This is a genomic window from Streptomyces sp. NBRC 110028 (genome assembly GCF_001417735.1).
Classification (GTDB): domain Bacteria; phylum Actinomycetota; class Actinomycetes; order Streptomycetales; family Streptomycetaceae; genus Streptomyces.
In genome coordinates this window covers 54,937-112,607 of the sequence record NZ_BBUZ01000024.1, presented here as the reverse complement: position 1 = coordinate 112,607, position 57,671 = coordinate 54,937, and the positions used below count along the sequence as shown (strand labels likewise).

Genomic DNA, 57,671 nt, shown 5'->3' with positions numbered 1-57,671 from the left:
CGGCTCCCTCGCGCTCCTCACGAGCTCCCTGCTCGTGGGCGCGGGGCTCGCGTTCACCGCACCGCCCGCACAAGCGGGCGCAGATCAGGCGGAGGAGAAGTTCCAGCAGGTCACGCTCGCCAAGGGCGAGGTCGAGACCGGTGAGCCCATGTCGCTCGCCGTCCTCCCCGACCGCTCGGTGCTGCACACCTCTCGCGACGGCACCCTGCGCCTGACCGACGCGGCCGGCGACACCAAGGTGTCCGGCAGGCTCCCGGTCTACTCACACGACGAGGAGGGGCTCCAGGGCGTCGGCATCGACCCCGGATTCCAGCAGAACCGCGCCATCTACCTCTACTACGCACCCGCGCTGGACACCCCCACCGGCGACGCTCCCAACAACGGCACGGCCGCCGACTTCGCCAGGTTCGACGGCGTCAACCGCCTCTCCCGCTTCACCCTCAACCCCGACGGCACCCTGAACACCGGCAGCGAGAAGAAGGTCCTCGACATCCCCGCCGCCCGCGGCATCTGCTGCCACGTCGGCGGCGACATCGACTTCGACGCCGACGGCAACCTCTACCTCTCCACCGGCGACGACACCAACCCGTTCGCCTCCGACGGCTTCACCCCCATCGACGAGCGCCCCGACCGCAACCCCGCCTACGACGCCCGCCGCTCCGCGGGCAACACCAACGATCTGCGCGGGAAGATCCTGCGGATCAAGGTGGCGGCGGACGGCTCGTACACGGTCCCGGACGGCAACCTCTTCCCGCCCGGCACCGACAAGACCCGCCCCGAGATCTACGCGATGGGCTTCCGCAACCCGTTCCGGATGAGCGTCGACAAGCCGACCGGCACGGTCTACGTCGGCGACTACGGCCCGGACGCGGGCGCCGCCGACCCCCAGCGCGGTCCGGGCGGCGCGGTCGAGTTCGCCCGCGTCACCAAGCCCGGCAACTTCGGCTGGCCGTACTGCATCGCCGACAACAAGCCGTACCACGACTACGACTTCGCCACCGGCGCCTCCGGCTCGGCCTTCGACTGCGCCGCGCCGGAGAACACCTCGCCGCACAACACCGGGCTGACCGAGCTGCCGCCCGCCCAGCCCGCCTGGATCCCGTACGACGGCGGCTCGGTGCCCGAGTTCGGCACCGGCTCCGAGTCGCCGATGGCCGGCCCGGTCTACCGCTACGACGCCGCGCTCGACTCCCCGGTGAAGTTCCCGGAAAGCTATGACGGGGACTTCTTCGCGGGCGAGTTCGGCCGCGAGTGGATCAAACGGATCGAGCAGGGCCCGGACGGCACCGTGCAGAAGATCAACGACTTCCCGTGGACCGGCACCCAGGTCATGGACTCCGCCTTCGGCCCGGACGGCGCGCTGTACGTCCTCGACTACGGCCTCGGCTACTTCAACGGTGACGAGCACTCCGCGCTCTACCGCATCGAGAACGCCACCGGCGGATACTCGCCGATCGCCGAGGCCGCCGCCGACCGTACATCCGGCAAGGCGCCCCTGAGGGTCGCGTTCAGCTCGGCGGGCACCGCCGACGCCGACGGCGACACCCTCACGTACCGCTGGGACTTCGGCGACGGCCACACCTCCACCGCCCCCAACCCCACCCACCGCTACACCGAGAACGGCACCTACACCGCCACCGTCACCGCCACCGACCCCTCCGGCCGCAGCGGCAGCGCCGGCGTGCACCTCACGGTCGGCAACACCGCCCCCAAGGTGACGCTCCAACTGCCCGGCGACGGGCAGCTGTTCACCTTCGGCGACGAGGTGCCGTTCAAGGTGAAGGTGACCGACCCCGAGGACCGCACCATCGACTGCGCCAAGGTCAAGGTCACCCATGTCCTCGGCCACGACAGCCATGGCCACCCCATCACCTCGGCCACCGGCTGCTCCGGAACGCTGAAGACCAGCGCCGACAGCGAGCACGACCCCAACGCCAACATCTTCGGGGTCTTCGACGCCGAGTACACCGACAACGGCGGAGGCGGCCAGCCGCCGCTGACCACCCACGACCAGAACGTCGTCCAGCCCCGGCACCGCCAGGCCGAGCACTACGGCGACTCCCAGGGCGTCGACGTCATCAACCACGCCCCGGCGAACGGCGGCAAGACGGTCGGCAACATCGACGACGGCGACTGGATCGCCTTCACCCCGTACCTCCTCGGCAACGCCAAGGACTTCACCGCACGCGTCTCCTCCGCCGGCGCGGGCGGCACCCTCGAAGTGCGCACCGGCTCCCCGACCGGGCAGCTGCTGGGCCAGGTCACCGTGCCGGTGACCGGCGACTGGGAGACGTTCCAGGAGGTCAAAACGGTGCTGCGGAAGCCCCCGGCCCGTACCACCACGCTCTGCCTCGTCTTCAAGGGCGGTGCGGGAGCGCTGTACGACGTGGACGACTTCACCATCGGCACCGGCTGACCACGCGCGGCCCGGCCCCGGGGCGGCACGCCCGCCCCGGGACCGGGCCCGCACCCGGAGGAAGGAGCACCCGCCCATGCCCCCGCACCGCCCCAGACACACACCCCGCTTCCGCTTCCCCCTTCTGCGTAACTCCGCTGTGGCCGCCCTGCTGCTCGCCGCCACGGCCCTCCCCCCGGCGGCGGCCTCCGGCCCGGGCGAGGACCGCGTCCTCGTCTTCTCCAAGACGGCCGCCTTCCGCCACGACGCGATCCCCGACGGCATCGCCGCCATCCGGGAACTCGGCGCCCAGCACGGCTTCGCCGTCGACGCCACCGAGGACGCCGCCGCCTTCACCCGCGCCAACCTGGCCCGCTACGACGCCGTCGTCTTCCTCTCCACCACCGGCGACGTCCTCGACGGCAAGCAGCAGTCCGCCTTCGAACGCTACATCCGGGCCGGCGGCGGATACGCCGGGGTGCACGCGGCCGCCGACACCGAGTACGACTGGCCGTTCTACGGCGGCCTCGTCGGCGCGTACTTCAAGACCCACCCCGCCATCCAGCAGGCCACCCTCGCCGTCGAGGACCGCGCCCACCCGGCCACCGCGCACCTGGGCGCGGCCTGGCAGCGCACCGACGAGTGGTACGACTACCGCAGCAACCCGCGCGAACGGGCCCACATCCTCGCCACCCTCGACGAGAGCTCGTACGAGGGCGGCGGTATGGGTGAGGACCACCCCATCTCCTGGTGCCAGGACTACCGCGGCGGCCGCGCCTTCTACACGGGCCTCGGCCACACCAAGGAGTCCTACGCCGACCCCGCCTTCCGGCAGCACCTGCTCGGCGGCATCCGCTACGCCACCGGCGCCGCCCACGCCGACTGCCGCCCGGAGCGCGGCTACCAACCCCTGTTCGACGGCACGTCGACGGCGGGCTGGAAGCAGGCCGGGCCCGGCGGCTTCACCCTCGACCCGGCCACCGGCACCCTCACCTCGACGGGCGGCATGGGCCTGCTCTGGTACGAGGCGCGCGAGTTGGGCTCGTACTCGCTGAAGCTGGACTGGCGCATGTCGGGGGCCACGGGGGACGACAACTCCGGTGTCTTCGTCGGCTTCCCCGCCTCCGACGACCCCTGGTCGGCGGTCGACCGGGGCTATGAGATCCAGATCGACGCGACGGACGCCCCGGAGAAGACCACCGGCGCGGTGTACGGCTTCCAGTCCGCCGACCTGGCCCGGCGGGACGCGGCGCTGAACCCGCCGGGGGAGTGGAACACGTACGAGATCCGGGTGCGCGGCGAACGGCTCCAGGTCTGGCTCAACGGCATAACGATCAACGACTTCACCAACCAGGACCCGGTGCGCAGCCTGCGCAGCGGCTATATCGGCATCCAGAACCACGGGGACGGCGACGCGGTCGCCTTCCGCGACATCCGCGTCAGGGAACTGCCGTCCTGACCACCTGACCACCTGACCAACTGACCACCTGACCAGTCCTGATCGGCCGCCCATCGGCCCGAGGGGAGCCGTTGGGCGGCGTCAGGCGGCGGGGAGGAGTACGCCGCCTCCTCCCCGCCGCCGCCGTGGGGCCTCCGGCCCGGCAACAGGAGGGGTGGCCACGCCCGGCGGCACCGGGCGGCATCGCACCCGCGCCACCAGACCTCGCCCCCGACCCGCATCAACCCCCCACCGCCACCCCGTACCCGCACCCCCGCACCTGACCGTCATCCGGGAGGCAGCCAGTGACCACCGGCCCCGACACCACCCACCCCGACCCCACTCGCACCCCGGGCGGCGGCCTCCGCACCGGCGTCTGGCTCATCGGCGCGCGCGGTTCGGTCGCCACCACCGCCGTCGCCGGGTGTGCCGCCGTCGCGGCCGGGCTGCAGCCCACGACCGGGATGGTGACCGAGACCGCGCCGTTCGCGGACAGCGCTCTGCCCGCGCTCGGCGATCTGGTCTTCGGTGGCCACGACACCGCCACCACCCCGCTCCCCAAGCGCGCCGAGGCGCTGACCGCCGAAGGCGTTCTGCCCCACGGGCTGCCCGACGCCGTACGCGCCGAGCTGACCGCCGCCGACGACGCGATCCGCCCCGGGGGGCCGCAACCCGGGGACACCCGCGGCGACGACGAGCTGATCGACGCCTTCGCCCACGACCTCGACGCGTTCGTGCGTACGCATCGCCTCGCCCGTGCCGTCGTCGTCAACGTCGCCTCGACCGAACCGGCCCCCGCCGCCGGTGGCGACCGGTTGCCGCCCAGCTCCCTCTACGCCTCCGCCGCGCTCCGCGCCGGGTGCCCGTACGTCAACTTCACCCCCTCCACCGGGCTGCACCACCCCCGGCTGCGCGGCGAAGCGGCCCGCTCCGGCCTGCCGTACGCCGGGCGCGACGGCAAGACGGGGCAGACGCTGCTGCGGTCCGTGCTCGCGCCGATGTTCGCGCAGCGCGCGCTGCCCGTACGGGCGTGGTCCGGCACCAACCTGCTGGGCGGCGGCGACGGTGCCGCGCTCGCCGATCCGGCCGCCGCGGCCGCGAAGAACGCGGGCAAGGCGCGTGTCCTGGCCGACACCCTCGGCGAACTCCCCGACGGCCGACTGCACATCGACAACGTGCCCGCGCTCGGCGACTGGAAGACCGCCTGGGATCACGTCGCGTTCGAGGGCTTCCTCGGCTCCCGTATGGTCCTGCAGACCATCTGGCAGGGCTGTGACTCGGCCCTCGCCGCGCCCCTCGTCCTCGACCTGGCCCGCCTCACGGCCCGCGCCCACGAGGCGGGTCTCACCGGGCCGCTCACCGAACTCGGCTTCTACTTCAAGGACCCGGACGGCGGCCCGTCCGGCCTCGCCGACCAGTACACGGCCCTCACCGGCTTCGCGGCCCGGCTGCGGGAGCGGTCGTGACGCCGTCACGAGCCCGCGCCCGCGCCTGGGCGGAACTCCTCAGGATCTCCGCCCTGTTCACCGTCCCCGGCGACGCCCTCGCGGGCGCGGCGGCCACGCGGACCGCCCCCAACCGGGGCACCGCGCTCGCCATGGGCGCGTCGCTGTGCCTGTACGAGGCGGGCATGGCGCTCAACGACTGGGCGGACCGCGACATCGACGCCGTCGAACGCCCCCGGCGCCCCCTGCCGTCGGGCCGTATCACCCCGGCCGTCGCCCTGACCGCCGCGACCGGCCTGACGGCCGCGGGCCTGCTGTGCGCGGCGCCGGCGGGCCGCCGGGCCCTCGCCACGGCCACGGCCCTGGCGGGCACGGTGTGGGCGTACGACCTGGGGCTGAAGAACACCCCGGCGGGCCCGTACGCGATGGCCGCGGCCCGATCGCTGGACCTGCTCCTGGGCGCCACCGCCACCGCGCCCACACCCGCTCGGCACGCCCTCCCCCCGGCCGCCCTCCTGGGCGCCCACACCCTCGCGGTGACGGCGGTCTCCCGCCACGAGGCCACGGGCGGCACCTCGAAGACCCCCCTGGCGGCCCTGGCCACGGCCACGACGGTCGCCTGGGCGGCCACCAGACCCCCCACCCGCACCCGCAGCCGCACCCGCCCCCTCGCCTCCGCCGCGCTCGCCGCCGCCTACCTCGCCACCGCCGCCCGCCCCTTCGCGCACGCCGCGCTCAATCCCTCCCCCCACCTCCTCCAGCGCGCCGTCGGCGGCGGCATCCGGGCGATGATCCCGCTGCAGGCGGCGCTCGCTCAGCGGGCCGGGGCGGGAGGGGCCGGGGCGGGGTTGCTCCTGCTGGTGCCCGTCGCGCGGCGGCTGTCCAGAAAGGTCAGCCCGACATGAGCGACCTCCGCTTCGCGTACGGCACCAACGGCCTGACCGACCTCCGGCTCGACGACGCGCTCACCCTGCTCGCCGACCTCGGCTACGACGGGGTGTCGCTCACGCTCGACCACATGCACCTCGACCCCCTCGCCCCGGATCTGGCCGCCCGCACCCGGCGGGTCGGGCAGCGCCTCGCCCGGCTCGGGCTCGGCGTCGCCGTCGAGACCGGCGCCCGATACGTACTCGACCCGGGGCGCAAGCACCACCCCACGCTGCTCGAACCCGACGCCGGGGCCCGCGCCGTCCGCGTGGATCTGCTGTTGCGCGCCGTGCGGGTGGCCGCGGAGCTGGGGGCGCGCGCGGTGCACTGCTTCAGCGGGGTGCTGCCGCCGGGGACGGCCGAGGACGCCGCGTGGCAGCGGCTGGCCGACGCCCTCCACCCCGTGCTGGAGGCCGCCACGTCCGAGGGCGTGCCCCTGGCCGTGGAACCCGAACCGGGGCATCTGCTGGCCGATCTGGCCGGGTTCCACCGGCTGCGCCGGGCGTTGGGTGATCCGCCCGCCCTCGGGCTGACGCTCGACGTCGGCCACTGCCAGTGCCTGGAGCCGGAGCCGCCCGCCGACTGCGTACGGGCCGCCGCGCCGTGGATCCGCCATGTGCAGATCGAGGACATGCGGCGCGGTGTGCACGAGCATCTGCCGTTCGGGGAGGGCGAGGTGGACGTCCCGCCGGTGCTGGAGGCGCTGCGCGCCATGGACTACCGGGGCCTGGTGGGCGTCGAACTGCCCCGCCACTCGCACGCCGGGCCGGCGCTGGCCCGCTCCTCCCTGGCGTACCTCAAGGCGGCGGAGCGGGCCACCGCCCGGAAAGGCGTCCCGTGCTGAGCGCGACCGTACGCGACCACCTGGACGGCGCCGCCCGCGCCTGGCTGGACCGGGCCCTCGCCCAGGCGGCGGCCGAGGGCCCCACCGCCGCCTGGGAGGCGGACTTCGCCGCCGCGGGACGCCACTGCGGCCGCGGCGGCGAAGTCACCGACGCCGCCCGGGTCCTGCTCCTCACCGCGGCCCGCCCCGATGTGCCCACCCTCACCCGCCTCTACACCCACGGCACGGCCGCCGAACGCCGGGCCGTCCTCCTCTCCCTGCCCCACCTCGGCCCCGGCGCGGACGCGCTCCCGCTGGTCGAGGACGCGCTGCGCACCAACGACACCCGCCTGGTGGCCGCCGCCGTCGGCCCGTACGCGGCCCGCCATCTCGACGCGCACGGCTGGCGGCAGGCCGTACTGAAGTGCCTGTTCACCGGGGTGCCCCTGGACGCCGTGGCCGAGTGGCCCGCCCGCGCCCGGGGCGACGCCGAGCTGGCCCGCATGCTGACCGACTACGCGCGTGAACGCACCGCCGCCGGGCGGGACGTGCCCGCGGATCTGATCCGCCTCCTGGCGTCCGCGTCCCCCACGACCCCCGAGGAGCCCTGATGCGCATCTTCGACCCGCACATCCACATGACCTCCCGCACCACGGACGACTACGAGGCCATGTACGCCGCGGGCGTGCGCGCCCTCGTCGAACCGTCCTTCTGGCTCGGCCAGCCCCGCACCTCGCCCGCCAGCTTCTACGACTACTTCGACGCCCTCCTCGGCTGGGAACCCTTCCGCGCCGCCCAGCACGGCATCGCCCACCACTGCGCGCTCGCCCTCAACCCCAAGGAGGCCAACGACCCCCGCTGCCTCCCCGTCCTGGACGAGCTGCCGCGCTATCTCGTCAAGGACGGTGTGGTCGCCGTCGGCGAGATCGGCTATGACGCGATGACCCCCGCCGAGGACACCGCGCTCGCCGCGCAGCTCCAGCTCGCCGCCGACCACGGGCTGCCCGCCCTCGTGCACACCCCGCACCGCGACAAGGCCGCGGGCCTGGCCCGCACGCTCGACGTCGTCCACGAATCGGCCCTCCCCGCCGACCGCGTCCTGCTCGACCACCTCAACGAGACCACCGTGAAGGCGGCCGCCGACAGCGGCTGCCGGCTCGGGTTCTCGATCTACCCGGACACCAAGATGGACCCGGACCGCATGGTGCGCGTGCTGCGCGAGTACGCCGGGGAGCGGGACCGCATCCTGGTGAACTCCGCCGCGGACTGGGGACGCAGCGATCCGCTGAAGACGCGCCACGTCGGGGAGGCGATGCTCGCGGCGGGCTTCACCGACGACGACGTCGACCAGGTGCTGTGGCGCAACCCGGTGGCGTTCTACGGGCTCAGCGGGCGGCTGGACCTCGACGTCGAGGACCCCGCACCTGGGGCCGCCCACGAGGGGAACTCCATCCTCCGCGGCGCGCCGGTCACGACGGAAGGCCGGTGACCGGCATGCGCTTCCGCCACCCCGACGGCTCCACCGTCCACCTGGCCTACTGCACCAACGTCCACCCCGCCGAAGACCTCGACGGCGTCGTGGACCAGCTCCGCCACCACTGCGAGCCGGTACGCCGCCGCCTGGGCCGCGACCGGCTCGGCATCGGCCTGTGGCTGGCCCGCGACGCCGCCCGCACCCTGACCGCCGACCCGGCCGCCCTGCGCCGGCTGCGCACCGAACTCGACCGGCGCGGCCTGGAGGTCGTCACCCTCAACGGCTTCCCGTACGAGGGATTCGGCGCCCAGGAGGTCAAGTACCGCGTGTACCGGCCGGACTGGACGGAGACCGAGCGGCTGACCCACACCGGCCATCTGGCCCGGCTGCTGGCCGCCCTGCTCCCGGACGACGTCACCGAGGGCAGCGTCTCGACCCTGCCGCTCGCCTGGCGCACCCCGTTCGACCCCGCCCGGCGGCGGGCCGCGCTCGGCCACCTCACCACGCTCGCCACCCGGCTCGACGCGCTCCAGGACCTCACCGGCCGCTCGATCCGCATCGGGCTGGAACCCGAGCCGGGCTGCACCGTGGAGACCACCGCCCAGGCCATCGACGCGTTGACCGCGCTCCCGGAGGGGCCGCCCCGGCACCGCGTCGGCCTGTGCCTGGACACCTGCCACCTCGCCACGCAGTTCGAGGATCCGCGGACCGCGACGGCCTCCCTCACCGCGGCCGGCGTTCCCATCGTCAAGGCGCAGCTCTCGGCCGCGCTGCACGCCGAGGAGCCGCACCGCCCCGCCGTACGCACCGCCCTGGCCGCGTTCGCCGAGCCGCGCTTCCTGCACCAGACCCGCACCCGCACCTCCGCCCACGGCGTACGCGGCACCGACGACCTCGACCAGGCCCTCGCACCGGGCGGGCTCGACACCACCGCCCCCTGGCGCTCCCACTTCCACGTGCCGCTGCACGCCCCGCCCGAGCCGCCGCTCACCTCCACCCTGCCCGTCCTCACCGACACCCTCGCCCACCTGGTCGGCGGCCCGGCGCCGCTCACCCGCCACCTGGAGGTCGAGACGTACACCTGGCAGGCGCTGCCGCCCGAGCTGCGGCCCCGCAACCGCGACCGGCTGGCCGACGGCATCGCCGCCGAACTCGCCCTCGCCCGCGATCTGCTGACCGACCTCGGCCTCAAGGAGCTGCCGTGAGCGCCACGACAAGCCAGGGCCCCACGCCCCTCCTCGTCCTCGACGTCGTCGGCCTCACCCCGCGCCTCCTGGCCCACATGCCCCGGCTGCGCGCCCTGGCCGACTCCGGTTCGTACGCCCCGCTCGGCACCGTGCTGCCCGCCGTCACCTGCGCCGCCCAGTCGACGTTCCTCACCGGCGCCACCCCCGCCGAACACGGCATCGTCGGCAACGGCTGGTACTTCCGCGAACAGGGCGACGTCCTGCTGTGGCGGCAGCACAACGGCCTGGTCGGCGGCGACAAGCTGTGGGACGCGGCCCGCCGCGCCCACCCCGGCTACACCGTCGCCAACATCTGCTGGTGGTACGCGATGGGCGCGGACACCGACATCACCGTCACCCCGCGCCCCGTCTACTACGCCGACGGCCGCAAGGAGCCCGACTGCTACACCCGGCCACCCGCCCTCCACGACGAACTCACCGCCGCCCTCGGCACCTTCCCCCTGTTCCACTTCTGGGGACCGGGCGCCGACCTGGTGTCCACCCGGTGGATCATCGACGCGACCCGCCACATCCTGCGCCACCACCCCACCGACCTCACCCTCGCCTACCTGCCCCACCTCGACTACGACCTCCAGCGCCACGGCCCCGACGACCCCCGCTCCCACGCCGCCGCGGCCGCGCTGGACACCGCCCTCGGGCCGCTGCTCGACGACGCGCGGGCCCGGGGCCGTACCGTTGTGGCGCTGTCCGAATACGGCATCACCCGGGTGTCGCGCCCCGTGGACATCAACCGGGCGCTGCGCCGCGCCGGGCTGCTGGAGGTGCACACCCAGGACGGCATGGAGTACCTGGACCCGGGCGCCTCCCGGGCGTTCGCGGTCGCCGACCACCAGCTCGCCCACGTCTACGTGCGCCGCCCCGAGGACCTGGCCGCCACCCGGGCCGCCCTCGACGGTCTGTCCGGACTCGCCGAACTCCTGGACGACGAGGGGAAGAAGGCGCACGGCCTGGACCACCCCCGCGCCGGGGAACTGGTCGCGGTGGCCGAGCCGGACGCCTGGTTCACGTACTACTACTGGCTGGACGACGCCCGCGCGCCCGACTTCGCCCGGCTGGTGGAGATCCACCGCAAGCCCGGCTACGACCCGGCCGAACTCTTCCTCGACCCCGTCGACCCGTATGTGCGCGTGAGGGCGGCCACCGCGCTGGCCCGCAAGAAGCTCGGGATGCGCTACCGGATGGCCGTCGTCCCGCTCGATCCGTCCCCGGTGCGCGGCAGCCACGGCAGGCTGCCGGAGCGCGACGAGGACGGGCCCGTGCTCATCTGCTCCCGGCCGGACGCCGTACCCGGCCGGGTGGCCGCCACCGACGTCAAATCGCTGCTCCTCCGCCTCGCCGGACCGCACACCACCGAGGACCACAACCGACAGGAGACACGCCCGTGAAGAGCGCCCCGAACCCGGAACTCGCCGCCGCCCTCCGCCGCCGCGGATTCCTCGGCGTCGCCGCCGGAGCCACCGCGGCCACCCTGCTCGGCACGACGCCCGCACACGCCACCACCCACGGCAGACGCGGTCCGATCGTCCCGCGCGGCCACCTCGGCATCCAGCTCTACACCCTCCGCGACCAGGTGCAGTCCATCGGCTTCGCCCGCGTCTTCGAGGAGCTGGCGGCCTGCGGCTACGACCAGGTGGAGTTCGCCGGATACACACAAGGGTCGGCGGGCGCCATCACCCTGCCGCAGCTGAAGCGGCTGCTGCGGGACAACGGGCTGCGCGGCATCGGGAGCCACGTCGGCTACTACTCCGACGACCCGGGCGCGTACACCTTCGCCACCAACCTCACCAAGGTGCTGGACGAGGCCCAGGCCCTCGGCCTGCCGCACATCGGCACCGCCTCCGGCCCCTGGCGCTACGGCACGACGGTCGACGGCTGGAAGCGCTGCGCCGAGGACTTCAACACCTACGGCGCGGCAGCGAAGGCGCGCGGGATGACGTTCTACCAGCACAACCACGCCGAGGAGTTCTCCTTCGCCACCGACCGGCCGGACGTCCGCCTCTACGACGTGCTGCTCGCCGAGACCGACCCGGAGCTGGTCCACCTGGAGATGGACATCTACTGGGCGTACGTCGCCCAGCACCGCTTCGGCAAACGAGCCGACGGCACGCCGGCGCCGTTCGAACCGCTCGACTACGTGCTGGCCGACCCGGACCGCTATCCGCTGTTCCACGTCAAGGACGGCGAGCGCGACGACACCGTCCCCGACGGCTACCGGATGGTGGACGTCGGGGACGGTGACATCGACTACGTACGGTTCCTCGGCAAGGTCGGCAGGACCCACGGGGGGCGCCGGAACCACCAGTGGATGGTGGAGCACGACAACCCGGCGGACTCGCTCACCACCGCCCGCCGCTCCGCCCGCTACCTGCGCACGGGCCGGTGCGGCGACTGAGGGCGCGGAGGGCCCTCATACCGCCTCGCGGCTGATCGGCAGCGGGTTCGGGGCGATGTCCCGGGCCCGCGGCCGGCCCGGCTGCCGCAGCAGCAGGGCGACGGCGGCCGCCACCATGGAGATGCCACCGGCGAGCGCGTACGCCCCGTCGTAGCCCCAGCCGTCGACCACCATCGAGCCGAGCCCGCCGCCGAACAGCCCGCTGATCAGTTTTCCGCTGTACACCAGGCCGTAGTTGGTGGCGTTGTAGTTCTCTCCGAAATAGTCCGGGGTCAGGGCCGCGAACATCGGGTAGAAGGCGCCGCCGCCGAATCCGGAGAGGAAGGCGAAGACCAGGAACAGCCACTCACTGCGGATGGTGCCCGCCCAGATCACCCCGAATTGCGCCAGCCCCAGCACCACGATGACGAACACCAGGGTCGTCTTGCGGCCCCAGAAGTCCGACAGCCAGCCCACCACCCCGCGGCCCACGCCGTTGATGACGGACATGATGCCCATCGAGGAGGCCGCGACCAGCGGACCGAAACCCACTTCCTTGGCGTAGTCGACCTGGAAGGAGATGCCGAAGATGGACACCCCGGCGGTCAGCACGAGCGAAAGCCACATCAGGGGCAGCATGCCCGAGCGGATGGCCTCCTTCGGGGTGTACTGGCGCACCGCGGGCGGATTCTTCGCCAGGCTCTTCGCGCTCTTGGCGTTGCCGCCGAAGGAGAGCGGATCGATCTGCACCGGCCACCAGTTCTTGGGCGGGTCCTTGAAGAACCAGCCGCAGACGGCGACGACGGCCAGCACATAGACGCCGATGAAGTCGAGTATCCCGTGGTAATTGCCGGTGTCGAACCAGTAGTTGAAGATGAAGATGAAGGGCAGCGAGCCGTAGGCGAAGCCGCCGTTCACGAATCCCGTCTTCGCCCCGCGCCGCTCCGGGAACCACTTGCCCACCATGTTGATGCAGGTGGCGTAGACGAGCCCGGAGCCCAGCCCGCCGACCACGCCGAAGCCGCAGATCGCGGCGAAGACGTCGTCCAGGTGTGACAGGGCGAGGAACCCGATCAGGCAGAGCCCCGCCCCGCTCAGCATCGCCCGGCGGGCGGTCAGAATGCCCCTCTCCCTTAACCAGCCGGCCGGGAAGGCGATCCCGGCCTGGAAGAAGACCCAGACGCTGAGGATCCAGAAGGTGTTGCTCTGGGTCCAGCCGTGGGCCTTGGAGAGGGTGTCCTCCGCCGAACCGTACGCGTACTCGGACACGCTGATGGCCATCATCGCGATCCACGGCAGATACACCATCAGCTTGCGGCTGAAGCCGAGAATGTCGCGGTCCGTCTCGCCGACGCGATACACGCGCCCCTTACCGTCGTGCACTTCCCGGAAGGCGATTGTTCCCTCCGGTCGTTCTTCTGCGCTCATGTGCGTCCCCTTGGCTTCGAAGTGGCCCGGCCAGGCTCCCCCTGTTCCCACTCTTCGTGCTGCGGAGAACGGGTGGGTTTACGTGAGCAGCCCCGCCGACCGGGCCCAGCGGTATTTCGCGCCCAGCGCGGCCACCGGCTTCTCCGTGGTGTACGGATAGGCGACGACGCCGCGCTCGAAGAGGTACTGGCTCGCCTCCTCGACCTCGGTGTCGCCCGCGAGCGAGGCCACCACCGGTTTCGCGATGCCGCGCTCCCGGAATTCCGCCACGATCCGCGCGGTCAGCTCGGCGAAGACCATGGGCGGGGTGACGATCGTGTGCCAGTAGCCGAGGACGAGCGCGTGGATGCGCGGGTCCTCAAGACCCAGCCGGATGGTCGCCTCGTACGTGGACGGAGGCTCGCCGCCGGTGATGTCCACCGGGTTCCCGGCCGCGCCGAACGGCGGGATGAAGCGGCGGAAGGCGGCGTCCAGGTCCGCGGGGATCTCCATCAGCGACAGCCCGTTGTCCACGATGGCGTCCGACAGCAGCACCCCCGAGCCCCCGGCGCCGGTGATGACGACGACGTTGTCACCCTGGGGCGTGGGCAGCACCGGCAGCGCCCGCGCGTACTCCAGCATCTCGTTCAGCCCCGGCGCCCTGATCACCCCGGCCTGCCGCAGGATGTCGTCGTACACCGCGTCGTCCCCGGCCAGCGCGCCGGTGTGCGACCCGGCGGCCCGCGCGCCCGCCGCCGTACGGCCCGCCTTCAGCACCACCACCGGTTTGCGCGGCACGGTCGCGCGTGCCGCCTCCACGAAGGCGCGGCCGTCCTTGAGGTCTTCCAGGTGCATCGCGATGCACTGGGTGTTCGGGTCCTCGCCGAACCAGGTCAGCAGGTCGTCCTCGTCCACGTCCGACTTGTTGCCGAGCCCGACGATCGCCGAGACGCCGGTCTTCGTCGTCCGCGCGAAGCCCAGGATCGCCATCCCGATGCCACCGGACTGGGAGGTGAGCGCCACCGGCCCCTTGACGTCGTACGGGGTGCAGAACGTGGCGCACAGGTCCTGCCAGGTGGAGTAGTAGCCGTAGATGTTCGGCCCCAGCAGCCGCACGCCGTGCTCTTCGGCGATGGCCACGATCCGGTCCTGCAGCTCGTGCTCACCGGTCTCGGCGAAGCCGGACGGGATCAGCACCGCGTTCGGGATGCCCTTGCGGCCGACCTCCTCCAGCGCGGCCGGTACGAACTTCGCGGGGATCGCGAAGACCGCCACGTCCACCTCGCCCGGCACGTCCATCACCGACGCGTACGCCTTGCGGCCCAGGATGTCGTCGGCCTTCGGATTGACCGGGTGGATCTCGCCGGGGAAGCCGCCGTCGATGAGGTTGCGCATCACCGAATTGCCGATCTTGCCCGGCTCGTTGGAGGCGCCCACCACCGTCACCGAACGCGGCCGCATCAGCCGCCCCATCGTGGCCAGGATCTCCTCGCGGGAGTAGCGGCGCCGGGCCGGTGGGGCGTCGTCGCCGATCAGCAGCCGTACATCGGCGGCGAGCACGCCGCTCCCGGTCGCGAACACCGGATTGAGATCGACCTCGGTCACTTCGGGAAAGTCCGTGACCAGGTTCGACACCCGGACGATCAGATCGGCGAGCGCGTCCCGGTCCACCGGTTCCCCGCCGCGCACCCCGCGCAGCACCTCGGCGGCCCGGATGCCGTTCAGCATCGACAGCGCGTCGTCCCGGCTCGCCGGGGCCAGCCGGAAGGTGATGTCCCCCAGCACCTCCACCAGCACTCCGCCGAGCCCGAACGCGACCACCTTCCCGAAGGTCGGATCGGTGACCGCGCCGACGATCACCTCCTGACCGCCGCCTTGGACCATCTGCTGCACCTGCACGCCCTGGATGCGGGCCGTCGGGTCGTACGCGCGGGCGTTCGTGACGATCGCGGTGTACGCGCCGCGCACCTCGGCCGCCGACTTCAGCCCCACCCGGACCCCGCCCGCGTCCGTCTTGTGGGAGATGTCCGGAGAGACGATCTTGAGGACGACGGGGAAGCCGATCCGGTCGGCGAGCGCCACCGCGTCGTCCGCGCACTCGGCCAGCCCCTCGGCCGGGGTCGGTATGCCGTACGCGTCGGTGATCCGCTTGCCCTCGGGCGCGGTCAGCGTGGAGCGCCCCTCGGCCCGTACGGCGTCCAGCACCGCGCGTACGGCGTCCTTGTCGTATGTGGTCACCATCAGATCACCCCGTTCGCCTTGAGCAGCCTCATGTCCTCGTCGCCGAGCCCCAGCTCGCCGTACACGTCCGCGTTGTGCTCGCCCAGCAGGGGGGAGCGGTCGACCTGGACGGGGGAGTCGGAGAGCTTGAGCGGGGAGCCGACCGTGGTGAAGGTCCCGCGCTCCGGATGGTCGACGCGGACGACCATCTCGTTCGCCGCCAGCGACGCGTCCTCGACGATCTCCTTGGTGGACAGGATCGGCCCGCACGGGATGTTGTGGGCGTTCAACTGCTCCAGCACCTCCCACTTGGGCAGCGTGCTGGACCACTCCTCGATCAGCTGGAACATCTTCGCCAGCTTCGGCAGCCGCGACTCCGGTGTCGCCCACTCCGGGTCCTCGGCCAGCTCAGGGCGTCCGATCAACTGGGTGATCGGCTCCCAGCCGACCGGCTGCACGATCACGTACACATAGTCGTTGGGCCCGCCGGGCGCGCACTTGACCGCCCAGCCCGGCTGTCCGCCGCCGCTCGCGTTGCCGCTGCGCGGCACCTCGTCGCCGAAGCTCTCGTTCGGGTACTCGGCGAGCGGTCCGTGGGTGAGCCGCTGCTGGTCGCGCAGCTTGACCCGGCACAGATTGAGCACCGCGTGCTGCATCGCCACGTTCACCCGCTGGCCGCGCCCGGTGCGGGTGCGCTGGTAGAGCGCGGCCAGGATGCCCGCCACACAGTGCACCCCGGTGCCCGAATCGCCGATCTGGGCGCCGGTCGCCAGCGGCGGCCCGTCCTCGAAGCCGGTCGTGGACATCGACCCGCCCATGGCCTGCGCGACCACCTCGTAGGCCTTGAACTTGGTGTACGGGCCCTCGCCGAACCCCTTGATCGAGGCGTACACGATCCGTGGGTTGATCTCCTGGATGCGCTCCCAGGTGAAGCCCATCCGGTCCACCGCGCCCGGCCCGAAGTTCTCCACCATCACATCGCTGCGGCGGATCAGCTCGGTCAGGATCTCCTTGCCGCGCTCGGACTTGGTGTTGAGGGTGATGCTCCGCTTGTTGCAGTTGAGCATCGTGAAGTAGAGCGAGTCGACGTCCGGAATGTCGCGCAGCTGCTTGCGCGTGATGTCACCGGTCGGGGACTCCAGCTTGATGACGTCCGCGCCGAGCCAGGCCAGCAGCTGGGTGGCGGACGGACCGGACTGTACGTGCGTCATGTCGAGGACGCGGACGCCCTCCAGAGCCTTGGTCATGGTGGCGGGCCCCTTACTTGTACATGGTCTGGTTCATCGTTCCGGGGGCGTACGCGTCCGGGTCCACCCAGACGTTGATGAGCGACGGCTTGCCCGACTCGCGGGCGCGCCGCAGCGCGGGCGCGATGTCGGCGGGGTCCCGTACCTCCTCGCCGTAGCCGCCGAGCATTCGCGCGAACTGGTCGTACGGCACGTCGCCGAGGGTGTTGCCGATCCGCTCCCGGGCGTCCCCGTACTTGGCCTTCTGGCCGTAACGGATCTGGTTCATCGAGGAGTTGTTGCCGACGATGCCGACGAACGGCAGGTTGAAGCGGACCAGCGTCTCGAAGTCCCAGCCGGTCAGCGAGAACGCGCCGTCGCCGAAGAGCGCCACCACCTCCTTGTCGGGGCGCGCCTGCTTCGCCGCCATCACGAACGGCACCCCGACGCCGAGCGTCCCCAGCGGACCGGGGTCCATCCAGTGGCCGGGCGTCCGGGGCTGCACGACCTGCCCGGAGAACGTGACGATGTCGCCGCCGTCGCCGATGTAGACCGAGTCCTCGGTCAGGAAGTCGTTGATCTCGCTGACCAGACGGTACGGATGAATGGGGGAGGCGTCGGACCGCAGCTGCGGCAGCCGCTTCTCGATGGCCGTCTGCTCGGCCGCGCGCAGCTCGTCCAGCCACTCCTTGCGCCGGCCCGCCCCGCCGTTGATGCGGCCGGACGCCGCCTGGGTGACGGCTGACAGAATCTGATGACTGTCACCCACTATCCCAAGATCGATATCCCGGTTCTTGCCGACCGTCCGGTAATCCAGGTCGATCTGGACCACCGTCGCATCGGGCGACAGCCGCTTCCCGTACCCCATCCGGAAGTCGAACGGCGTCCCGACGATCACGATCAGATCGGCGCCTGCGAACGCGTACCGGCGCGAGAGCTGGAAGTGATGCGGATCCCCGGGCGGCAGCGTGCCGCGCCCCGCGCCGTTCATGTACGCGGGCACGTTGAGCGTCCGCACCAGCTCGATCGCGGCGTCGGTCGCCCGGCACGTCCACACCTGGCTCCCCAGCAGGATCGCCGGCTTCTCCGCGTGCACCAGCAGATCGGCCAGCTTCTCGACCGCCTCCGGATCACCCGCGCTGCGCGTCGACGCCCGATACGCGCCCGCCTTCGGTACCCGCGCCGTGCCGACCGGCACCTTGGCGTCCAGCACATCGCGCGGGATCTCCAGGAACGACGGCCCCGGCGCCCCGTGGAAGCACTCCCGGAACGCCATCGAGACCATGTCCGCGGCCCGCGCGGTGTCCGGCACGGTGGCCGCGAACTTCGTGATCGGCGCCATCATCTCGACGTGCGGAAGGTCCTGAAGGGACCCCATCTTGTGCTGCGTATGAGCCCCCTGCCCCCCGATCAGCAGCATGGGCGACTCGGCCCGGAAGGCATTGGCCACCCCGGTCACCGCGTCGGTGGTCCCCGGCCCGGCGGTGACCACCGCGCAGCCGGGCTTCCCGGTGATCCGGGCATAGCCGTCGGCGGCATGCGCGGCCACCTGCTCGTGGCGCACATCGATGACGTCGATGCCCTCGTCGACGCAGCCGTCGTAGATGTCGATGATGTGGCCGCCGCAGAGGGTGTAGATGACCTCAACACCCTCCGCTTTGAGCGCCTTGGCGACCAAGTGCCCACCGGAGATGAGGTCCTGGCTGTCGTCGGGCATGGCGAATCGCGTCCCTTCGTAGGGGTCGGTGCCGTCTCGCGCTTGGATTGCATACAGTCGACGTTATTCTGTATGAAGCCCGTTATCCCGCATCGGCGGATCGATGTCCAGGGGGCGTACGTCAATCGTTCGATCAAGTCCGCGCGACCGTTGTCGCGGCATGGCCGCCACCCTGCGTGACCCCCTGTGCGCACGGCTCCGCCCGCCCCCGCGTCACCGCAGGTCGTCGCGGGGGCGGGCGCCACGCATACGGCGGTGAAACGCACCCCGAAACCTTGGTATCGTTGTCCATGTCGCCGCGGGCAACCGCGGGGCACACCTTGTCCGGGTGGCGGAATGGCAGACGCGCTAGCTTGAGGTGCTAGTGCCCTTTATCGGGCGTGGGGGTTCAAGTCCCCCCTCGGACACGTACTGATGGCCCACGGGCTTCATGAGAGTGCTGGTCGAGTCTCATCTCGGCCAGCACTTTGTGCTTCCCGGAGTCGTACGTGAGCCGCAGTCCGAGCTGCCGGTAGATCTCGGCCTTGTCCTCGGGCTCGGCCTGGCGTACCACAGCGGCCAGATCCTTGATCGAGTGGACGAGCCGGGCGATCTCGTCGCGGGACATCCGGGCCCCCACCCCCTTGGGTGATGCGCGCAGCTCGGCTTCGGCCCTGGCCCGGCGGGCCTGGGTCTCGGCGATCCACTGGGTGACGACGACGGGGTCGGCGCCCGCTTCGAGGGCGGCGCGGTGGGTGGCGAGCTTGGAGTCGCAGTCGGCGATCACCTTACGGACAGCCGCAACGGCGGCGGTCTCTTGTTCGGGGGCCGCCGCGGTGGCCATGAGGTCGATGGTGTCGTCGAGACGATGTGGGAGGAACACTTTGGCCAGCCAATCGTCGAGGTGTGATGACCCAGCTCTCGCGCAGGTACACGTTGCGGGGATGCTGGACGCGGTTGGCGAGCGCGTACTGGTCGGGGAACCGGCAGCGGTAGTACGCCTGCTCATGTGCCCAGTGGCCCTGCATCTTGCGCTCGCATGCCGCGCAGACGATCGCCCCTCGGAGCAGGTAGGGGTTGCGGGTCCGTTTGATCCCGTGGGCGGGACTGGTCCGGGTACGGGCTTGGAAGATGTCCTGGACACGCGCGAAGGTGTCATCGTCGACCAGCGGGGTATGGACGATCTTCTTGGAGACGATCCACTTGTCCTGGCTGTTCCAGCGCATGGCGGTGGTGTAGCCGAGGGTGACGTCGTCGATGTCGAGCAATGCCTCGTGCTTGTGCTGCCGGTTCCAGACTTGGCGGCCGGTGTAGCGGGGATTGCCGAGGATCGCGCGGACGGCGCTTTTCGCCCAGGCGCGGGTGTCACGGTGGGGGTTGCGGGCCCGGTCGTGGGCGGAGGGGCTGGGGATGCCGTCGCGGGTCAGGCCCTCGGCGATGGCGAAGATGCCAAGGCCACTGAGGAACTCGGTAAAGATCCTGATCACGACCGGGGCGGTGTCCGGGTCGGGTTCGAGGCCGTACAGGCGTTTGCCGTTCTGGGCCTTGCCGGGGTTGGGGTGCGGGCCGAGGTCGACGAGCCGGTATCCGTACGGGGGTCTGCTGCCGAGGTAGCGGCCTTCCATGAGGGCCTGGGAGGCCATGGCGGCGTGCACACGGACCTTGATGCGGTTGCGCTCGCCCTTGGACATGCCGCCGAAGACCGACATGATCAGGTCGTGGGCCTCGTTGTCCGGGTCGATGGGGCCGCCCAACTCAGGCACCCACAGCGGCACGCCGTAGTGGACGAAGAGCGGGAAGGTGTTGCCGAACTGGCTTCCGTAGAAGGCGCGCTGGGGCTCACCGATCACCACCGCATCGAACCCGCGGCGGCTATCGGCGAGCGCGGCCAGTAGCGCAGCCGCCCGGGGGCGGCGTTTCCAGGGCAGGGCGCGGCTCTGGCTGATGTCGAAGTGCTCGGCGACGATTTTCCCGCCCGCGGGTTCGATCAGGGCCTGGGCTCGGTTTAGCTGCCATAGGCGCGAGGCTTCCGGGTCCTGCTGGTCCTCGGTGGAGACGCGCCCGCAGAAGGCGAACAGCATCCTGCGGTCGGCAGCCGGCACGGGTGAAGGCATGGGCCGGTCTCTTCGGAGCCATGGAAGCGGACGGTCGTCATCAGCCATCGGGGCACCCTCTCGACCCGTGGTGGTCCTGGTGGACCACCACCGATAGCTCCACCTCTTCCAGAGAGCCAGCCTGCCCGGCGTGGCGGGTGAGGATCCGCAACAGGACCTCGGCGGCCGGCCGTGTCAGCGTCGGGCCATCAGGCGGGAGAACTGCCTGGAAGCCGTCCGGGGGCGCTTCGCCGCCGCTTCGGGAGTCGCGGCAGCGCCCGCCTCGTTGGGGACGGCCACCGGCAATGCGGCAGCCAGGGACGCGAGCTCGTGTGCTGGCGTCGGCGCATGAACCGCTGCTGGGTTGGGGCGAGTCGATGTGGTCGCCATGGGCGGCCTGGATGCTCACCCCGGAACACAGGCCGCCCATCCGCGGGCCGTCGCCATCACCGTGGTCATCACGGTGCACAGTGCCGTCCGGCTGGTATTGGTTCACCCGCTGCTCCGTCTGTCCGCCCGCCGGTAACCGCAGCGGTCTGTCGTCGGCCGAGTGGGGTGCTGCACGCGGCCGATGCAGGGGGCCCTCCGGGACTCCGCGGGGTGCGCCGCGGAGGGGTCGGGCCGGGTGAAGACCAGCACGTCTTCGTGTTGGACGAGGTGGAGGGGGATGCCCTGGCGGCGAGCGTCGCCGATGTTCTTCATCTGGAAGAAGGAGGGACGGGCGATGAGTCGGCTGTCGCGGATGCCGGCGAGGAGGGCGACGCAGCGCTCAGTGGGGATCAGCCCTGCGGTGCGTCCGGCGGCGAGGACGGCGGAGGGAAGATCGATGAGTTCGCCGCGTGCCCGCCAGGGCCGGGTGGTGACGACGGCCGTGCCGCCGGGACGCAGCATGGTGTGGCACTGGGTGAGGATCTGGGTGAACGCGTCCAGGAGGTGGTCGGTGGAGACGTGGGCGAGGTTGTGCGGGTCGCGGCTGTAGCGGTAGTCCCTTTTGACCACGCCGCTTTCTCCGGTTTCGCGAGTGGAGCGGACCTGGCCGTGGACGGATCGCCCGTACGGGGGTGAGGTGACGACCAGCGCGATCGTGCCGTGGTGGTGGGCGTCGATGAGCTGGGTGAGACGGCGGGCGTCGCCGCGTACCACGTGCCCGCTGCCGTGTCCGGTTCGCCGCGCGGTGCGGGCGATGTTGGCGTGGGCGAGCCGGGCCCAGCGGGATTCGTACTCGACTCCGAGGGCGTTGCGGTCGAGGCGGAGGGCTTCGACCAGGGTGGTGCCGATGCCGCACATCGGATCGAGGACCGTCTCTCCGGGCCGGGTGTAGGTGCGGATGGCGTGGGCGGCGATCGCGGGCAGCATCTTGGCCGGGTGCGCGTTCGAGCCGGAGACGTAGCGGCCGGCGCGCTGAGCGGGGGCGGAGGTGGGCGCGGTGTTCCACACCGATTCCCGGTCAGACATGACGTACTCCTTGTCTACGCGCTGGTGATGGCGGACAGGACGAGCAGGTCGGAGTGGATCAAGCCGGGCGGGGCGCCCTTGATCGGTGTGGGCTCGATGCGGTCGCCACTGGGGTGGCCGTGGACGATCACGATGTGCTGCAAGTAGCAGAACCCTGCGGTGCGTGCTGCGGCGATCAGAGGGCCGAGGGGGTCGGTCAGGCATCCGGCGTCGCGGCGCTGGCGTGCGGCGAGCAGCAGGAGTCCGTCGCCGGGGAGGAGGCGGTGGGCACGGTGGAAGAAGCCCGGCCAGCCGTTCTCCATCGCCCCGGGCATGTCTTCGGTGCTGGGGAGCAGCGTGTCGTCGGAGGCCGGGAGGGTGTCGGGGTGCAGTTCGGCGAGCAGCACCGGCCCCCGGCTGGGGCGGCGGACGCCACTGGGGTCGGTGGCGTAGGTGACAGAGCGGGTGCGGGCGTCCATGCCCGGTCCGGCGTCGTTGATGCGGATCGTGATCAGAGGCGCGGGCACGTGCCCGGGGCGGTGGGCGAACTCGGCGCGGATTTTGTCGATCGCCCACACCGGCAGCACGCCCTCGGGGGCGGGGACGTGCTCCGGGTCATCCGGGTTGGGAAGCCAGATGGTGGTCGGCAGCGGGCGAGAGGCGCTGGAATTGCTGGACGCGCTTCGGCGGTCGTGAGCCTTGGGCATCGGGTGACGGCACCCGGGTAAGGGATCCGGCCGTCTGGTGCTGACGTGATCAATAGAGATTCCGCGGGTGGCTCTTTGCCGTCTACTGCGGCCGCTTCGATCTCCTGCACGCCCTGGCCGTTAAGACCGCGCGGGCGCTGCGCCGAGCAGCGATCCACCTAAAAGCCCAGGTCGACGGTGCTGCGAGCCGGTCGCGAGCCACTGGCGAGCCACCTCGGTCCCACGCGCGCAGTCGAGCGGACCGCATCTCTGTGGAACTTCACGTAATTCCCCACCCGCAGCCTCACCTTCCCCGCCCATCCGTTCGACCGAGCGCGTAGTTCGACGCTGGTGCGGGGGCTGTAGATGCGGTGATTACGTGGCCCCTGACTTGTACCGCCAAACGGCATGCTCCAGCCCACCTCTGTCGTGCCCGAGAAGTGTGGCGGCTTCCTCGTACACTGCGCGCAGCTGCTCGTAACGGAGATCCGGAACACCAGCATCCGTAGCAAAGGTGCGCAGATGTGCGTCGACGGCGACCTGCGAATGGCCGACAAGGTTGCCGATGTAGTCGATGCTCTTCGGTCCTACCCCCTTCACAGTGCGCAGGGCGGCGCGATTGGCCTGCTGGTCGAGCCACGTGTGGAGATCCTCGCGGGTATCGACCCCGTGGTCAGCTAGGAGGTCTGTGATGGCGTGGGCCGTCGCGAGTTTCTGAGCATGGTTGAACTTCATGGCGACAGCGAGGTCTTCCGTGGCGAGCCGACTCTGGAACCCACGGACTGTTCTCGCATCCGGCCAGATTATTTGCAGGCGGAGAAGCCGCGGTCGGAGGGTCGCCTCATAGTCACACCGGGGTTGGAAGCTGACGTCGCAGACGACAGCACCCATGTGGTTCCATCCGCCGGGCTGGGGAAACGGACCGCCGCCCAGGAGATGCTGAACGTGGTCGGCGAGCCGCTGGGCAAGACTGGGGACGGTCATAGACCAATGATGATGGCCTTGTTCGACGATCCGGGCGGAATGCGTAAAACCCTCGAACGGTTGGGGCGGGAAGGGGCGCTGCTCGTGGGGAATTACGTGAGCGTCGACAATCTCCTCATTCATCCCCGCTTCGCCAGAGCTTGCCCTGCTGCCGGGAATCTGGCGCGACGCAGGGCAGACGGACTCCGCACGAAGCCGCGTAGTGATTCCGGCACCGCCCTCGCTGGCATGGGACGCCGAGGGGCGCTGAATGGTCCGGAGACGTCTTCAAGATTTTTTAGTTCGATTCTCGCTGAGGTGCTACGAGCCCCGATCCTGCTCGTAGCAGGCGGGCCAGATACGGGCCATCGCACGGGGCGGGCCATGAGGCGGTTTGTTGTCCGGTGGTGGTGCGCGGGCGGGTCGGTGGTGGCGCGGGGTGGTGAAAGGGCTGGCGGCGGAAGTTGTCCGAACCCCTTCTCGCAGGAGGCCGCCATGTACCGTCCTGTCGCCCGCTGCCCGCGCACGACCACGCTGTCGCCGCTGGAGGAGCTGGAGCAGTCCTTTCTCGCCCTGGCCCGTACCGCGACACCGCTGACCATGCCCGCGCGCCTGGTGTGTGACGAGCCGTCGGAGGAGGCGTGGCCGGTGGATCAGATCCGTGTCCGGCTGGCTCACCCGAGCACCCGGCCCGAGTTGCGGGCACGGACGTGGTGCGAGGTCGTGCGTCGTGCGCACGAGCTCGGTGAGCCGTGGCCGGTGGTTGCGGTGGCGATGACGGTTCCGGTGCTGCGCCGGATGCTGTCGCGCCTGGCTCGTCCAGCGCATCTGGAGCGTCAGGAAGTCGAGCAGGAAGATCTCGCCGCGGTCGCGGTCGCCCTTGCGGAGGTGGATGCGGGCGATCCGGGGGTGGACCGGGAACTGTTCGCGGCGGCGGACCGAGCGGTTCACCGTCTGGTCTATGCGGCTCGCCGCCGCGGTGAGCGGGAGGCGGGCGAGCCGACGGTGCACCTGGGACGCCTGCACTCCCGCGTGATCCCCGAGGACATGGAGGGCTCGATGGTGTCGGACGAGTATCAGGTGCTGGCTCGCGCGGTACGGGCCCGGGTCGTGGACTTGGCCGAGGCGCAGTTGATCGCCCGTACCCGGCTGCACGGCGAGTCGATGGGGACGCTCGCCGGCGAGCGTGGGGTGAGTATGCGTCAGCTGTACCGGCATCGCTCCGCTGCTGAACAGCGCCTGGCTTCTCACCTGCGTCATCAGGCTGAGTAAGGAGCCATACGAGGGACGTCCGGCGCCGGGGCGTCAACGCTCCGGCGCCGGATTCTCTATCAGAAGGCAGACGGGGCTTCTTCTGATCCACCGATCGGCAGGGGCCCCGGGCCTGGCAGGAGCTATTTCGTCATCGCTCCTGTGCTGTCGGGCCGTTTGCTGGGTGGGGGTGGGCACTCCGTCTCGTGCTGACACCCCGAGAGCCATCCGGTAGCCGCCGAAGGAGGCCGGCCCCGGGCGAAGGATCGGGCTCACCCCACCCGCTCTGCGTCTTCTCGTTGTTCTTGTGCCTGATGGAGGTGTCCTGCCATGTTCAGCCGCTTCCGTCGGCCGCCCGGCGTACGTCACGTCGTGCGCGGTGGGGTTCTGGTGGTGTTCACCGCGGTGATGACGGCCGTAGCGCTGTTGGCGGATCCGCCAGTGGTGTGGGCCGTGGCCACGATCCCGCAGGTGATCTCGAATTTGCGGGGCTGGATCGTGGGACTGCTGACCGGCTTGGCGACGCTCTTCCTCACCTTCGGCGGCCTGCGCTACCTCATGGCCGGCGGTGACCCGGGGGAGGTCGAAGCCTCCAAACGGGCTCTGAAGGCCGCAGCGGTCGGATACGGGCTGGCGATGCTCGCCCCCGTCGTGGTGGGAGTCTTGCAGCAGATCGTGGGCGTGGATGGCGGCGGGCAATGACCCGCACCGGCTACCTCCTCTCCATCCTGTTGCTGACGTCCATCGGGCTCGTCATCGGTGCCGGGCCGCCTACCGTGCCGGTTGCACATGCGGTATCCCTGCCGGAAGCGACTGCCCGAGTGCCTGGTGTGCCGGCCGATCCGGAGCCGCGGCCCGAGCTGGGGCCCGCTGCCAGTGCCTCCGCACCTGGGGCGGTCACCCCGGGCGGGCGGCCCTTGGTCTCCATCGAGGCCCCCTTCCTCATCCAGGTTCCCGGCGAAACCGCACGACTTCTCGGCACCGGAAACACCGCCGCGGAAGGCCCCGTCTGGTGGACCGAGGCACGCGCCACCACCGCCGTACCTGAAGCCGGACAGCTCGCTGGCTCGTTCGCCGGGCGCCTCGCCACCGTGCTCCACGGCACCACCTGGCCACCGGAAGCGGCGACCACCGATGTCGTCCCCCTCGCCACCGACAGCCCGACACCCGCGGCGAACATAGCGCCCCACCCGGCCATCGACGTCCTCACCGACACGACAGCGGTCGTCCTCCAGGACCGTCCGGTCATCCCCATGACCAGCTGGCTATCCGACGCGTTGTGCACGGCCATCACCAGCGACCGCGCCCTCCAAATCGTCACCCCGAACACCGCTCGCCTCACCCTCCCCACCCGCCACGCTCTGGGCGGGCACCCCCACCGCTGGGTCGTTCAAGACCCACAGGACGGCTACTACGACGGCCTCTCCGGCGCCGTACTGCGCTGGCAGAACGACACCTTCGCCCCCGCCCGCGCCACGTCCGGCACATCACTCGTCGCACCAGCCTTCGCCAACACCACGGCCACTGGCGACCGCCAACTCATCGTCGCCATCCGCACCCGATACCCGGCAGACGAACGCCTCGTCCTCGGCCGCGCGCTGGAGACCGCCTGGCACCACCTCACCGGCGCCTCACCCGCCGGATGGAGCACCGCCGAGCCCGTCAACCTGGCCTGGTCCACCCGTCAGCTGACCGACCTCGCTCGCCAGCGCGCACCCCAGCCCACCTGGCTGATCGCCATCGGTCACCCCGGCCGCCCCGCACTCGCCACCGTCCGCATCGCCCGCACCCCCGCCGGAGTCGAGGAGGACATCACCCTTTCCCTCGGCTACGGCGAATATGAGCCTCCACCGCTGGACGCCATCCCCAGCCTCGCCGAGACTCTCGCCACCGAGCATGCCCTGACCTCGATGCTCACCTCACTGGGCCACGGCCCCCGCGACCTCACCATCCCCCCACACATCGCGGCCCCTCCGAACCCGGTGGCCCTCACCCTCGGCCCCGACACCGTCCACGAGATCGGCACCCACCACGCCCAGCACCCCCCCCTCAACCTCGCGCCCGCCCGTCTCGGCCCAGCCTCCCGTCCCGCCCTGCACTACCCCCTCGGCGACGGCACCGACGACCAGACCTGGACCACCCTTAAACACCTCACCCAACACCTGCGCACGGGAACCTGACCCACCAGATCAGTCCCTCACCGCACGGATCACGACATGAGCGGTGAGCGGGGCCACAGGGCGAATTACCGCAGCGCTCCGGCGACCGGCAGGCCCTGCCGGTGCAGCTCGCGCACCCCACGGTGCACCAGTCGGCGTAGTCGGTATTGGTGTCCGATCAGGCAACTGAAGGTCCCCATGAACCGGACGACCGGTGAACTCGCTTCCTATCAGTGCTGGTCACCCACTGCGGTGACGCTGGCCGAACTGGTCCGGGTTGCCGGTTCCGCTGGAGCGTCGAGGAGTGCTTCCAGACCGCCAAGAATCGGGTCGGCCTGGATCGCTACCAGGTGAGGCTGGACCTCCTGGCACCGGCACACCATGCTCGCCCTGGCCTTCCTGGCCAGCGTCGCCGCCAGCGCGATCCCCAGCCGACGCGCGAATCCGCACCACCCCGTCCGCAACAGCGACCGAACACCTTGATCGTCCCGGAGATCCGCCGCCTCCTCACCATAGTCTTCAACCCTGGCCGTCACCAGACTGCACAGGTCCACCCGACGCAGACCCATCAGGCAGCAGCTCGACGCACCCACTACTGACGACGGTCCGCCAAACGAAGACGCTGGATAGATCAGCGACCAAGTCATCCGATGGCCGTCCTGGTCGCGCCCCCGTGCCTGGTGACTCGCGGGCGGCATCGAATCTTCACCGCGCCTCGGACAAATGCCTCGTCGGTGGCCTTGCTCGACCACACGAAGGCTTCACCGGGGTTCAGCGACGCCATTTTTTCCGCGGTCAGAGTGGATAGGGCGGCGTTCGCTTTCTGCAGGTGTTTCAGCCACGCGGGTGAGGTGAACTTGTGCAGCACCATGTGGTTGGACAGCTCGATCAGAGAAATCGGCACGGACGGCGGATCCTGGCTGGCTACCAGAATTGACATGCCTTTATGACGCATTTCACGGACGCTGGACACCAACCCGTCAACGAGATCGGGGCTGCGAATGTACTTGTGGGCCTCGTCGAAGACGACAAGTTTGTTGAACGCCTGTCCCTCGTGCCGGGCATCGGCGAACAACTGCATGAGGACGACGAACAGACCGAGCGCCTCGTCCTCCCCGATGTAATCATCACGCAGATCGACGATGATCAGTCGTCCAGGTCGTACCAGATCCTGCAGCCGAGCATTGTCATCAATGTACTCGGCGGCCAGGTCCAGTCGCTCGTAGGCCAGTTGCTTGAGCGCATCCGACAGGGAGGACTGCTCGACTCCCAGCCGGATCGCGTCCAGCGTCAGATCGTTGCGGTTGGCCTTCATGATTCTTCCGAGCTGGCGGATGTAGAGCGCTTGGTTGCCGACAGCCCCCATCAGGAACCGCCAGTGCGCGGCCTTCAGCTCGGATGACGAGAAAGTGAGGGGTCGTACGTCGAGATCCGGATAGTCCTGCTTGCGGTCCTCCACCTTGTCGGCAGGGGCCAGCAGCAGCACGTCGGACAGCGCGGCGGGTTCGGCTCCGTAGCGTTCCCGGAGGGCGGCCAGCTGCTCCTCGTCGCTGTTGGGGCTGGTCATGCTGGTGAACTCGGGTGCGTAGTCCTGTGTGTCACTGTAGTGGAAGACGATACTGGCCAGTGGGTGCGAAAGGTGGTTGACGCCGACGGCGGGCAGGCTCGCCATCTCAAGGATCGATCCGAGGGTGTAGCTCTTTCCTCCGCCCTGTACACCGAACAGGCTGATGGTGTGCGTCTCGTTGAGGTCGAGGGCGACCTTCCGGCCCGCGCTCACACCGAGCAGACCGTATTGCGCGGTCGGTTTCGACACTCCGAGGAAGACATCCGGGACCGCGGGGCAGTCCGCCGAGTCCGCCGAGTCCGCAAAGGACGGTGGTTGTGAGGGTTTCTCCGGTTCGCTGTCCGGCACCGTGCCCTCGGCTTCCGCCGCGTTCCTCAGGTCCCCGGTGTCCCCGGCGTCCATCCCCGCGGCAGCGGCATCCTGCGATCCCGGAGCCTGGTCCGTGTCGGCAAGATGTTCGGATGCCTGCCGCGAGCCCGGGATCCGTGCTTCTCCCGCAGCCTTTCCCACGGTGTCGTCGCCGTCGGCCGCCACCGGTACGAACTCTTCGTCCAGCACGGCGCTCAGCGGGGCAGGTTCCTCCGGCAGCTCGCGGCTGCGGTCGCGTGGGCGCAAGCTCCGCGTGGCCTCTCCACGGGTGATTCCCGGGACTTCGGCCTCCGCAAGCAGGTGGGGTGCGCTGCGGACAGGCCCGCCGAGGTACTCCGTCTCCACGGCGTCGAGCAGTTCGGTCACCTGATGACGGCCGATCCGGTGGAATGTGATGCCCCCGTCGACCTCAACGTCCGTGCCGTCCCCGTCAAGGTCGAAGAGGAGACCAGTCCTGGAGAACTCCAACGCGTAACCGTGGTCGAGATGGTCGAGGAGCCACCGCGCCTCGTCGTATCCCTCTTCGTCGAAGAGGCCATAACGGTTCGCACGCCCGAGGTAGTGGCCGAGCAGCGAGCGGAGTGTGAGGTTCTGCAGGGGACGGTCGGGGCGCTCGATCAAGGGGTCGAACTGCGCGGCCAGAATCTCCCGGCTGTTGTCGATCTGCTGGCTGATCTGTTTCTTCTTGGCGTCGTATGCGCCCAGACCGCCCACCCCGGTGAAGCACTTGACCTCGATCAGTCTGCACACCACGATCCTGCGCTCGGCGTCCAGGTCGAACAGCGCCAGGTCGGTCCGGTGCAGCCGCACAGCGGCGTCGCCGGCCGCGATTCGGCGCTGAGCCTCCCCATAGAGATCGGTGTGCGCGTCGAGCGGGATGAGGATCTGGTTGTGAAGTGCGCCCTGGTACCCCAAGTACAGGCGTGCGAGTGCCAGCCCCAGAACCTCGGTACGGCTGCTGCTGCCGAGCGCGGCGAGCTTGAAGGCGAAACTGCCGGAGAGCTCCCTGAGCTGGTCGAAGAACGTCGTCACATGGTGCGGTGCGATGCTGAGCTGTTTGTCGCCGAGCACGGGCCCGACCAGCGCGCGCAACTCGTCGACCGACCGCGACGAGACCACGATGTGATGGCCCATGCCGGGCTGCGCCGTCGCCGAGTAGTCGATGACGTATTCGGGCCGGTCCGCCCGCCCGTGGTCGAAGTACTCCACTCCGAGGGTTCGGTCCACCGTGATGACCCAGTCGCTGGCCTGGTGCACATCGTGCAGGAGCGCCTTGTCCTGGGCCGACAGGCGCAGCGTTATCTGCGGTAGCTGTCCCGGACGCGGCTCCCCGGAGGTCACGGCGACCACGGCGGCCGACAGGGCTTCGGGCAGCGCCGCCATCAGGTCACCGGTCTCCTCGGCCCCGGGCACGGGATCCGTGGCGCCGTGGCGGGGCTGACGGCTCCACGCCACGGACTCCTCGTCCTCGGCGTAGTGGCTGGTCAGCTCCTGTACGAGACCGTGTGCCGCAGCCCGGCCCGAGGTACGGGCGGCGGGCGCGATGTCGTATTGCTCCCCACCGAAGGGGTCGAACAGAACACTCAGATGGGCGGGGAACTCCGCCGCGCGAGTCCGGAGGTCCGTGGCATCACGCACGACGACGGCGAGCTTGGGGCGCAGGGCGTCGCCCGGCGTACCGAACGGCTCCGCGGCGGCGGCTCGCGGTCCCGATCCGGGCGAGAACAGAGCGGTGAGCGCCTCGCCCACCCACGGCTCCTGGGGACGGTCCGTGAAGAGGCGGATGGTGTAGCGCAGCCGGGTCAGGTGCTTGCGGCTCTGCAGCTCTGTCAGCATGGAGGCCAGCACCTCGCCCCGGCCGACGCCGAGGGCGTTGATGACGAGGCTGTCCGCGTACGGGTGGAGGCGCACATACCGCTCGACGCGGTCCGCGAGGTCGGCGCCGGTGATCATGCCGGAGGCCGTCGCGCCGTCGCTCACGCCCAGGGCGGAGCCCAGTCGCGAGACCGTTCCGCGGGGATCGGCCGTCTCACTGGGCAGGCAGACCTGCCAGTAGTCGGTGAACTGCCCCGCCGCGAAGGTGAGTTCACCCGTGGCCAGCGGCACCACGAGCGGGAATCCCAGGGGCGCGAGCCGTTCTACGAGGCTGTGCAGTGTTTCCAGTACCCGGTCCTTGTTGTGGCCCTCGATCCGGTCGAGCCAGTGGTCGGCCAGCGCGGCCTGCCCGCACCACCACAGCACCCGTAGCGGATGGGTGGGCGCGACGAGCACGGCCTGGTGTGGCCCGTCCTGCGTGTCGGCCAGCTCCACAACCATGGTGTCCGTGCGCAGCAGCAGCGCGAGTTCGGCCCGGTCCCGCTCCGCCGTGCCGCCACGGGGGTTCTCCAGTGCGCGGACGCATCGCGTGACCGCTCTGAGATAGGCCTCCGCGCAGCTCTCGGCTTCCTTGTGCATCGTGCGGGGATCGGTGCCCTCCACCACGAGTGGTACGGCGCCGTCCGCGTCCCCCCGTACCGCCGCGAACAGCGCGGCGCGGTCTTGGAGGTAGCGGTCAAGGTCGCTGCCCTCGGCGGGGGTGACGGCCGGGCTCTCGTCGTCGCTCAGGTGCCACCGTCCCGAGGCGTCGACGCTCAGCCGGGGTCCTTGCAGGGCGTACGGCCGGGCCAGCATGCGTTCCTCGGCCTCGGCGAGGGGAATGGGCAGGTCGATGGTGACCGGGCCCGCGGGTCCGAACCGTGCCCGCAATGGCCGGGTCTTGGCCGTCCGGGCTCCCCAGCCCACCTCTCGGCACGACACCCGCCACGGATCGCGGCCCTCCGCACGGGCGGTGAAGCGCAGCCGGTTGATGGCCTGGGCGAGCCCGGGAGCGTGCTGGGAGCGCTGGAGGGGTGGGTCGTCGAACTCACCCTCGGGGACGACGTAGAAGCGGTCGCTCTCGTGTGGCCGGTGAGTGCTGTCAGCGCTGGCCACCCGCAGGGGATCGCCGTTGGCGTCGAGCGGGGTGACCCTGACGAAGTGCCACCCCTCCTCCCAGTCGGCCTTGCGGCCCTTCTTCAGTTTGATACTCGTCTTGTAGACCGTCTTGGCGGTCTTGGCCACCGAGACGGTGGCGGTGAACCCGGTCGGGCTGACCGTGGTGTCGCCGCGGCCCTCGTCGGTCTCGCTCTCGGCGAGGATCTGGATCGAGAAGCGCGCGAGGCCCGCGATATGGCGCGGATCGGGGTCGACGGTGAAGGCGACAGGGAGCGAACTGAGCCCTCCGGGCAGCAAGTACTGCCCGCCGAAGAGCCTCTCCAACGCCGGGTGGTTGCGCAGATCGTCCTCGTTCTGGCCGGCCTTGGGCAGCACCGTCAGTTCGTGGACCTCGATGCCGACCTGTTCACCACCGGGGGTGTTCTCCTGCGGCCAGTGGTGGAAGGCGAGCGGCCAGTTGTCCGGGTCCATGGCGATCGCACGACACCAGCGGGAAGGGGTGTCGAGGCCGGTCCGGGCGGCAAACTGCACCAGTCGGCGTACGAATTCCTCAGCCGCCGGCGAGTTCTGCGGCAGCCCGAGGCTCAGGACCCGCTGACGGTCGGTGGCTGTCGCCTCAGTGAGCTTGGCAACGGTCCTGCGGTTGCGGTCCGCCTTGCGGCCCACCAGCGTCATGTCCTGGAACAGGCCGAAGTCGGGGATCAGCCCGAGCAGGTAGACGGCCGCCCCAGCGGCCTCCGGGTCGTGGTCGTTCTCGCGCAGCGTCAGCAGGTACCGTACGGCGGCCCGGTCGTCCGCTACCGCACCGTCGTCCGTGACCTGCCGGTCCTGTCGGTTCAGCAATTCTGTGACGGGCTGCCGCAACGCCTCGGGCAGCTCGCGCAGCAGTGACGCCTTGAGCTTCGCGTGAACGTCGTCCAGAGACAGCCGCTCGAAGGTGGCGACGCCGAAGGAGTCCTCGGCGCTGGCCCGGGTGCCGGGCGGAACGAACACCAGCAGCGGCGGCCGGAGCCCGCCGTTCTCATCGGGGTTGCGCAGTTCGACAAGTTTGGTGCTGGTCACCGCGACATCGGTGGGAGTCCGGCCGTCGCCGCTGTCCAGGACGAACACCTGGGCGTCGGGCACGAGGACCCGCAGCCCTCGAACCAGCAGTGCGGCGAGGTCGGTGTCGAGGTCGCCGAGCCGCATGCAGTGCCCGGCCTGCCGGCCGCGCAGCACGGCGGCCAGCCGGGGCAGCAGGGCGTGCTCCAGGGCGTCCCGCCACTGTGCCTCGGTGATCTCGGTCAGTCCGCGTGCCATGCCGTCACCTCCCGCCCGTCGTGACTGTACCGTCCAGGGAGATCGCGAATCTTGGCGTGATCACCTGGGTGAGGTAGGCGTCGGACAGGTCACTGTAGAAGCCGATCTCCCGCATCCGGGTGGTGAACGCCTCAGCGTTCGACCGCAGAGCGGCCTGCTCCTCGAACCCAGGTGCGGGGAAGCCGTCGTCGGCGGGTAGCCGGTCGACGTGAAGCCCGTAGCGGGTGCGCAGCGTGTCCATGAACTCGTCCAGCCTCAACTGCTCGGTGTGGTAGGGAAAACGCGAGCGGGTGCCGCGCGGATTGGGCCGAAGCAGCGCGATCTGGACCAGGACCTCCATGAGCGCGCTGTCCATGACGAAGCGGCGGCGGCCCCGATGGGGCTGGGTGATGACCGCGCCGGGACGGTTCTTGAGCAGCAGCGAGTCGATGGTCTCGACGATGTAGTCGTAGTGGTACTTGCCCCGATATGCCATGATCAGTTCGATGTACTTCTCGAACGCGCCCAGCCCCATCCCCGCGCTGAGCAACGGACGGACACCTTCGGGCTGTTCGTCGATCGGGGTCTCGTCGAGGAGCGTGTCCATGCGCGAGGCGAAGAACCGCTCACGCCGTTCCCGGTACGCCTCGCCCGCGTACTGCAGCAGCTCGGCGACGGTGAAGAACCCTCGGGACGGCTTGGTGATCTCCTTGCCATCGGCGAGATGGTCGGCGAACTCGCCCAGCTTGCGTACCACGTAGCCCGCGCGCACGAAGCCGGGGATACGGCGCAGCCAGATGTCCGCGCTGTGCTCCGCGAGGGCGGCGACGGGGGTGCCGGGCACGCCTGCCGCGTCGACCAGCAGCCCCACCCGGAAGGGGCAGCTCCCGGGACCGTCTGCCGAAGCACCGGTGACCGAGGGGCAGTTCTCCGGTCCACAGGTGGGCTCGGCCGCGGAACGCCCGACGGCGGACGGCAGCAGTTTCATCGCCTTGAGCTGGCCGAGGGCCAGGTGGAACGCGAAGAGGATCTTCAGGTACTCGACCATGACGATACGTGGCAGCAGATCCTGCAGGGACAGCAGCCGCAGTACGTCGTCGGCGAGCAGGTCGGACTGTCCCACGCACAGCGGGGGCGCCGAGTACCAGCCCTTGACGCTCGCCGGGGAGTCCTGCTTCACCTGGCTGTTGAGGTGGAGCACAGCCTGGGTCTCGACGTCGACGCCGGCGCCGACCAGCTGGGTGCCCAGGGCGGGGTCGAGTCCGGTGAAGAAGAAAGCCCGGATCTTCTCCAGGGCCATCGTTCCGCGCCCGCCCCGTGCGTGCCGCAGCATCTCGTAGAGCTGGGCGTCAGCTCCGTAGGCGCGGGAGTGGTGGTGGTTGCGGAACTTGTACGTCAGCCCGTGGAGTGGGCGTAGCCCCGCGACCGCCTGGTTGGGCCTGCCTCGGTTGACCATGTCCAGAAGCTGGGTCTCGATCCAGCGCCGCGCGATGTCGGGAGAGTCCCGGAAACCCTGGAACTTCTCGGTGTGCTCCTCGGCCCGGAACTCGTCGACGAACTCGTTCGCCAGTGTCTTGCCCCGCACCATCTTGCTGGTCTGGCCGTTGTGGTTGACCCGCATCAGGAACCCGGTCAGGACACGGTCCATCTCGACGCGCTTGAACTCCAGGTAGGACACGCCAAGATGCCGGAATTCGCTGTCCCGCTTGCGCAGTACCATCAGTTCCCCCTGGTCGCGGCACCAGTCGGCGCACCCACCGGCCCGAGCCGGAGCGCTCCGTCCGGTAGCCGGGTGATCCGGTGCGGCACGCTGCCCGGTGCGGTGAGCAGCACCTCCTGGTACGAGGTGGCCGACAGCGCGTTCTTGAACACCGCCAGCGCGAGGTTCTGCCCCTGGCGGTCCTCGACCCCGGGCTGATGGCCGGAGTGCAGCCGGTCGAGGAGCTCGTACAGGTCCAGGCGGACCACCAGCTCCGCGCGGTGCTCGGCGGATCCGTCCGGTGTCCGTCCCCGGTACCGGACGACGATCTCGCGGGGGCTGGTCTCCACGTAGTCGGAGGCCGCGGGCCCGTCGACCTCGATCGTGAACCGGTTGGCGGGGAACAGCCGGTGGCTGTGAATGGTCCCACCGGGCACGGACCTGACCTGGAGTGCCAGCGCCCGTTCACCGTCGTAGAGGGCCCCGGGCAGCCCCTCACCCCGGTTGACCGCCTCGATGATCCGGTCCAGTTCCGCCTGGCCGGGTTCACCCGCGGCAAGGAGGTCCAGAAACGGTCCCCCCGCACGGTAGCTGAGCAGGGTTTTCCAGCGTTCGCCGTCCAGGCTCTCGAAGAAGAAGCGACGCCGGGCCGCAGCGAGGTAGGCGCGGTGCGCGGCGGCCTCCGCCGGGTCGGCCGATGGGGTTCGGGGCAGGGCCGCGAACCGATCGCCGAGCAGTTCCGCGTCATGGCTGCCGCGCTGGTCGACAGAGATCAGGCTGTGGCCGCCGTCCGGGCCCACATAGTCGAGCTTGCGGTCGAGCTGGGGGTCGGGCACGGTCGCGACGTCGAGTTCCCGCAGCTGGGTGAGGAGCCGGTCCTGTTCCTGCTCACCCTCGGTGTGCAGGCCCGCCCAGCTGGTGAAGTAGAAGCTGTCCAGACGCTCCTGCACGCTGTCGGGGCGCTGGTAGAGCGCATGGATCTGGGCACAGTCCCGGCCGGAGGTGAGCATGTAGGCCAGGGCGGAGCGCAGATCACGCAGGGTGATGTGGAGTCGTCCGCGCAAATGGGTCATCCGGTACAGGGCGGCGAGCCGCTCGGTGATCACGGGACCTGCGGTCGGGTGCGCGAAGCTCTGTGCGTTGTGTCGCGCGTAGCAGCGAGGCGCCAGATCACAGGAGCCGCAGCCGCTCCAGTGCCTGGGGTCGGTCATCGCCTGGACCATCCGGTGCAGGATGGAGTCCCCGTTGCCCGTGGGGTCGGCGACAACGTCTCGCGCGTTGAGGTTGACGACGGCGATACCGTGCTCGGCTCTGCCGCTCACCAGCCCCGGGCGGACGGTGTCCGCCAGCAGTGGGTAGCGGTCCGCGTGTGCCGTGACGAAGTCCGTCAGGCGCCCTTCGTTGACGGCGATCAGCCGCGTCTGGTCCTGCGGCCAGGCACCGGCGTCCGCGCCCTGGAACGGCGAGAGGAAAGCGTCGAGGACGGCGTCGTTGTCCTGGTGTCCCTCGTCCTGGCTGCCGTCGTGGTTGGTGTGGAAGGCCCGGCCCCGGTAGGCGAAGTCGTCGCCGTTGACGCGTTTCGCGCCCATAACGGCGTTCCGCTTGACCGCCTCGACGGCCAGTTGCTCCAGAAAGGCGGTCTTCCCGTCACCGGCGTTGCCGGTGATGACGACCAGCCGGTGTTTGCCCGCAAGGACGTCGTCCCGCAGCGCGGTGTCCAGGGCGGTGGCCACGTACAGCGGGTACTGTGCGGGATCGAGCCCGCGGGTGCCCGCGTTCGTCCGGGAGCTCTGGCTGTAGAGGGTCTGGAGGTGACCGACGAACGCGTTGGTGCCGTCCCGCCCGGCTCCCGTGGTGCAGGCCGGCTCGGGCTCAGGCCGGACCTGCTCGTCCTCCTGCTCGCCGCCACGCGTCCGACGGACCTCCCCTATGGCCCGTACGGCCGCCAGGAACGCTTCGGCGTCCGGGAACCGGTCGGCACGGCGCGGCCTCACCGACCTCAGCAGTACGTCGGCGAAGGCGCGGCTCAGGTCACCCAGGCCACTGATCCTGCGCGGGTCCAGCGCCTCCTCGTCCCTTGGCGGCTGCGCGCGTCCCGGCCAGGGATATGTTCCGGTCAGCGCGATGTAGGCGGAGACACCGAGGGCGTACAGATCGAGGTCGGCGAGTTCCGCCCGGGTGGGGCGCTGCCGGGGCACGGCGTCCGGGGCCTGGTAGCGCGGCGAGCCGAGGGTGGGGGTCAGAGTGGAGTCGACGGACACCGCCGCGTTGAAGTCCAGCAACTTCGTGCCGTCAGCGGTCCACAGCAGATTGCTGGGCTTGATGTCGCAGTGGTAGACGCCGTTGCGGTGCAGATGGCCGAGTCCGGCCAGACAGTCCTCAAGCAGCCGTACCACATCGGCGGCCCCCAGCCGGCGCTCACGCGTGGCCGAGGCCTGAAGGTCCTGCCCCTCCGCGAACTCCAACCGCAGATACGGGAATCCGCCCTTGGGCAGCCAGTCGGCATCGATGAGGCGCACCAGATTCGGATGCGGCGGCAGTCGGCGCAGAATCCCGTACTCGCCCTTCAGCCGGACACCGACCGAATCCGGATCACTGGTGATGATCTTCAGGACCTCGTCGGTGTCGTCGAGGGTGTTGAACACCTGGTAGACGACACCGAACTTGCCCTGCCCGAGTTTCCTGCGGACGTGGAATTTCTCGGTGAGCCGGAAGCCGGACGGCAGGTCCCGGTAGTTGTAGGGGTTCTCCCATTCGAAGGGTTCGTCGGCCGTCCCGGAAGCCGATGAGCCCGGTCCCCCTCCGCCGCCCCCGCTCCCCGAACCGCCGCGCACCATCCGCTCCAGCTCGGCGATCGCCTCCCGGGCGGTCGGGCGCAGCGCCGGATCCGCGGCCAGCAGCCGCCGGACCAGCTCCCGCACCTCCGGCGGGACATCGGCCCCGTCCAGGCTGTCGACCAGGCGGTTGCCGCCGGTCACGAAGGGCAGCTCCCCCGTGTGCAGTTCGTGGAAGAGCACGCCCGCGGCGAAAACGTCGGAAGCGGCGGAGAAACCTTCGGGTCCGTTGAGGCACTCGGGCGCGAGATAGGCCGCGTCCGCGCGCTCGTACGCGTCCATGGCCACGGTCCCGGCCCGCTTCTGCCCGGTGTGCGCGTAGTCGAAGCCGGTGATCATCGCCGTGCCGTTGCGCGCCACCAGAACCGTGTCCGGTGTGAGGTGGCGGTGCACCACCCGGTACGCGTGCGCCAGCGCCAGCCCGGCCAGCACGCCGGACATGATCCGCGCTCTCGCGTCCGCGCCCAAGGTGCCGGGCCCGCCGGCCATCCGTACCCGCAGCGCCTCGGCTTGCACGTCCTTCAGGACGACCGCGTAACCCGTCTCGTCCTCCAACGGCAGCACCTGCACACAGGGCACGATGTGCGGATTGGGCGGCAGCTTGTTGAGCGCCTGGAGCGGGTTGCCGATCCGTTCCCGCTCCCGGGTGTGCTCCTCTTCCGGCAGCAGCGGATCGACCGTGTGCACCTGGACGAGGTACGTGCCAGAGTTCGGCTGGTCCGGCTGCACCGCACGGTATACCGACACCCGGTCCTCGGCATCCGCCGCCGCCCCGGCCTCCGGCGCCGGATCCGCTTCGACGAGCGTCTCGACGGCCTGGTAGTGACCGAACCTGGGCAGTCCGGACTGCGGTCGCGACACGGCGCCCAGGGCGCGGGCGATGTCCTCGTGCAGCCCGGCGACCGGGAAGGCGGGCCCGACCTTGGACGGGCTGTGCGCGCGGAGAAAGGGAACGAGGTCCCCCAGCAGGACGGTGTTCCTCTCGTCCCGATTGTCGTGGTCGACCAGCTCCGCGTCGTCGAACGGGAGGATCACCAGCTCCTCGCACCACACCGAGCCGAGGGCCGCCGAGATGTGGGACTGCCGCAGCAGGTTCGCCACGGTCTTGGCGTGCTCGCGCAGCTTGCGCACCGGGCTGGGGAACGGCGCCCGCCCCTGCGGGAACCACCGCTTGCCCCGCACCTCGATTCGCCCGTGCGTGCCCTTGGTGTCCGCGATGTAGCAGGCCCGGTCGGTGAGGATCGCGAGGTCGACCTCGAAGCACTGACGGCCGCGGTATATCTCGAAGTTGGAGATCACGGTCCACTCGGCGGGGGCGCGGTCCCTGAGATGGCGCAACACCATGCGCTCGGCGTCGTTGACGGGCTCGCCGACCTTGATGATGCATGCCATGAGTCCCCCGGGTCCTGTCCCCTGCGGTCCGTTACGGCCAGGTGCGCGCGGGTGTGACGTGCGCGGCACTGCCACGTGCCAGAGTCACATTAGTACCAGGGGACAGCCACCCCTCCTCAATTAGGGTGATTGGCAGTCAGGTCGGCCATCGGGGAGGGCGCGTGTCGCACTCGTACTACATCCGCAATCTGCGCAGACGGCTCATCGAGCGCTTCGAGCCATTGATCGACATGCGCGACCAGTCGTGGCCCTCGGACCGCGACAAGGAACAGGCTCTGCTCAGCCGCTCGGTGGCCGCGCTCGCGGTCAAGCGGGAGACCGGCTGCGCGGACCGGGACGCAGCCGAGTCGATCATCGACGGGCGCCGGGACTGGGGCATCGACGCCATCGCCGTCGAGCCCGCGACCGCGCACGGCGTCCGCCACCACATCACACTCGTCCAGGCGAAGTGGAGCGACAAGGCCAACGCTGGCTTCGGACAGAGCGAGGTGGACCGGCTCTTCCGAGGCCTCGACTATTTGCTGGATCTGGACTTCAACCAGTTCAACAAGCGCATCGAACCGCATGTCGAGGCGCTGGAAAACGCTCTGGACAGCGGCTCCCCCAAGATCACCCTGCTCCTCGCCCTGGTGACCGACACCGACCTGCACCCGGACACCCGCACGTTGATCGACTCCGAGGTGAAGAAGCGCAATTGGGCGGAGGAGATGGTCGAGTGGCGCGTCCTCGACCTGCGGGGGCTGTTCCAGGAGATCCTCGGCGAACATGCCGAACGGAAGATCGACCTGGAGGCATGGATGGAAGGTGTCGGCCGGGAGGAGCACCCCTTCTCCGCGTACTACGGCACTATCTCCGCCGCCGAGGTCGCCGGCTGGTACGGGACCCATGACCGGCACCTGTTCGCCCGGAACATCCGCGACTCACTCGACACCGACGTCAACGAGAAGATCCGCGGCACCCTTCTCCAGGAGCCTGAAAACTTCTGGTACTTCAGCAACGGCATCACCCTGCTGTGCGACCGTATCCGCAAGAAGGGCAAGGGTGCGTTCGCCCCGGGCGCCGGGGCCGGGTTCGTCCTGGAGGGGGCCAGCGTCGTCAACGGCGCGCAGACGGTGAGCGCGATGTTCCGGGCGATGCAGCGGAACGCGGCCTCGACCCAGCGCGGCCGCGTCCTCATCCGGATCATCTCTCTGGAGAACTGCCCCGAGGGGTTCGGTGACAAGGTCACGCTCAGCACCAACACCCAGAACCCCATCGAGGAGCGGGACTGGAAGTCCCGCGACCCGATCCAGACGGGCCTGCGGGACGACTTCGCGCTGTCGCTCGGCCGCACCTACGTGGTGAAGCGGGGCGAGTCGGAGCCCGCCGCCGACAGCGGCTGCACCATGACCGAGGCCGCGATCGCCCTCGCCGCGACACACCGTCGCCCGGAGCTGGCGGCGAAGGCCAAGCGGGACGACTCCCAGCTCTGGGAGAAGCCGAACTACCAGGAGATCTTCGGCAGAGACATCAACAGTGCGCCGACCGCACACCGGGTATGGCGGTGCGTCCGGCTGGTGCGCGCGGTCAAAGAGGCGTTGGAGAAGCTGAGCGACAACCTCTTCGGCCGCGCGGCCAGTACGGCGAGCAACGGCGACCTCCTGATCAGCCATGTCGTCTTCCGGAACCTGGAGACCGCCGATCTCGACGCCGAGGACACAGAGTGGGAGTCGAGGCTGGCACAGGTTCCCGAACTCGTGGAGCGGACCCTGGGCTGGCTCGTGGCCACGATCGAGGCGACGTACGGCCGCAACAGCCAGATTCTGACGACGATGCGCACAGCGGAACGCGTGCGTGTGGTCGCGCGCCGTGTCCTGGCGGAGATGGCCTCGGGAGCACCCACCCCGGACAACGCCGACTACCGCGTGGAGGAGCGGGTCCAGGGCAAGCCCGCCCGCTCGACCAACGCGGTGAGCCTCCTCGTCAAGGCCGAGCGCATCCCGGTCGGTTCGGTACTGGAGTTCCGTCCGGTTACCCGGCCCGACCGTCAAGGCCTGTCGGCCTGGCTCGCCGAGAACCCCGAGCGCGCCCGTGCCACCTGGCGCAACAGTGCGGCCAAACCGCTGGTCTGGTCCGCCGACGGCCAGTCCTACGCGCCCAGCACCCTGGTCCGCAAGATCCGCACGGAGGCCATGGGTAACAACCAGCAGGTCCAGGGAACCCTGTACTGGCACATCCCGGGCGAGGGGTCCCTGGTCGACCTGGCGGCGGAGCTGCGGGCCGAGGACGAGTTGAACGCGGGCGACTAATCCGCCCGCCCGTTCGCCGACCCCGGTGACCTGGCGTCGGGAACCTCACCAGGGTGGTCCCGCCCGACCGGAACCACCTGGTCCGGCTCGGTGGTCCACTCCAGACCGCCGCCGACCGGACGGAGGAAGGCGAGGCGTCGGGCCGGCCGGGCGGCGTGGGGCCCCGGCCGCACGGCGGCGGGCTGGTAGAGCAGTACATCCCTCAGCGTGCCCTCGCGCCCGGTCGCCCCGTCCCGGACCAGGCTGCCGACGGGCATGCCGGGGAGACCGGCGGGCGGGACGTACGCGTTCGGCTGCTCGCTCTCCGGGGACCCCATCACAGGACCTCCCCCCGGCTGCGGGCGTTGACCTGGGCGATCTGCGAACTTAAGCCCTCACTGGCCGGGGCTGGTTCGACGTGCTCGGGCCGCGCGACCCACTCCAGACCACCACCCTTGGGACGGAGGTGCACCTGGCCCGGGGTGCGCTCCATCACGACGCCGTAGCGGTTGCGGACCGTGTCGTAGGCGAGGTCTCCGACAACGGGGAAGGGCGGGGCGGATGGGGCGTTGTTGTCGGGGTACTGAGCAGCGTCCATCGAGGTTCTCCGTGAACAAGGGGGTCTGCGAGCGGTGGAAATCACCGTTCGTGTCGTTATCATCGCCGTCCGTCGCTACGCTCGACAGGGATGTCCCGTCCCCTCCGGGGACCTGGAACAACGGGAACAGGGAGGGCCGCACGGATGACGGCTGGCGCACGTGACCTCGAACCCGCGTGCTCGGCGAGGGAGTTGTACGGCACCGAGCTGCACCGGCAGCGGCAGCTGGCCCGGATGTCGCTGGACCGCCTGTCGGGCGTGGTCAACTACAGCAAGACGCACCTGCACGGGGTGGAGACGGCGGAACGGCTTCCGCTGCCGCCGATCTCGGAGAAGCTGGATGTGGCCTTCGGGACGGGGGAGTTGTTCCAAGGGCTGTGGGGGGCTGTCAAGCGGGAGCACACGCCCAGGCGGTTCGACCACTGCTTGGAGTTGGAGGCCAAGGCGGTACGGATTCAGGCGTACGGCGCCAGCATCATTCCTGGGCTGCTCCAGACGGGGGCGTACATGCGCGCGCTGTTCCCCGAGGGTGAGCCGGGCTTGAGCCCCAGGGAGCTCGACAGCCGGGTGGCGGCCCGCCTGAGCCGTCAGGAGGTCCTGCGGGGCGACAATCCACCGGATTTCTGGTGGATTCTCAACGAGGCGACTCTACGGCAAGCCGTAGGGGGCCCGGCAGTAATGCGTGAGCAGCTCGCGGCACTGTTGCCGCTGGTGGACACAGGCCACACAACGATCCAGGTCGTCACCTTCAAGGTGGGCGCGTGCGCCCTGATGAACGGCACACTCATCCTGCTCACGCTCCCGGACGGCTCTACCACCGTGTACCAAGAAGGCCCCAGGAACGGAGAGAGCTTCGACGACCGGGAGACCGTCATGCGACGCATGCGAGAGTACGATCGTATGAAAGCCTGCGCCCTGTCGCCAAGGGAGTCCGCAGCGTTGATCGAAGCGGCGATGGAGACATTCGAGCCATGCGAGCCACCCCAGACCTGAGCACCACCCACTGGCGCAAGTCCTCCTACAGCGGAAACCAGCAGGGGGACGAATGCGTCGAGGTAGCCGACGGTGTCTCGGGCCTCGTCCCCGTCCGCGACAGCAAGACACCCCTCGCTCCCGTCTTGGTCTTCACGCAGGACGCCTGGGGCGCGTTCCTCGCCGCGCTCAAGCACGGCACGGCACCCACCGTCTGACACCTGCGCTCACGCCCCGGTCCGCAGCGGGCCGGGGCACGTGGCCCATCCGGCCTGTTCCCTCAGCGCACGCGGAACAGCGCCCCCGTGTCCCAGAACCGCCCGGCCCAACCTCAGCCAGCCGCACTGTGCTTCAACACAGCACGCTCCAACAGCTCCAGAGCCCTGTCTTCCTTCCGGTCGGCCTCATCACGCTTCCGGTAGGCGGTGCGGATCGTCTCCGCGATGCGTTCCCGGTCGGGGGCGGTAAGGACAGGGACCGGAATCTGGGCACGCAGCACCTCATGAATGTCCTGCTGCTTCCCGCCAGTGGACATGGAACGCAAGACGCGGAACATGGCCTCGGAGCGGAGAAAGGCGAAGAGGTAGGCGCCGGGAATGTCCGGGGTGCCCGTGACGACCCGGAGAAAGTGCTGGGTGTACACGTACTCAAGCCACGATCCGGTGACGAACATCGCGCGGCAGAAGACCTCGTTCTCGCCAAGCGTGCCTTGCGAGGGAATCATGACTGTCTCATCTTTGGCAAAGATCCCCGGTGGAGCTTGGCTCGGGCTGATCCAACGCCCCTCGGGCCGAATCCAGAACCCTTGTCTCTGCCCGATCAAGCAGACTGCACCGTGACCCGACTCGGCATCAATGCGCTTGAAGCGCACTCCGGAGCCGAGCTGCCCCCCCCTGCAAATCTCACCAAGCGTCACATGGTCAACGTCGCGCAACTGCTTCAAGATCCGCTCGGCCCTGGGCTGAAAGTTGAGCGCGCGCAACGTCGTGGACGTCAACCCCCGCTGCACAAAGTCAAGGTCATCAGCCCTGTCGTCATGCCATCGCAGGTCGATCAGATCCTCAAGCCCCGCCGTCTTGAACAGGTCCTCAGTCGCCCCGACCGACCCCGTCTGGAACTCGGTCCGCAGCGTGGCCGCTTCCTCCACCAGGTCGTGGATCTCCTGTTCCACCGCCGGGTCGAAGCGCGGGACCGGCAGTCCTGAGATGTGGTGCGGTTCGATGTGCTGAATGATCGCGCCGTATGCCTGACTGGCGACGATGGGAACACCGAAGCGGCTGCGCAGGAAGGTGTTGAGGTAGCCGGGCGGAATCCGCTCCGGATTCGGCTGGACCTTCATGACGTGCTGGGAAGACCAGATACCTGCCATGTCCTCGCGGACGTAAGACATCCGACCGATCGTCCCCGAGCAGGAGATCAGCGTCATTCCGGGCTGGATCTCCAGGTACGGAAGCTTCTCCGCCACCTTGGCCCGGCTCAGCAACGGCAGATGCGTCAAGTCCGCTTCCATCATGTCCGTGCTACCAAGAAACGGCACCGCGTGCGCCGGATCGGTGACGTACACGCGGCTGAACTTGGGTCCGTTGAAGATACCTCCGCCGTGACCGGCAGTCAGCTCACCCAACCTGTCCTTGTGGACCGGCAACCGCTCCAGCAGCATGCGCGCCTCGAACGCCCCCGAAAGATACGGCGCCGCATCCATCCGCAGCCCCTGCTCACGCAGCCAGCTCAGCCGTACCGGATTCTCCTTGGACGCGATCTTCACCGCGCGTACTCCGTCCTCGTGTATACCGTCGTCGGCTCGGCCGGGAACCAGTCCGCCAGCGTCGCCATCAGGTGCTGGAACGACGCGTCCGTGCAGCGGCGTACGGACGGGACCGCCTCCGCGAAGCGCCGGAAGATGCCGTTGCTCATGTCGCCGACGTACTTCCTCTTGTGCAGGTACTCGACCGCGGCCTTCGGGTCGTCGGGCTTGGGCTTGTCCGGAGCCCATAGCCCGGCCTCCTCCAGCACCTGGCGCGGCGCACGGTCGTCGCTCTTCGGCCGCCAGACAAGGGCCTTCTTGATGACCTCGACATGGTCCGACCAGAACCAGTTCTCCAGCTCCGGTTCGATGACGACGGCCGCGAACTGCGGCCAGTCGTCCTCCAGTTGTGCGCCGATGCGCTTGTGGATCTCGTCGACAGGCAGCGGGTTCTCGTACGCGTGGTCCAGGACCACGATCGCGCGCCGGTACTCGCCCCGCCAGGGCTGAAGCAGCGCGCCCGACCGTAACGGCAGTTCCGCATCGTGATGGGGCGCGAGCTTGATGTCTCGCCTGGCGTCGAAGGCGAACGACGCGCAGCCCAGTTTGTGGCCGAAGTCCTGCCTGCCCAGGAAACCGCCGATCATGGCCTTCATGCCCTGGTCGGCGACAAGGAAGACAAGGTCCCGCTTGGTGGACTCATCGACGGGCTCGCTCGCCTGTCGCGGTACCCGGTCAACCGGCCCGTTCCCCCGCGCGGCCCGCCGCGCAGCGGCCTTGCTCATTCGAACACCCCCGTCGCGAAGAGCGTGCCCAGGTCCAGATCACCACGCCAGTCGGCCAGACGCGGGTGCCGGTCGCCGCGTACGACGGTGACGGCGCCGGTGTCGTGGTCAACGCGCGAGGCGAGGATGTCGGAGAGTTCGGCGTTGGCCAGGACGAGAGGCGACTGCGTGGCCACCAGTACCTGGCTGTCCCGTACGGCTTGCAGGGCCTGCATGACGATCTCGATGGCCTGCGGGTAGATGCCGTTCTCGGGTTCCTCGGTGACCAGGAGGGCCGGCGGGTCGGGCGCGAAGGCGAGCAGGGTCAGGGCGAACACGCGCAGGGTGCCGTCGGACAGGCCGGAGGAGGTGACCTGGTGGCCGCCCGCGTAGGTCACGCGGAAGTACGCGTGGTGATCGTCCTCGCGCTCGACGACGTCGATCTCCTCGATCTGCGGCAGAGCGATCCTGACGAGGTCCACCCAGGCGTCGTACAACTCCTTGTCCTCGCGCTGGAGGCGCAACGCCAGCCAGGGCGTGTTGCGGCCGCCGGCGTCGAGCTGAGGCGTACGGCCGGCGGGCTGGGCGGCCTGGCGGAGCGAGGCCCAGTCGGGGGCGTAGGCGAGCGTTCCCTCGCGCAACAGACCGCGGAACCACAGGGCGGCCGGGAACTGCGCCGCGTCGAACGGCACGGTGTCCAGGGCCAGCCGGCTCTGCGGGCTCTGCCAGCTCAGCGGGGGCTGACCACCAATCTCCGAGGTGAAGCGCGCCACCGGGCCGCCGGTGCGGGCGATCACCGGGCGCCACTCCTCCTCCCAGACCCACCGGACCCGACGGCTGCCGCCCCGCCCGGTCACCTTCTTCTCGTCCGGGTCCTCGAAGGCCCGCTCTCCCGGTACCGGACGTACCGGATGGTCCTCGGGGAAAAGCACCAGGTACTCCCCGGAGATCCCGATTCCGCGGCCCTGGTCGAGCGGGGCGAGGTGGAGCTCGTACCGCAGATGCGTGGGAAGCGGGAGGCGCGGGTCACGGGTGGCTTCGGCGATGACCTCGGTGACCTCGGTGGGAAGCCGCGCCTCCAGGGCAAAGCCGAAGCCTCCCTCGCGACCGCGGTGCGCGGGCTCGGCAAGGGACTGGGCGCGCGGGGGCCGACCGGTCCGGGGGGACGGCTGCAGGAAGGCGTCCTCGATCCGCTCGGCGCGCATCAGTTCGCCGAGCAGGACCGGGATGTCGAGCAGGGTGCTCTTGCCCGAGCCGTTGGCCCCGGCCAGCACGTGAAAGCCGGACAGGTCGACGGCGAGATTCTCGAAGCAGCGGTAGTTGTACGCCTCGATACGGGTGATCATGCGCCCGCGTTCCAGGGGAACTCGTGCTGATACCGCTCGGCGAACTTGTGGTAGGCCTCGGCGATCTTCGGCAGGTCGTTGTCGATCTTCTGCACGCTGCGCCGGATCTCCCGCGGTACCTCGACACCGCCGATCCGCAGGATCTCGCGCTCCACCTCTTCCTCGGTCACCACCTCGCCGTCCGGAGTACGCACATAGACCTTGTTCCCCCGCCGGTCCACCCCGACCTTCTCCGCGACCGCCATGAACACCGGGTAGTCGGCGGCCCCGTACTCCATCTCCTCCTGCCGCTCCTGGTCGGTCTTGCGGCGCAGGAAAAGCAGGGTGGTGAGGATGTTGACGTTGGCCTCGGCGATGAAGGTCTCGACGGGGAGCTCCACGCTGCCCAGGACCCAGCACTGGTCGAGGATGAAGCGGCGCACCGCCTCGTCGGCGGGGCCGGGGTTGGACAGGATGCCGTTCGGCAGGACGATGCCGATGCGCCCGCCGGGCTTGACCCACTCCACGGCACGCTGTACGAACAGCCTCTCGGGGGAGACAGCGGTCGCCCCCTCGCCTCTCGTCAGCTCCCCCTCGTTGTTCTTCGCCCAGGTGTAGGCCACGCCGTACTGGCCGCCGCGCTGACGAAAGGTGTTGAGGATCATGTCCTCGGAGACGGGGATGTCCGAGCCGAACGGCGGGTTCGTCATCAGGACGTCCACCGAGCCCAGCCTTATCTGCGGGAAGCCGTACGCCTCGTCGTTGCCCGGCAGATGGCCGTCCGGGAACGCGAGCGAGTCCATCTGGAAGGCGTGTCCCGCCGTGTCCGTGAGGGTCATCAAACTCATCACGGTGGCGCGGCGCAGGAAGGGATCGAAGTCGGCCCCGAAGAGGTGCTCGTCCGCGTAGGTGGCCAGGCGCCGACGGTAGTCGGCCATCTGCCGGGCGAGATCCTGGGCGTTGGTGAAGGTGCCGTTCTCGGCCTTCTGCCACTTCCGCAGCAGATGGTTCAGGGTCTCCCGCAGGAAGCCGCCGGTACCGCAGCAGGGGTCGAAGACGGTCTCGTGCTCCTGCGGATCAAGGATATCGACGACCAGCTTCACCGCTTCGTTGGGCGTGAAGTACTGGCCGCGGTCGCCACGCAGGTTGTCCCCGACGAGTTCCTGGTACGCGACGCCCTTGGCGTCGATGTCGGTCGTGCCCAGGTCGTACGGCGCCAGCTCACCGACGATGAAGGTGAGCGCGGGGACGGACAGCGTCAGCTCGTCGCGGTGGTCGAAGAGCCCTTGCTTCTTGTAGAAGTCCTTGACCTCGTGGAAGAGCTTCTTGACCCGGGCCGCCACCTCGGGACTGCCCGCCCTGCGCTGGGCACCGGTGGCGGTGGTCTCGGTCCTGACCAGGTCCTCGATGTCGATGCGGAACCGCGGTTCGCGACCGTGCTCGCGAACCATGCGTTCGTCGTAGATCTTCGCGAACAGGACATAAAGGAACTGCCAGAACGCCGCGTCCTTGGGCAGTCCCTCGTTGCCGTGGATGTAGTTGTGGCAGCGCCGGAAGGCGAAGCGGAGCATGTATTTGTCCGCGCGCCGGATCTCCGCCAGCGATGACGCATCACGGGCGGCGTCGAAGGCCGTATCGTCGCCGCGCGGCCAGTTCGGCAGGGGCCGGAAGCGAGGCTCGAACCGGATCTCCCGGCCCTCGTCGTCCTTCTTGAGCCGCTCCACGAAATACAGGTCGATGTCGTCGGTCCACAGGCCCAGATGGCACTGCGGCCCCACCACGCTCATCAGCGACTGGAGTTCCTCAATGTCCTTCGTCGCCTGCTCATGCGTGCGGATCTTGGTGACGGTGCGGCCCGTCCGGGGGCGCGGCTTGGTGATGACGATGCGACGCAGATATTCCAGTCGGTGCGGCTTGTCGGGCTCGAAGACAGCGATGCTGACCTTCTTGCGACTCTTGCGGGTGCCCTCACCAGCCGGGATCTCGATCACATGGTCCCGCGCCATGTCGTCCGGATTGATCCCGTATTGGTGTACGAGAACCCGGGCAATGTGCTGACGGACCTTTTCGGCCTCGGTCAGCTTAAGAATGTCGCGACCCGTGATGTAGTCGATCGTCTCGTCGTCTCCGAGTGCACGCGGCGGCGACGCACCCTCGGACCGCTTCTTGGGCTCCTCCGGCACGGAAAATCCAAGACCCAGCTGCTCGTCCGCCATATTCGCCGTCTACTCCGTCCCGACTTCCACCACGCCCGACCTGTGCTCTGCGACGGGCCCGTCCACTGTGCGAACCCACCTTACGGCGTGGCGCGAGGCAGCGATCGCGGTGGGAGCCCCATCCGGCACGGTTCCGGCAACGGGAAACCGGGTCGGGCTCAACCGCCGGACCAGGTCGCCGTGACCTGCACGAACACTCCGGCCAGACCTCCATGTGCCACCCTCAAAAGTCCCTCCCACAACACCTGAAGCAGATCGCAAAAACACTACCCGACCTGGGTAAAAGTAGATGAGAGGGTGATTCGAGACAAAACTGGACGTTGAAGGGGAACTCGCCGATGTCGTCCCCCTGGGGCGGGGAGCCGCATGACCCAGACGTGAGGGAAAGACCCTATGGCCTCGCACCGACAGACGTGGGGTTCGAAGCAGCCCGGCAAGCGCGTGGTGAGCAGACCGGGTGCTCGGCCGTCGGTTCAGCCCTTGTCCAGACATGCGTACACCTCAGTGTCCCCGGCAGCCCCTCGGGTTCCTGATCAGGCGGAGCCGGAGTCGATGACCCGCTGGAGGAGTTCGGCACCTGCCGCGTCGGCGCTTGCGATGGACTTGAGTTCCTCCACGTTGAGATAGCGGTAACTCTGCGGGACGGTAAAGGGCGACCACGCTCCGCGTAGCGTGGTGAGCGGCACGGGAGCGGGTAGTTTGCTCGGCGTATCGAGGAAGAGCGCCGACAGCGCGCCGGCCCCGGCCGCGTACTGATCGTATTCGCGCCGGGTGATTCCGGATCGGGTGGCAACGCTCTCCCAGAGGTGGCCTGGTTCAGCGATGACGACGGTGTCGACGCGGACGGTGCCGACCAGTGCCATCTCGGGCGCGGAGGCGTAGAGCACCACGAAGGTCCCCGGCGGGAAGGCGACCCGACGCCGGCGCAACTCGACGGTCTTGGTGCCGTCGAGAATCGCCGAGGCGAAGCGCGGGTGGATCGACATCAGGACCGCTCGTTTCGATGGTGGTGTCACGGTCTGGCGTGCCCTTCCTCGTACACGGCGCGGAACAGTCGCGGGCTGATCCGGAAGATCGACCGCAGGGACAACTTATGCCCCTGAGCCTCGGCGAGGTGCCGGAGACGAGCCAAAGGCACCGGGCGCGACAATATCTGTGTATCGGAGAAGCGGAGCGCCATCGCACGTCCCTCGTGGCGGTTTGCGATGTTCCTGACCTGTGCCCGATCGAAGACTCCGAGGTGGCGGAAGCGGTCGTACAACGCGTCCGCTTCGTTGACCAGGACCTCGTCGAGACGCGAACAGGCGACCACCGCAGAGATGGCGGTGCTCTTGTCGGTGCTGGCGTACCACAGCAGGCGGGCCGGTGCGGTCTCACCGTGGCGGGTCGGCGCCCGGTAGTAGACATGCTCCCGGCTGATGCCGAGTTCGTCGGGCCGGGGGATCAGTGACTCCCGGAGGCCGAACAGCAAGTCGGCTGGGACTGGTTTGATAGGGACCAGGAACGACGGAAGGGACGAATCGATCAGTTTGGCTGGCCACAGCGCGCGTTCGACGGAGGCGGCGATGTAGGCGGAGGCCGGGGCTGGAATAGCCGGTGGGGTTACCGCGATGGTCTGCACCACACGTTGGACCGCTTCGACAACGTCCGCGGTGTCGGCGCACACGTCGATGACGAGGCCAGCCCACACCTCGTCGCGTCGCATGAATCCGTCGGAGTCGAGCGCCGAGCACACCTGGTCCGACAGTCCCGGATCCGTCACGCGCACTGCATGGCCGCCGCCGTCCCGGCAGTGTCGGCGCAGGGTGAAGACCAGTTGCCGGGCCAAGGTCGATTCCAGTCGGTGCGCGAGGGTGCGTAAGACCCGGACCTCCAGGACGTGCTCGTCCATGCGCCACGCGTACAGCGCGAGCGGCTGCCCTTCGGCGTCCGCAATGAGTACGCATCGCCCATCGCCGCGCGAGATCGCTGCCCGAAGCCGCGCCGCGAGGTGGGAGTCCACACCGGTGCCCTGCTGAATGCCGAACGAGGTGAGCAGACCGTCCTGCCACGAAGTGATGACCCGGGCTTCCAACGACGTCCCCAGCAGCCCGGGACTGTACCCCTGGGACTCGCGGAGGTTGTGCACATTCGATACCACCGCCGCGGGCGGGAGCACCTGTAGCTGGCATTTTTCCCAGATCTCCTCCGCCAGCGAGGTGAGGATTTCGTCGGTGCTGACCAGGACGTGCGCCCCTGCGGCGGCGGCCTCGGCGGCATACCTGATCCGATCAGCCGCGGCCCCAGCGGGAAGGATCGCCGTGCGACGCTCGGCCGCACCGGCCAAGTGCTCCATGTGCTGCCGCACGACTTCGTCAGGGATGGACGGACGATGATAGCTGTGCGCTGCTCCCAGTGCCCTTTGTCGCTCGCCATCATCTGCGATCTTGTCGATGTCGTGCAGCAAGCGTGGAGTCACCACGATGAGGAGGAGATCGCTCAGCCACTCGGCGTGCAGCGCCTGCGCATCTTGGGCAGCCGCGGATTCAGGAGCGCCGTGCATCCTGGTCATCACACCGCAGTCGATGGCCACGATCAGAGGAGCCTCATCAGTCTGCGAGGAGAAAAGATCCGGAAGCCCGTGATCCTTCCACCACGTGGTGAGCACCGCGTGATCCGAGCCCCGGCCCGGCCGGTCCCTCAGCGGGACGAACCCGAGCTTCTCCCACATGCCACCCAGACCGTAGTCACGGCGGCAGTTGAGCTTGATGCCCCGCCGATCGGGGTGCCGACGCGTGATCTCTTCGACGAGCCGCCGAGCTACCTTATGGCCGTTCCACTCCGGAGCGACGCACAGGTGCGCCAAGCGGATCTCCTGACGTGGCAGCCCGTACAACGCGTACCCGGCCAATTGCCGACCCGCCATCGCCGCCAGCAGCGTCCCGGCGGCTGCGCTCTCTCTGAAGGCTTCGCGCGGTAAAAGGCCAAGCGTCTTGCGGTGCCGATCGCCAAGACCGATGACGGCGTCCACTAACTTGCTGTCGTTTGCTCCGACCTGAACCAGGCGCACATCTGCCACGACGCCCCCTCGGTCGGCCTTTCCCTCTTGGTCTTATTCTCCCGAATCTGTCGCGGCCATCCAGAGACACACTCCAGCCACCTGGCCGGATATTGACTCATCGAATGACTCGAACGGATGAAGACCGGTGTCCTTTGATTCAGCAGTAATGTGCTGCCTGGCCGATAGCTTCGGGCACGCCACCCAAGTACGGCCAGTTCGACGTGGCTCCGTTCGGTGCTTGTGTGGCGGCCCGGCGGGCTGGCTCCAATGTCGGCGGTACGTCAACCGTTGCTGTGGGTCCAGGGACATGCTTCTGCCGGGTAGCGTGGTCGGGTGCCATTCCGCCGTCTGTTCTTACTGCTCGTTCTGCTTGCGGTACCTCGACGCGGTGGGACTTACCGATGCCGCGGGGGACGGGCTGAGTGCACTGAGGCAGGCGGTGAGCCGCGCCTCGCGTTGCCGAGGGTCGCCAGGGGTTCGAATCTGCGGCTACGCCAACGTCAGCACCGTCGTGAGGGGCGTGAGTCGTGGGGTATTGGTCCAGATCCCCCCTCGGACACCAGCTAAGACCCCTGTTGATCAGGGGTTTTCTGCATTTCTGGGCTGTGGCGTGACCGACCACGTCACCAACGGGCCAGCGAATCCCCAGGTCGGACCAGGGGCGACAGGCCGAGTCGGCCCGCACCGGAGGCGGCCAGTCGGCGCGCTCCGTCCTTATGGGGGTGGCCGTAGCGGGCCATGGTGCAGCACGGCGAGTGGGTGCCGGACGTTGGCGGAGACCTCTACGGAGTCCTCCCCGGCCTCCAGATCGTTCGGTATCCGGATCTGGACACCAAGAAGGCCGACAACACCTCCGACGAGTCCAAGCCGGGGGCTGAGGAACATCCGTGTCAGATCGTGCGCTAAGGGTTCGCCGGGCTGTTTGGTGCTTTGACCTGGGGTGATTGAGCGTCAGAGCCTTCGTGGGTCGTTGTTTTCGATTTTCGGAGAGCTGTTGTGGCGGTCGAGTTCCTGACGGATGAGCAGGCGGCCCGGTACGGGTCGTTCCACGAGGCGCCCTCGCGGGCGGAGCTGGAGCGGTACTTCTCTGAACGTCACGATCGCCGCGCTGCTGGTCGCCCACGGCTGCAACGTCGGCTACACCCCCGTGATGGGCGGCGCGGACGCCCTGAAGTACGGGCGGCTCTCCCACGTGGACCAGACGTACCTGCGGCTGGCGACCTACCGGGCCGCGAACGCGGCCCTTATCGACCACCAGGCGTCGATCCCGCTGGCCCAGGCGTGGGGCGGGGGTCTGGTGGACTCGGTGGACGGGATGCGGCTCGTGGTCCCGGTGTCGTCGGTGTATGCGCGTCCGAACCCGAAGTATTTCGGGCGCCGGGGCGGCGCGACCTGGCTCAACATGATCAACGACCAGGCGGCGGGTCTGGGCGGGAAGGCCGTGGCCGGCACCCCGCGCGACTCCCTGTACGTGCTGGACGTCCTCTGCGACCGCGACGGCGGCCGCCGTCCGAAGATGATCGTCACCGACACCGCCTTCTACCGCGACATCGTGTTCGGACTGCTGACCCTGGCCGGGTTCGCCTACGCCCCGCAGCTCGCAGACCTGCCGGACCAGAAAATGTGGCGCATCGACCGCACCGCCGGCTACGGCGCCTTCCAGGACGCCGCCCGCGGACGGATCGACCTCGCCCGGATCGAGCGGCACTGGGAGGACATCCTGCGGATCATCGGCTCCATCCACACCGGAGCCGTCCGCGCCTACGGCGTGATCCGGATGCTGTCCCGCGACGGCCGCCCCACACCGCTGGGCGACGCGATCGCCTGACCTTGCAGACCGTCAGACGTGTGAACGGACAGAGGGAGTTCACGGTGCTGCCGAAACGCTGGATCGTAGAGCGTGCCATCAGTTGGATCATGAGCGCGGGCAGGAATGTCCGCGACTATGAAACGCCTTGCCGGATTCAGTCCCGGTGAGTGGGGGCTGCGGTCACCTGCTCTGCGGCCAGGATCGCTTGCAACAGGCCGGGGAAGCGGGTTTCCAGGTCGTCCGCACGCAGCTGGTTGAGGATCTTGTTGCCGCGGTAGTGCTGCGTGATGACGCCCGCCTCGCGGAGCACGCGGAAGTGATGGGTCGATGTCGATTTGGTGACCGGCAGGTCGAACGCACCACAAGCTTGCGCCTCGACCCCTTCGGAAAGCTGACGCACGATGCGTCGGCGCAAGGGGTCGGTGAGCGCGGCGAGGACCGCGTCAAGCCGGACCGCTTCCGTCGCGGGGTGGGGCAGCGTTCGCATGAGTTCAACCCTACCTAGCCCATGCGTGGTACGGTTCCCGTCGTACTACGAAGAGCGTCGTACAACTTTGTCCTCTCGGGTGTTTGCAGCGCCTGCGACCGTGGGACAAGCGTTGCCCCGCGCCAGTTCCGGAACTTCGAGTACGTCGCCTGACAGCTGCCGCCATCGATCCGGCCGAACACGAAAGAATCCCCAAATGAACATCGCCGTCGTTTTATTCCCTCGCCTCACCGCCCTGGACGCAGTCGGGCCCTACGAAACGTTGCAGCGACTGCCTGACACCACGGTGACCTTCGTGGGCCATCAGCGCGGAGAGGTCCGGACCGAAAACGGATACCTCGGCCTGACCGTCGACAAGACCTTCGACGAGGTCGTCGCGCCGGATGTCGTCATCGTGCCCGGTGGGATCGGCGTTCTCGACTTGCTGGAGGACAAGGTCCTGCTCGACTGGCTGCGGTCGGCCCACGCCACCAGCCGCTTCACCACCTCGGTCTGCACCGGATCTCTGCTCCTGGCGGCCGCAGGACTGCTGCCCGGCCTCGAAGCGACCACGCACTGGGCCTTCATGGACAAGCTGACCGAGCTCGGTGCCGTTCCGACCTCCACCCGAGTGGTCGAGCACCTGGAGCAGCGGACCATCATTGCCGCTGGCGTCTCCTCCGGGATCGACATGGCTCTGCGCTTGGCAGAGCTGCTCACCGACCAGGTGACTGCGCAGGCCATGCAGCTGATGGTGGAGTACGACCCGCAGCCGCCCTTCGACGCGGGCAGCGTGGAGAAGGCCGGCCCGCTGGTCACGGCCCGAGCCGAGAAGCTGTTCCAGGAAAAGGACTGAGCGCGCGGTGCGCGGGCGACCCGGGCGATGTCGCCCGCGCACCAGCCGCTGCCCGACCTGACCGTCGGAGCCGTGCTGGTACCGGCCGGTGTACGTGTCCGTCTATGGCGAATCCTGCACAGAACCGGGGCGGAGCAGCTCCCGCAGGTCTTTGAAACCGTCACCGAAGCCGAGGCCACCCTCGGCGACTGAAACACGGGCCCCGGTGTGGCGCGTCTTCTCGAGATGGTTATGCCCCGGAGAACGGACAGCAGACGGTGACCGCTTCGGAAGGCACCACCACCTGACGCGGCAGCACGCTCACCGAATACGTCAGCGGGAGGGCGGTGCGGTGCGGGCGCGCGGTAGATGAGCAGCGGTACCGGGGAGGTCGCTGCAACCCTGACGCTTCAGCCGCGGCGCCACCGCTCGATGCGCTTCTCCCAGGCCCGATCGTCCGTGGTCTCCAGGAAGCCGCGGTGGTTGATGAGCAGGTACACCTCGTCGGCCGATGCATTGGTGGTGTTGAGGATGAGGGGTTGGCCTGCGTTCAGCAGGCCACCGAGGAAGCGGCCGTAGAGGTGGGTGAAGCGGGTTTCTGCCGCGGTGATGTCCGCGCGGGTGAGGGTGAGATCGCCCTTGTCGGACCAGCCGGTGAGGACGAGCAGGTCGGGGTGCAGGATGATCCGGCCGCGGCGCTGGAAGAGAGTCCTTTGGCTGATGCCGGCGGCGATCTTCGTCGCTGCTCGCTTCTCGCTCAACTCGCGGGCGGTGGCGCCGATGTAGTCGGCCTCGGCGAGCGGAGTGCCGATTTCGTTCATGGGGATCCTCCGGAGGGGTTCGTTCGTACGGTCCGCCGCGGGAGATGTGCGGATCACGGGCGTCAGGAGTTGCGCGACCAGAAGGCGCAGCGGTGTTCGGCCGCCGCGTCCACGCCGGAGAGCGTGTTCCGAGCCAGCTGCTGGGTGTGCGGGAAGGGCGGCCAGTCGTCGCCGGGCGTGCCTGTTCTGGCGAACGTCGTCCACGCGGCGATCATGCGTCGGGAGAGGGCGGACTGTCCGTCGTCGAGGCGGAGGTCGCCCATGCCGAACAGGTAGGGCAGCTCCGCGCTGTGGTAGGCGCCCAGCGGGAAGTCGGGGCGGAGGTCGGGTGCGGGTGGGTGGCGGTCGGCGAACTCGTAGCTGTAGACCGGAACATGCCTGGCCAGCAGCCGGTCGGCGGCCAGCGTGGGGCACACCCAGCTGCGGTCGGTGCCGATCTTGGCCCAGGTCAGTGCGGGCGTGGCGCCGGGCGGGTACGCGCGGGCGATGCGGTCCGCTTGCCGCCGGCCGTAGGTCTCGGTGAGCAGGCGGCGGTAGTCCGCTGCCGTCATCGGCCCGTCCAGCGTGAACAGGGCGGCAAACAGCCGGTGTTCATCACGGGTGTTGCCCTGCAGGACGGGCACGCGAAGGACGTTGCCGGTGGCGAGCGCGCGGGCCGGCGAGTGGGGCAGGACACTCGTCCCGTAGGCGGGCTGGTGGAAGCGCCCGTTGAGGGACAACACGTCCTTGACGGGCTTGGCACGCAGGCACTTCAGGCTGCGGCAGCCCAGAGCGCCGCGGCCCGTGGCGGCCAGCTTGTCCTGGTGGGCGAAATAGGTGGCGGCGGGGTCGCCGGGCGCGAGCGTGTTCTTGGGCCAGTTCTGCAGGCAGGAGCCGCTTTGGATGACCGCGCGGTGGAAGAGTCCGGCGGCCTTGGGCGAGGTGAGCTGGGCGCACACGCTCGCGCCTCCGGAGGACTCGCCCATGAGCGTGACGTTGCCGGGATCACCGCCGAACGCGGCAGCGTTGTCCCGTACCCAGCGCAGCGCCGCCTGCTGGTCCTGCAGGCCGAAAGCCCCGGAGTCAGGCAGGTCCGGATGGGCGAAGAAGCCCAGGGCGCCCAGGCGCGAGTTGACAGTCACGACCGTGACGTCGCCTTGCCGGGCCATCCGGGTGGCGTCGTACTGATCCCCGGAGCCCGAGCTGAAGGCCCCGCCGTGCAACCAAACCACGACCGGCCGCGGGGCCGGGCGGTCCGCTCCATCGGCGGGCGCGGTGACGCTGAGGTACAGGCAGTCCTCCGCGGACTCCGCCACCTCGGGCTGCGCGCAGGCCGGTCCGGGCTCGGCCGCCGACCGCGTGCCGGTCCAGGTGGGTGGCGCGGCCGGGGGTCGCCAGCGCAGCGGGCCGACCGGAGGCGCAGCGTAGGGGATGCCCTGATAGGTAGTGACGCCGTCGGCGGTTACG

General features: G+C 69.5%; 41 protein-coding genes, 1 tRNA gene and 2 pseudogenes (2 of these 44 only partly in view). 21 read left to right on the top strand and 23 right to left on the bottom strand.

What is annotated here, in order from left to right:
• From ASC60_RS09775 to ASC60_RS09730, 10 genes are all read left to right on the top strand, one after another.
• Nucleotides 1–2,416 carry the 3' portion of a PQQ-dependent sugar dehydrogenase gene (locus tag ASC60_RS09775; RefSeq protein WP_234356878.1) on the top strand. It extends 26 nt beyond the left edge of the window, so the window shows 2,416 of its 2,442 coding nt (coding positions 27–2,442); the start codon falls outside the window, past its left edge; its stop codon occupies nt 2,414–2,416.
• 76 nt (nt 2,417–2,492) lie between these two features.
• Complete coding sequence (locus tag ASC60_RS09770) at nt 2,493–3,854, top strand: ThuA domain-containing protein (protein ID WP_055549009.1); 1,362 nt, start codon at nt 2,493–2,495, stop codon at nt 3,852–3,854.
• 284 nt (nt 3,855–4,138) lie between these two features.
• The gene (locus ASC60_RS09765) at nt 4,139–5,299 is read left to right on the top strand and encodes an inositol-3-phosphate synthase (protein WP_055549008.1); all 1,161 of its coding nucleotides are present in this window, start codon (nt 4,139–4,141) and stop codon (nt 5,297–5,299) included.
• Nucleotides 5,296–6,183, top strand: a complete 888-nt coding sequence (locus tag ASC60_RS09760; protein WP_055549006.1) for an SCO3242 family prenyltransferase — start codon at nt 5,296–5,298, stop codon at nt 6,181–6,183. Before ASC60_RS09765 ends, ASC60_RS09760 begins: the two co-directional genes overlap by 4 nt.
• On the top strand, nt 6,180–7,049 hold the full coding sequence (locus ASC60_RS09755; RefSeq protein ID WP_055549003.1) for a sugar phosphate isomerase/epimerase: 870 nt from the start codon (nt 6,180–6,182) through the stop codon (nt 7,047–7,049). The genes ASC60_RS09760 and ASC60_RS09755 overlap by 4 nt, the downstream gene beginning before the upstream one ends.
• Nucleotides 7,043–7,639, top strand: coding sequence for an EboA domain-containing protein (locus tag ASC60_RS09750; protein ID WP_370592902.1), 597 nt, complete (start codon nt 7,043–7,045; stop codon nt 7,637–7,639). The genes ASC60_RS09755 and ASC60_RS09750 overlap by 7 nt, the downstream gene beginning before the upstream one ends.
• A complete protein-coding gene (locus ASC60_RS09745; protein WP_055549001.1) occupies nt 7,639–8,517 on the top strand; it encodes a TatD family hydrolase in 879 nt (292 codons plus the stop codon). The genes ASC60_RS09750 and ASC60_RS09745 overlap by 1 nt, the downstream gene beginning before the upstream one ends.
• A 5-nt stretch (nt 8,518–8,522) precedes the next feature.
• Nucleotides 8,523–9,707: a metabolite traffic protein EboE gene (gene eboE / locus ASC60_RS09740; protein ID WP_055549959.1), complete on the top strand. Its 1,185-nt coding sequence runs from the start codon at nt 8,523–8,525 to the stop codon at nt 9,705–9,707.
• Nucleotides 9,704–11,134 (top strand): nucleotide pyrophosphatase/phosphodiesterase family protein, encoded by a 1,431-nt coding sequence (locus tag ASC60_RS09735; protein WP_055548998.1) that lies wholly within the window; start codon nt 9,704–9,706, stop codon nt 11,132–11,134. Before eboE ends, ASC60_RS09735 begins: the two co-directional genes overlap by 4 nt.
• Entirely contained in the window at nt 11,131–12,141 is a 1,011-nt protein-coding gene (locus tag ASC60_RS09730) for a sugar phosphate isomerase/epimerase (RefSeq protein ID WP_055548996.1), read from the top strand. Before ASC60_RS09735 ends, ASC60_RS09730 begins: the two co-directional genes overlap by 4 nt.
• A 15-nt stretch (nt 12,142–12,156) precedes the next feature.
• Here the strand turns inward: ASC60_RS09730 and ASC60_RS09725 are convergent, their stop codons facing one another.
• From ASC60_RS09725 to ASC60_RS09710, 4 genes are all read right to left on the bottom strand, one after another.
• Nucleotides 12,157–13,548, bottom strand: a complete 1,392-nt coding sequence (locus ASC60_RS09725; protein ID WP_055548993.1) for an OFA family MFS transporter — start codon at nt 13,546–13,548, stop codon at nt 12,157–12,159.
• 78 nt (nt 13,549–13,626) lie between these two features.
• On the bottom strand, nt 13,627–15,768 hold the full coding sequence (locus tag ASC60_RS09720) for an acetate--CoA ligase family protein (protein WP_055548991.1): 2,142 nt from the start codon (nt 15,766–15,768) through the stop codon (nt 13,627–13,629).
• Nucleotides 15,768–16,994: a formyl-CoA transferase gene (frc, locus tag ASC60_RS09715; protein ID WP_055548989.1), complete on the bottom strand. Its 1,227-nt coding sequence runs from the start codon at nt 16,992–16,994 to the stop codon at nt 15,768–15,770. The genes ASC60_RS09720 and frc overlap by 1 nt, the downstream gene beginning before the upstream one ends.
• Nucleotides 16,995–17,007: 13 nt before the next feature.
• Entirely contained in the window at nt 17,008–18,690 is a 1,683-nt protein-coding gene (locus ASC60_RS09710) for a thiamine pyrophosphate-binding protein (protein WP_055548987.1), read from the bottom strand.
• 322 nt (nt 18,691–19,012) lie between these two features.
• On the opposite strand from ASC60_RS09710, the gene ASC60_RS09705 reads away from it, so the two are divergent.
• Nucleotides 19,013–19,097 (top strand) — tRNA-Leu (locus ASC60_RS09705).
• On the opposite strand, the gene ASC60_RS42135 is transcribed toward ASC60_RS09705, so the two are convergent.
• The 5 genes from ASC60_RS42135 to ASC60_RS09680 form a co-directional block, all read right to left on the bottom strand.
• Complete coding sequence (locus ASC60_RS42135; RefSeq protein WP_199830913.1) at nt 19,079–19,513, bottom strand: hypothetical protein; 435 nt, start codon at nt 19,511–19,513, stop codon at nt 19,079–19,081. The two genes, ASC60_RS09705 and ASC60_RS42135, sit on opposite strands and share 19 nt — an antisense overlap.
• Nucleotides 19,458–20,783, bottom strand: coding sequence for a recombinase family protein (locus ASC60_RS09695; protein ID WP_199830912.1), 1,326 nt, complete (start codon nt 20,781–20,783; stop codon nt 19,458–19,460). The genes ASC60_RS42135 and ASC60_RS09695 overlap by 56 nt, the downstream gene beginning before the upstream one ends.
• Nucleotides 20,784–21,254: 471 nt before the next feature.
• A complete protein-coding gene (locus ASC60_RS09690) occupies nt 21,255–22,217 on the bottom strand; it encodes a TRM11 family methyltransferase (protein WP_055548981.1) in 963 nt (320 codons plus the stop codon).
• Nucleotides 22,218–22,231: 14 nt separating this feature from the next.
• On the bottom strand, nt 22,232–22,903 hold the full coding sequence (locus ASC60_RS09685) for a hypothetical protein (protein WP_055548979.1): 672 nt from the start codon (nt 22,901–22,903) through the stop codon (nt 22,232–22,234).
• A gap of 354 nt (nt 22,904–23,257) precedes the next feature.
• Nucleotides 23,258–23,866, bottom strand: coding sequence for a hypothetical protein (locus tag ASC60_RS09680; protein ID WP_199830911.1), 609 nt, complete (start codon nt 23,864–23,866; stop codon nt 23,258–23,260).
• Between the two features lie 474 nt (nt 23,867–24,340).
• Between ASC60_RS09680 and ASC60_RS09675 the strand changes: the two genes are divergently transcribed.
• The 4 genes and pseudogenes from ASC60_RS09675 to ASC60_RS43995 all read left to right on the top strand — a co-directional run.
• On the top strand, nt 24,341–25,117 hold the full coding sequence (locus tag ASC60_RS09675) for a hypothetical protein (protein ID WP_055548977.1): 777 nt from the start codon (nt 24,341–24,343) through the stop codon (nt 25,115–25,117).
• 309 nt (nt 25,118–25,426) lie between these two features.
• Nucleotides 25,427–25,798, top strand: a complete 372-nt coding sequence (locus tag ASC60_RS09670) for a pilin (RefSeq protein ID WP_055548975.1) — start codon at nt 25,427–25,429, stop codon at nt 25,796–25,798.
• 128 nt (nt 25,799–25,926) lie between these two features.
• The gene (locus ASC60_RS09665) at nt 25,927–27,276 is read left to right on the top strand and encodes a DUF6177 family protein (protein WP_199830910.1); all 1,350 of its coding nucleotides are present in this window, start codon (nt 25,927–25,929) and stop codon (nt 27,274–27,276) included.
• Between the two features lie 228 nt (nt 27,277–27,504).
• Nucleotides 27,505–27,651 (top strand): annotated as a pseudogene (locus ASC60_RS43995) (IS701 family transposase); the annotation flags it as partial.
• Between the two features lie 247 nt (nt 27,652–27,898).
• Here ASC60_RS43995 and ASC60_RS42720 read toward each other — a convergent pair.
• The 3 genes from ASC60_RS42720 to ASC60_RS09645 are packed head-to-tail and all read right to left on the bottom strand — an operon-like array spanning nt 27,899 to nt 39,367.
• Nucleotides 27,899–33,463 (bottom strand): ATP-binding protein, encoded by a 5,565-nt coding sequence (locus ASC60_RS42720; protein WP_055548969.1) that lies wholly within the window; start codon nt 33,461–33,463, stop codon nt 27,899–27,901.
• A gap of 4 nt (nt 33,464–33,467) precedes the next feature.
• Nucleotides 33,468–35,162: a hypothetical protein gene (locus tag ASC60_RS09650; protein WP_055548967.1), complete on the bottom strand. Its 1,695-nt coding sequence runs from the start codon at nt 35,160–35,162 to the stop codon at nt 33,468–33,470.
• The gene (locus tag ASC60_RS09645; protein WP_055548965.1) at nt 35,162–39,367 is read right to left on the bottom strand and encodes a protein kinase; all 4,206 of its coding nucleotides are present in this window, start codon (nt 39,365–39,367) and stop codon (nt 35,162–35,164) included. The genes ASC60_RS09650 and ASC60_RS09645 overlap by 1 nt, the downstream gene beginning before the upstream one ends.
• Nucleotides 39,368–39,528: 161 nt before the next feature.
• On the opposite strand from ASC60_RS09645, the gene ASC60_RS09640 reads away from it, so the two are divergent.
• Nucleotides 39,529–41,655 carry an AIPR family protein gene (locus ASC60_RS09640; RefSeq protein ID WP_055548963.1) on the top strand — a complete coding sequence of 709 codons (2,127 nt, stop codon included), beginning with the start codon at nt 39,529–39,531 and terminating at the stop codon, nt 41,653–41,655.
• Here ASC60_RS09640 and ASC60_RS09635 read toward each other — a convergent pair.
• Together ASC60_RS09635 and ASC60_RS09630 are read right to left on the bottom strand one after the other, a co-directional pair.
• On the bottom strand, nt 41,652–41,972 hold the full coding sequence (locus ASC60_RS09635; RefSeq protein ID WP_055548961.1) for a hypothetical protein: 321 nt from the start codon (nt 41,970–41,972) through the stop codon (nt 41,652–41,654). The genes ASC60_RS09640 and ASC60_RS09635 overlap by 4 nt on opposite strands.
• Complete coding sequence (locus ASC60_RS09630; RefSeq protein WP_055548959.1) at nt 41,972–42,232, bottom strand: hypothetical protein; 261 nt, start codon at nt 42,230–42,232, stop codon at nt 41,972–41,974. Before ASC60_RS09630 ends, ASC60_RS09635 begins: the two co-directional genes overlap by 1 nt.
• A gap of 144 nt (nt 42,233–42,376) precedes the next feature.
• Between ASC60_RS09630 and ASC60_RS09625 the strand changes: the two genes are divergently transcribed.
• Together ASC60_RS09625 and ASC60_RS09620 are read left to right on the top strand one after the other, a co-directional pair.
• Entirely contained in the window at nt 42,377–43,225 is an 849-nt protein-coding gene (locus tag ASC60_RS09625; RefSeq protein ID WP_055548957.1) for a DUF5753 domain-containing protein, read from the top strand.
• Nucleotides 43,204–43,422, top strand: coding sequence for a DUF397 domain-containing protein (locus ASC60_RS09620; protein WP_055548955.1), 219 nt, complete (start codon nt 43,204–43,206; stop codon nt 43,420–43,422). The genes ASC60_RS09625 and ASC60_RS09620 overlap by 22 nt, the downstream gene beginning before the upstream one ends.
• Before the next feature lie 113 nt (nt 43,423–43,535).
• On the opposite strand, the gene ASC60_RS09615 is transcribed toward ASC60_RS09620, so the two are convergent.
• The 6 genes from ASC60_RS09615 to ASC60_RS09590 form a co-directional block, all read right to left on the bottom strand.
• Nucleotides 43,536–44,969 carry a hypothetical protein gene (locus ASC60_RS09615; RefSeq protein ID WP_055548953.1) on the bottom strand — a complete coding sequence of 478 codons (1,434 nt, stop codon included), beginning with the start codon at nt 44,967–44,969 and terminating at the stop codon, nt 43,536–43,538.
• On the bottom strand, nt 44,966–45,733 hold the full coding sequence (locus ASC60_RS09610; protein WP_055548950.1) for a hypothetical protein: 768 nt from the start codon (nt 45,731–45,733) through the stop codon (nt 44,966–44,968). The genes ASC60_RS09615 and ASC60_RS09610 overlap by 4 nt, the downstream gene beginning before the upstream one ends.
• The gene (locus tag ASC60_RS09605) at nt 45,730–47,058 is read right to left on the bottom strand and encodes an AAA family ATPase (protein WP_055548948.1); all 1,329 of its coding nucleotides are present in this window, start codon (nt 47,056–47,058) and stop codon (nt 45,730–45,732) included. Before ASC60_RS09605 ends, ASC60_RS09610 begins: the two co-directional genes overlap by 4 nt.
• Nucleotides 47,055–49,253 carry an N-6 DNA methylase gene (locus ASC60_RS09600; RefSeq protein WP_055548946.1) on the bottom strand — a complete coding sequence of 733 codons (2,199 nt, stop codon included), beginning with the start codon at nt 49,251–49,253 and terminating at the stop codon, nt 47,055–47,057. Before ASC60_RS09600 ends, ASC60_RS09605 begins: the two co-directional genes overlap by 4 nt.
• A gap of 533 nt (nt 49,254–49,786) precedes the next feature.
• Nucleotides 49,787–50,239 carry an ASCH domain-containing protein gene (locus tag ASC60_RS09595; RefSeq protein WP_055548944.1) on the bottom strand — a complete coding sequence of 151 codons (453 nt, stop codon included), beginning with the start codon at nt 50,237–50,239 and terminating at the stop codon, nt 49,787–49,789.
• A gap of 26 nt (nt 50,240–50,265) precedes the next feature.
• Nucleotides 50,266–52,311, bottom strand: a complete 2,046-nt coding sequence (locus ASC60_RS09590) for a GNAT family N-acetyltransferase (RefSeq protein ID WP_107097029.1) — start codon at nt 52,309–52,311, stop codon at nt 50,266–50,268.
• Nucleotides 52,312–53,031: 720 nt separating this feature from the next.
• Between ASC60_RS09590 and ASC60_RS41575 the strand changes: the two genes are divergently transcribed.
• Nucleotides 53,032–53,199: a hypothetical protein gene (locus ASC60_RS41575; RefSeq protein WP_159043230.1), complete on the top strand. Its 168-nt coding sequence runs from the start codon at nt 53,032–53,034 to the stop codon at nt 53,197–53,199.
• Between the two features lie 181 nt (nt 53,200–53,380).
• Nucleotides 53,381–54,118: pseudogene (locus ASC60_RS09585) on the top strand (Tn3 family transposase); the annotation flags it as partial.
• A 139-nt stretch (nt 54,119–54,257) separates the two neighbouring features.
• Here the strand turns inward: ASC60_RS09585 and ASC60_RS09580 are convergent.
• Nucleotides 54,258–54,590, bottom strand: a complete 333-nt coding sequence (locus ASC60_RS09580) for a helix-turn-helix transcriptional regulator (protein WP_055548940.1) — start codon at nt 54,588–54,590, stop codon at nt 54,258–54,260.
• A 196-nt stretch (nt 54,591–54,786) separates the two neighbouring features.
• On the opposite strand from ASC60_RS09580, the gene ASC60_RS09575 reads away from it, so the two are divergent.
• Nucleotides 54,787–55,425, top strand: a complete 639-nt coding sequence (locus ASC60_RS09575; RefSeq protein ID WP_055548938.1) for a DJ-1/PfpI family protein — start codon at nt 54,787–54,789, stop codon at nt 55,423–55,425.
• A gap of 389 nt (nt 55,426–55,814) precedes the next feature.
• Here ASC60_RS09575 and ASC60_RS09570 read toward each other — a convergent pair whose 3' ends face one another.
• Together ASC60_RS09570 and ASC60_RS09565 are read right to left on the bottom strand one after the other, a co-directional pair.
• Nucleotides 55,815–56,225 (bottom strand): hypothetical protein, encoded by a 411-nt coding sequence (locus ASC60_RS09570; RefSeq protein WP_055548936.1) that lies wholly within the window; start codon nt 56,223–56,225, stop codon nt 55,815–55,817.
• A 62-nt stretch (nt 56,226–56,287) separates the two neighbouring features.
• Nucleotides 56,288–57,671, bottom strand: the 3' portion of a protein-coding gene (locus ASC60_RS09565) for a carboxylesterase/lipase family protein (RefSeq protein WP_055548934.1). Its footprint extends 191 nt past the window's final position; 1,384 of the gene's 1,575 nt are visible here — the last part of the coding sequence; its start codon lies beyond the right edge, outside the window — the gene reads right to left on this strand; it ends in the stop codon at nt 56,288–56,290.

Excerpts from the sequence above, each read along its gene's own strand:
- ASC60_RS09770 (WP_055549009.1), top strand. The coding sequence starts at position 2,493 with ATGCCCCCGCACCGCCCCAGACACACACCCCGCTTCCGCTTCCCCCTT.
- ASC60_RS09755 (WP_055549003.1), top strand. The coding sequence starts at position 6,180 with ATGAGCGACCTCCGCTTCGCGTACGGCACCAACGGCCTGACCGACCTC.
- ASC60_RS09745 (WP_055549001.1), top strand. The coding sequence starts at position 7,639 with ATGCGCATCTTCGACCCGCACATCCACATGACCTCCCGCACCACGGAC.
- eboE (WP_055549959.1), top strand. The coding sequence starts at position 8,523 with ATGCGCTTCCGCCACCCCGACGGCTCCACCGTCCACCTGGCCTACTGC.
- ASC60_RS09725 (WP_055548993.1), bottom strand. The coding sequence starts at position 13,548 with ATGAGCGCAGAAGAACGACCGGAGGGAACAATCGCCTTCCGGGAAGTG.
- ASC60_RS09720 (WP_055548991.1), bottom strand. The coding sequence starts at position 15,768 with ATGGTGACCACATACGACAAGGACGCCGTACGCGCGGTGCTGGACGCC.
- frc (WP_055548989.1), bottom strand. The coding sequence starts at position 16,994 with ATGACCAAGGCTCTGGAGGGCGTCCGCGTCCTCGACATGACGCACGTA.
- ASC60_RS09710 (WP_055548987.1), bottom strand. The coding sequence starts at position 18,690 with ATGCCCGACGACAGCCAGGACCTCATCTCCGGTGGGCACTTGGTCGCC.
- ASC60_RS42135 (WP_199830913.1), bottom strand. The coding sequence starts at position 19,513 with ATGGCCACCGCGGCGGCCCCCGAACAAGAGACCGCCGCCGTTGCGGCT.
- ASC60_RS09695 (WP_199830912.1), bottom strand. The coding sequence starts at position 20,783 with ATGCCTTCACCCGTGCCGGCTGCCGACCGCAGGATGCTGTTCGCCTTC.
- ASC60_RS09690 (WP_055548981.1), bottom strand. The coding sequence starts at position 22,217 with ATGTCTGACCGGGAATCGGTGTGGAACACCGCGCCCACCTCCGCCCCC.
- ASC60_RS09685 (WP_055548979.1), bottom strand. The coding sequence starts at position 22,903 with ATGCCCAAGGCTCACGACCGCCGAAGCGCGTCCAGCAATTCCAGCGCC.
- ASC60_RS09680 (WP_199830911.1), bottom strand. The coding sequence starts at position 23,866 with ATGACCGTCCCCAGTCTTGCCCAGCGGCTCGCCGACCACGTTCAGCAT.
- ASC60_RS09675 (WP_055548977.1), top strand. The coding sequence starts at position 24,341 with ATGTACCGTCCTGTCGCCCGCTGCCCGCGCACGACCACGCTGTCGCCG.
- ASC60_RS09670 (WP_055548975.1), top strand. The coding sequence starts at position 25,427 with ATGTTCAGCCGCTTCCGTCGGCCGCCCGGCGTACGTCACGTCGTGCGC.
- ASC60_RS42720 (WP_055548969.1), bottom strand. The coding sequence starts at position 33,463 with ATGGCACGCGGACTGACCGAGATCACCGAGGCACAGTGGCGGGACGCC.
- ASC60_RS09650 (WP_055548967.1), bottom strand. The coding sequence starts at position 35,162 with ATGGTACTGCGCAAGCGGGACAGCGAATTCCGGCATCTTGGCGTGTCC.
- ASC60_RS09645 (WP_055548965.1), bottom strand. The coding sequence starts at position 39,367 with ATGGCATGCATCATCAAGGTCGGCGAGCCCGTCAACGACGCCGAGCGC.
- ASC60_RS09635 (WP_055548961.1), bottom strand. The coding sequence starts at position 41,972 with ATGGGGTCCCCGGAGAGCGAGCAGCCGAACGCGTACGTCCCGCCCGCC.
- ASC60_RS09630 (WP_055548959.1), bottom strand. The coding sequence starts at position 42,232 with ATGGACGCTGCTCAGTACCCCGACAACAACGCCCCATCCGCCCCGCCC.
- ASC60_RS09625 (WP_055548957.1), top strand. The coding sequence starts at position 42,377 with ATGACGGCTGGCGCACGTGACCTCGAACCCGCGTGCTCGGCGAGGGAG.
- ASC60_RS09620 (WP_055548955.1), top strand. The coding sequence starts at position 43,204 with ATGCGAGCCACCCCAGACCTGAGCACCACCCACTGGCGCAAGTCCTCC.
- ASC60_RS09610 (WP_055548950.1), bottom strand. The coding sequence starts at position 45,733 with ATGAGCAAGGCCGCTGCGCGGCGGGCCGCGCGGGGGAACGGGCCGGTT.
- ASC60_RS09605 (WP_055548948.1), bottom strand. The coding sequence starts at position 47,058 with ATGATCACCCGTATCGAGGCGTACAACTACCGCTGCTTCGAGAATCTC.
- ASC60_RS09600 (WP_055548946.1), bottom strand. The coding sequence starts at position 49,253 with ATGGCGGACGAGCAGCTGGGTCTTGGATTTTCCGTGCCGGAGGAGCCC.
- ASC60_RS09595 (WP_055548944.1), bottom strand. The coding sequence starts at position 50,239 with ATGTCGATCCACCCGCGCTTCGCCTCGGCGATTCTCGACGGCACCAAG.
- ASC60_RS41575 (WP_159043230.1), top strand. The coding sequence starts at position 53,032 with ATGGTGCAGCACGGCGAGTGGGTGCCGGACGTTGGCGGAGACCTCTAC.
- ASC60_RS09580 (WP_055548940.1), bottom strand. The coding sequence starts at position 54,590 with ATGCGAACGCTGCCCCACCCCGCGACGGAAGCGGTCCGGCTTGACGCG.
- ASC60_RS09575 (WP_055548938.1), top strand. The coding sequence starts at position 54,787 with ATGAACATCGCCGTCGTTTTATTCCCTCGCCTCACCGCCCTGGACGCA.
- ASC60_RS09570 (WP_055548936.1), bottom strand. The coding sequence starts at position 56,225 with ATGAACGAAATCGGCACTCCGCTCGCCGAGGCCGACTACATCGGCGCC.